Here is a 54998-nt window from a genome sequence, read left to right on the forward strand (position 1 = left end):
GGATCTTACCCTTCAGCGGCAGCAGCGCCTGATATTCGCGGCTGCGCGCGCCCTTGCCCGAGCCACCGGCCGAGTCGCCCTCGACGATGAACAGCTCGGTGCCGCGCCGGTCTTTTGACGTGCAATCGGTCAGCTTGCCCGGCAGGCGCAGCTTCTTGGTGGCGCTCTTGCGCTGGGTCTCTTTCTCCTGCTTGCGGCGCAGGCGTTCCTCGGCCCGCAGGACCAGGAAATCGAGGATGGCGCCCGCGGATTTGGTATCGGCGGCCAGCCAGTTGTCAAAGTGGTCGCGGACCGAGTTTTCCACCATCTTGCTGGCGCTTTCGGTCGACAGGCGGTCCTTGGTCTGGCCGACGAATGCGGGGTCCGCGATAAAGCAGGAAACCAGCGCGCAGCCCCCGGTCATCAGGTCTTCGCGCGAGATCTGCGTGGCCTTCTTGTTGCCGACCAGCTCGCCATAGGCCTTGATGCCTTTCAGGATCGCGGCCCAGAAACCGGCGACATGGGTGCCGCCTTCGGGGGTGGGGACGGTGTTACAGTAGCTCTGGATGAAGCCGTCGCGGGCAGGCGTCCAGTTGATCGCCCATTCCACATAGCCCGGCTCACCGAATTTTTCGCGGAACTCCACCTTGCCGCCAAAGGGCGCATCGGCATAGGTCGTGGCCTTGCCCAGCACCTCGGAGAGGTAATCCCTGAGCCCGCCGGGGAAGTGGAAGGTCGCTTCGGTCGGGGTTTCACCGTCGTCGATGGCGGATTTCCAGCGGATTTCCACGCCCGAGAACAGGTAGGCCTTGGAGCGCACCAGCGTCATCAGCCGCTTGGGCTTGAAGCGGTGCGAGCCAAAGATCTGCTCATCCGCGTGGAAGGTGACCGATGTGCCGCGTCGGTTGGGGGCCGCGCCGACCTTCTCCACCGGCCCCTGCGGGATCCCGCGGGAGAAGCGCTGTTCGAACAGCTCCTTGTTCTTGGCCACCTGCACGACCATCAGATCAGACAGGGCGTTCACCACCGAGGAGCCAACCCCGTGCAGGCCGCCCGAGGTCTGGTAGGCCTTGCCCGAGAATTTGCCGCCCGCGTGCAGGGTACAGAGGATCACCTCAAGCGCGGATTTGTCGGGAAACTTGGGGTGCGGGTCGATCGGGATGCCGCGGCCGTTGTCACGGATGGTGACCGAGTAATCGGCGTGCAGCTCGACCTCGATCCGGTTGGCATGGCCGGCGACCGCCTCGTCCATCGAGTTGTCGAGGATCTCGGCCACCATGTGGTGCAGCGCGCGTTCGTCCGTGCCGCCGATATACATGCCGGGCCGCTGGCGGACGGGTTCAAGCCCCTCCAGAACCTCGATCGAGGAGGCGTCATAGGTTTCGGCGTCAGGCGTGCTCAGGAGATCGTTGGCCATCTGTTTCGGGCTGCTCTTGGTTGCTTTTGGTTAAGGGGCATTATGGCAGGTGTCAGCGCCGCGGGGAAGAGGGCGACGGGGCCTGTGGATAACCCTGCGGCGCTGTGCCATGTAAGGAGGCAAATCGCGCAAGAGAGGGGACGGGCATGAGCAAGGGTGATGGGCTGGACCCAAAGGATTGGACCGCATTCCGGGCCGAGGCGCACCGGATGCTGGAGGCATCGCTGGACCAGCTGGAACAGATCCGTGACCGTCCCTGGCAACCGGTTCCCGAAGATCTGCCTGCGCGCTATCGGATCGGGCAGGGCGGTGATCTGGTGGGACGGATCGAGCGGGATGTATTGCCCCATCATGGCGGTAACGTGCATCCGCGGTTCTGGGGCTGGGTGCAGGGCTCTGGGCTGGCCTCCGACCTGATCGCGGGCATGGCGGGCGCGGTGGTCAACGCCAATGTCGGCGGGCGCGATCATGGCGCCGTCTATATGGAGCGCGCTGTGATCGACTGGACCCGCCGCCGGATGGGGATGCCAGAGGGCGCCAGCGGGGTTCTGACCACGGGCACGTCGCAGGCAACAGTGATTGCCTTTCAGGCCGCGCGGGTGCGGGCCTTGCCCGAGGTGCGGCAGACAGGGCAGGGCGCGGTGCGGCTCACGGCCTATGCAGGCGTCGGGGTGCATAATGCGACCCGCAAGGCGCTGGAGCTGATCGGGGTTGGCGCGGAGAACCTGCGGCAGGTGCCACTGGTGGACGGGCAGATGGACCCCGCGGCGCTGGCCGACATGATCGCTGCGGACCGGGGAGCAGGTGCGGTGCCCTTCCTTCTTGTCGGGACTGCTGGGTCTGTGGATCTGGGCCTGTTCGACGATCTCGAATCTCTTGCGGATCTGGCAGTGGATCACGGGCTGTGGCTGCATGTGGACGGGGCCTTTGGCGCCTGGACGCGCATCGCGGCAGAGCCATGGCGCCGCCTCAGCAACGGGATCGGGCGGGCCGACAGTATAGCGCTCGATTTCCATAAATGGATGTATGTGGGCTATGACTGCGGTCTGGTTTTGATCGCGGATGAGGCCGCCCATCGCGCCGCCTTTGCCGCCCGCCCAGCCTATCTGGAGGGCGCCGAGCGCGGGTTGGCAGGCGGCGATCCGTGGTTCTGCGACTATGGCATCGATCTGTCACGCGGCAATCGGGGCCTCAAGGTCTGGTGCGCGCTGGAAATGCATGGTGAAGAGGCGCTTGCTGCAGCGATCACCGACAACTGCCGACTTGCGGCTCTGATGGCCGATGAGGTCGAGAAACAGCCGCGCATGGCGCTGGGCGCTGCGGTGGTGTCGAACGTCTGCGTCTTCACCGCGCGGAAGGATCTGCCTGCTGCGGAGCAAACGCGGCTTAATACTGCAATCGCCCAGGACCTGCAGGAAAGCGGCGAAGCGGTATTTTCCACCACACGCATGGGGGACCGGGTCCTGCTGCGCGCCGCGCTGACGAACCACCGCACGCGGGACGAGGATATCACTGCGGCCATTGCTGCGGTGGCGCGCCGGGCAGAACTGTCCGATTTGTGATCACTTCGTTTCGGCTTTGCCTCTTTCCCCGGCGCTGCGGTTGGTTAAGCTGCCGCAAAGCAAGAGGAGAGTGCATATGGCGTGGATCAGAACCGTCCCCTTTGACGAGGCCACCGGGAAGCTGAAGAAACTTTACGACCGGGTGACGGGGCCGGGCGGCAATGTAGATAACATCATGATGGTGCACAGCCTGCGCCCGCATTCGATGGAAGGGCATATGGCGATCTACAAGAACGTCCTGCACCACACCGGCAATACCATTCCCAAGTGGTTCTTGGAGGTGCTTGGCGTCTGGGTGTCTTCTCTGAATGACTGCGCCTATTGCGTGGAGCATCACTTTGCAGGGTTGCAGCGCCTGCTGAAGGACGAAGAACGCGGTCTGGCGATCCGGGCGGCGATCGAGGCGCGCGATCCCGAGGCGGCACCGCTGGAGCCTGCGCAGAAGGTTGCGATGGGCTATGCGCGCAAGCTGACCGAGGCGCCTGCGAGTGTTGAGCAATCCGACATTCAGGCGATGCGCAATGCCGGGTTTGACGATGGGGAGATCCTCGAAATCAATCAGGTCACAGCCTATTTTTCCTACGCCAACCGGACCGTTCTGGGGCTTGGCTGCTCGACCGATGGCGATGTGCTGGGCCTTAGCCCCAACAACTCGGAAGATCCGAACGATTGGGGGCACAAGTAAGCCGCGGCAAGACGCAAGACAGATGCGCCTGCGATCCAGTCCCGCGTCAGACGTTCTGCGCTGACCATGTCAGGATCGCATGGCTCATCTCATCGGGTCTTTGATGGTGCAGCCAGTGATCGCAGCCCTCCAGGGTGATGCGTGTCAGGTTGGGGGCGAAATCCTCAAGCCCCTCGGTCGCTTCGGGCAAAAGGGCGCTGTCATCCGCGCCCCAGATCAGCAGATGCGGCTGGGGAACCTGCAACCGGGTCAGCGGCAGGTCCGGCATTGGGATCGGGCTGCCGGGCTGGGCCAGTTGCAAAGGCGAGGCCCGGTACCAGTTAACCATGCCGCGAAGGCGGCCGGGGCGGGACCATTCCACCTTGTAGGCCTCCAGCCGTTTACCGCTGAGCCAGCTCATATCCATCGGGGCACCAAACACCGCCAGTAGCTTTTCGAAATCATTGGCCATTAGATCTGCCTCCGATCCGTCGCGCCGCAGGTCGGCGATATACTGCGAGGCGGCGGCCTGTGGTCCACCGGTAGCCAGCGCCCGCTGGAAGGGCACCGGGTGCACACCATTGGCGATGATCAGCCGCGACACCAGATTGGGTCGGAACATCGCCAGACCATAGGCCACTGCTGCACCCCAGTCGTGTCCCAGCACGGTGACCGGGGCGCCGGACGTAGGGATCAGATCCGCCATGTCTGTGACCAGTCTGGAAGTGGTATAGTCGCCTACGTCCTGCGGCGCCCAGCTTTGGCCATATCCGCGCTGATCCGGTGCGATGCAGTGAAACCTGTGGCACAGGCGTTCGGCTAGTTCCTGCCAGGCGCCGCCATATTCGGGAAACCCATGCAGCATCAGCAGTGGCGGCAGGGCAGGGTCGCCCCAGCGGCGGACGAAAAAGGCTTTGCCGTTCAGTGTCTCGAAACCTGCCTGCATGCTGAAATCCTCCGCGCTATCAAGAACAGGCTGATGCCAGACCGCACAGGGCGCAACGATTTCGTCACGTGACACCCAATTTGCGCCCGTCCTTTGATACAGGTCAGCGCGCTCGCGCAGCAAAGCCGGTAAGCTGGCGGCAAATGTGATTGTAAGGAGTTCCATATGTCCACACCCCCCGCACAGCCAGTTCCCGCAGGGCCAGCCGCCGCGAACACCAGCACCCCCCAGCCAAGCGCTACGCCGCGCCCGCCCGCGCCTGAGGAAATCCGCCGCGCCTTTGAAAGCGGCAAGTACCCCTATGCCCGCAAAATGGCCCGCAAAGCCTATGAAGAAGAGAAGGCAAAGCTGCAGGCGGAGCTTCTGAAGGTGCAGCACTGGGCGCTGGAGACCGGGGAAAAGTTCGTCATGCTGTTCGAAGGGCGTGATGCGGCGGGCAAGGGCGGCACGATCAAACGCTTTACTGAGCACCTGAACCCCCGCCATGCACGCGTCGTGGCGCTGAACAAGCCGACCGACGAAGAGCGCGGGCAATGGTATTTCCAACGCTACCTGCAACACCTGCCCACCAGCGGCGAGATCGTGCTTTATGACCGCTCCTGGTACAATCGCGCCGGGGTCGAGCGGGTGATGGGCTTTTGCGAGCCGAGCGAATATCTGGAGTTCATGCGCCAAACACCGGATCTGGAACAGATGCTGGTGCGCTCGGGTATCCGACTTTACAAATACTGGTTCTCGGTGACGCAGGACGAACAGCTGCGCCGGTTCAAATCGCGCGAGACTGATCCGCTGAAACAGTGGAAGCTGTCACCGATCGACAAGGCCTCGCTGGACAAATGGGATGACTATACCGAGGCGAAAGAGGCGATGTTCTTTTACACCGACACCGCAGATGCGCCGTGGACGGTGGTGAAATCCAACTGCAAGAAACGGGCGCGGCTGAACTGCATGCGCCATTTCCTCAGCACGCTGGATTATCCCGGCAAGGACCCTGAAATCGCCACGGCGCCGGATCCGCTGATCATCGGTCAGGCACATCATGTGATCCACCGCTCGGACCATATTCTAGGGAAGGCGCTGCACCCCAATTCCCGGCTGCGCTGACCTTTGCCGATCCACCTTGGCGCGGCGGGATGCCGTCTTGTTGTGGGCGGGGCTTGCGGCTAAACCAAAGGATATGAAAACGCTGCAAAAACGCCTTACAGGGCCGGTCTTTGCCGCCTGCACCGCTGTTGCGCCTGCTGCTGTGCAGGCGCATCCGCATATCTTTGTGGATACCGGTCTGGCGATGGAGATCGGCGCGGGCGGAGAGTTGGAGGCGGTCGAGGTCACCTGGGCCTATGATGAATTCTATTCGCTGCTGATTTTCGAGGATCTAGGGCTGGACCCGGATGCGGACGGCGTCCTGACCGATGATGAACTTGCGCGCCTCAAAGGCTTTGATCTCAATTGGAGCGCAGGCTATGCCGGGGACACCTATCTAACCCGGAACGAGGCGCCGCTGGCCCTGATGGCGCCAGAACACCTGTCGACCGAAGTGGTTGACGGGCGGATCACCACCCGCCACCGGCGCGGGCTGAAGGCGCCGGTCCCGGCGGAGGCCGTTGTGATCCGGGCCTATGATCCCACTTACTACACGGCCTATACGGTCAACCAGGGCGTGTCGGTCGGGGCAGGGTGCCGGGCCGAAATCACCGAACCGGATCTCGATCGTGCCTACACGCTGGTCGAAGAACTGCTTTACGCCATGCCTGCTGATCAAGCTGAGGCCGCCTATCCGGAGGTCGGAGAGGCCTTTGCCGATACAGTGCAGCTGATCTGCGGGGGCTGAGATGCGGGCCCTTACAGCATTTGCTGCACTCGCGGCCCTTGTCATTGCGATCTGGCTTTGGGGATTTGGCGGGGCGCAGGATGTGGCGCGCTGGGCGGCCTCTGGCCAGCGCGAGGCGCAATCGGCGCTGGCGCGGGGCCTGCGGGCGCTGAAGGCCGGTCAACCGGGTGCGCTGATCTCGCTATTGTCGCTCTGTTTCGCCTACGGGTTCTTTCACGCAGCAGGACCGGGGCACGGGAAGCTGGTGATCGGCGGCTATGGTATGGACCGCTCGGTGGCCATGGGGCGTTTGGCTGCGCTGGCGGTGGCCTCCTCGCTGGCGCAGGCGGCGACGGCGGTTGTGCTGGTCGCAGGCGGCCTGACCGTGATGGACTGGGGCCGGGAGCGCATGACCAGCATAGCAGAGGAGATCCTGGCGCCGCTGTCCTATGGTCTGATCGCGCTGGTAGGCGTGTACCTGTTCCAGCGCGGGACGCGCCGCCTGCTGCGCGCGCGGCAAAGTCCTTCTGCTGCGAAGGTGGATGGGCTGGTCGCGGCCTGTGACCACGGCCATATGCACAGCCACGACCATGATCACGATCATTCAGCAGATGCCTGCCCAAGCTGCGGTCACCGGCATGGTCCGACGTTGGAAGAGGCGGCACAGGTTCACGGGCTGCGCGATGCGCTGGCGATTATCGGCGCGGTGGCGCTGCGTCCCTGTACCGGCGCGGTGTTTCTTCTCTTGGTGACATGGCGCATGGATGTGCTGCCCGCGGGGATCGCCGGGGCCTTCGCCATGGGGCTGGGCACGGCCAGCGTTACGGTCGCAGTGGCCGTTGCCTCGGTCAGCCTGCGGCAGGGCGCACTGGACCGGATGCAGGGGCGCGGCGCGCTGGCTCTGGCGGCGGGGCTTGAATTGCTGGCCGGAGGGGTAATCGCGCTTCTGGCAGTTCAGATCATGTTGCGGGCGATCTGATCTGTCGTTCGGATCAGCCCCGCCAGCCGGTTGCTCCGGCAGCGGGGCTTGGCTGTCTAAGTGACTATTCGCCCTTTGGCAGGGTTTCAAAGGTCAGCCCCTGCGCGGTGCGCGGTGCAAAGCCTTTCCAATAGGTATGACCGGGGCCTTCCTTGCCCGCATCGTCTGTGTCGACGACGCCATCCGCCGCGCGCGGGATCACCTCCAGATACGCGGCTTTGTCCTCGGCGCCTTTCAAGTGCAGATCCATGAAGGCCGTGGCGAAGTGCTGTGCGATATTGTTCATCCGGTTGGTGTCCCAGACCGCATCCGCATAGTGTTCAAACGGCACGAAATCGAGTGTTTCCACCGGTTGCCAGCTTTCGATCGGGGCGGGCATCGGGGCGGCGGCATTGTGGTTGGCTGCCTCAAAGGTCAGAAGATGCCGGTCGGTGTTGACCATGCCTTCGAAGATCTGCCGCATGGCGGGGTATTTCGACACATCATCGGCGCTGCCCGCCATCATCATCACTGGCTTTTCCACGCCTGCTAGCCCGGTGGCATCCCAGAACCCGGTGTTCATGCCCCAGGGACCGATGGAGATCACCGCCTTGACCCGCTCGTCCACCAGCGCCTTGTGGCTGTCCGATCCGGCTAGATGCCGCGACAGCAGCCCGGCGGGCGTGCCCCAGCTGTATTCGGTCGAGGCCTGGGTGACGCCCGCCCCGGCAAAGATCAGGGCGCCATAGCCCCCCATGGAATAGCCGATCACGCCGGTCTGCGAGACATCGGTGATGGCGCCCAGCGGGCCGTCGAGGGCGGCCATCTGATCGATGACGAATCTCTGGTCGATAGGGCGGTTCAGCAGAGTCGAGCCAAAGGCCGCCTGATCGGAGTAAGTGCTGTCGGTATGGTCGATGGAGACGGTCACATAGCCTTTGGAGGCCAGGTTTTCGCCCAGATGCGACAGCAGGAAGCGGTTGCCGGGATAGCCGTGAGAGATCACCACCAGCGGAAAGCGGGCGCCGGTTGCGGGCTCTGCCGCGCGGGCAGCGCGGCCCTGCAACGTGACTTCGGTCGCGCCATCACGCAGGACGGTGCGATAGCTGCCGCCGGGTTCGGTGCCGGGGGCGGCCGGATACCAGACTTCGACTGTCAGAGGGCGGTCATAGATCGGCTGACTGTCGGCCGTTGTATTGAGGATGTCGTGTTGTCCAGGGTGGGTGAAGGTCAGCGTCTGTACCCCGATCGGATGGGGTCCAAAGGCCGCCAGTTCGGGCGCATCGGGGCGGATCCGGTCAATACGGTTTTCCGCCACTGCCGCCGTGCCCGCAGCCAGTCCCGCCGCAAGTCCGATCGCTGCAATCTGTTCGCGCATAATGCTCTCCTGTTGAAACCAATGGGCCCACGGTAGCCCGTGGTCACGACATGTGTAGCGGATGTTGTGCAATTTCCGCGTGACACTGCGTCATTCGGGTTTGGCAGTGTTGGACTGGCAGCCAGGGAGGAACGTTTCAAGATGAGACGTAACCTCTTGCCAGAGGGGGCGGGCGGCCCTAATGCGAGAGCATGGAAACTGTGATGACATATCGTGCACATGCCCGGGCCGTGGCGGTTCTGGGCCTGCCCCTGATCGGCGGCCATGTGGCCCAGTTCGCGATCAACATGACCGATACCATCATGCTGGGTTGGTATGGCGTCGATGAACTGGCGGCGGTGACGCTGGCCGGATCCTGTTTCTTTGTCTTTTTCATGCTGGGGGCCGGCTTTGCCTTTGCCGTGATGCCGCTGGTGGCGGCCGCAGCAGGCGCTGGGGAAGAGCGCCAGATCCGACGCTCCACCCGCATGGGGCTGTGGCTGTCGCTGGCCTACGGCGTTCTGGCGATGCCGGTGCTGTGGTATTCCGAGCCGCTGTTGTTGATGCTGGGGCAGAAACCGGGGGTGGCGGCGGATGCCTCAGCCTATCTGCGTATTGCAGGCTGGGGGTTGTTCCCGGCGCTCCTGGTGATGGTGCTGAAATCCTATCTGGCGGCGCTGGAGCGCACGCAGGTCGTGCTTTGGGTTACGGTGCTGGCGGCTCTCGTCAATGCCGTGGTGAACTACGCGCTGATCTTTGGCCACTGGGGCGCGCCGGAGCTGGGCATCACCGGGGCGGCGATTGCTTCCGTCATGACACAGCTTGTGTCGCTGGTGGCAGTGCTTGCCTATGCGCTGAAGGCGCTGGCCGAGCATGAGCTGATGCGCAATTTTCACCGCCCCGACTGGGAGATGTTGCGCGAGGTCTTCCGCCTTGGTGTACCCATCGGGCTGACCAATCTCAGCGAGATCAGCCTATTCACCGCGTCTGCGATGATGATGGGCTGGCTGGGGACGGCCACCCTGGCGGCGCATGGGATTGCGATCTCGCTGTCTGGACTCACGTTCATGGTGCACCTCGGTCTCAGCAACGCGGCGACGATCCGATCCGGCAACGCCTATGGCCGCCGCGACTGGCCCCATATGGCCCGCGGGGCGAAGGTGGTCATCGCCCTGTCGCTGGCCATGTCGGTTGCAACGATCGTGCTGTTCCTGACCGCGCCGGATCCGCTGATTTCGCTGTTTCTTGGCACGGATGATCCGGACAAGCCGCAGATCCTGCTCATCGGCGCTGGGCTGCTGGCTGCGGCGGCGCTGTTTCAGCTGATGGATGGTATGCAGGTGGTGGTTCTGGGGTTGTTGCGCGGGGTGCAGGACACCGGCGTTCCGATGGTGATCGCCGCGCTCAGCTATTGGGTGGTCGGTATCCCTGCCTCCTACCTGTTCGGCTTTGCCTTCGGCTGGGGCGGTGTCGGGGTCTGGTACGGGCTGGCGCTGGGGCTCAGCTGCGCAGGGTTCTTCCTGCTGATCCGGTTCTGGCGTCAAGCCGCCCAGAGGGTTCCAGCCCCCGCGATCTAATGCAGGTGTCTGAGGCCGGTCGGCTCAGTCCTTGCGAGATTTCATCAGCTGGTCGGCCTTCTTGCGCACCAGAACCGAGCGCAGGTCGTGCATCGCCATCAGCAGGGCATCGGACACCTCGTCCAGCTGTTCGTCGGTGGCCTTGCTTTGCACCCAATGGGCGGTGAGGTTCAAATGGTCCACCGCCCGGTGGATGTCATCAATGTCCCGCCGCGCCAGCGTGGCAATGCGGTCCGCCATCCAGGTCTCGATCGCCTCCATGTCGCGCGCGGAAAGCTGGCGGTCCCCATGCGGGCGGATCTCGCCGTTGCGTGTATTCACAACGGCGATCTGATCCATGTCGATCCGGCGCTGGCGGTTTTCTGTATCCACACGGAACACGAAAGCCCCGTTTTCGCGGACACGGAAGTAATACTCGGGCAGCGCAGCGGACATAGGCGGTCTCTCCGTTTCAGCTAAGGGTGTCGCAGAAGCTTTTGATGCGGCGGCAAGCCTCGACCAGCGCTTCGTCCGAGGTGGCGTAGCTGATGCGGAAGTTCGGCGACAGGCCAAAGGCCGCGCCAAAGACCACGGCCACATCCTGCTCTTCCAGGAGCGCGGTGGCAAAGGCTTCGTCATCGCTGATGACGGTGCCCTTGGGCGTCGTCTTGCCAATCAGCCCGGCGATGGAGGGGTAGACGTAGAAGGCGCCTTCGGGTGTCGGGCAGGTGATCCCGTCGATATCATTCAGCGCGGCCACCACCAGATCGCGGCGCCGTTTGAAGGCGACGTTATTCTCGGCAATGAAATCCTGCGGCCCGTTCAGCGCCTCGACAGCGGCCCACTGGCTGATCGAGCAGGGATTCGAGGTCGATTGCGACTGCACCTTGCGCATGGCGGCGATCAGATGCTCAGGCCCCGCCGCATAGCCAATGCGCCAGCCGGTCATGGCATAGGCCTTGGACACGCCGTTGCAGGTGAGGGTCCGCTCGTAAAGGCCCGGCTCCACTTCGGCAGGGGTGCAGAATTCGAACCCGTCAAAGACCAGATGTTCATACATGTCATCGGTCATCACCCAAACATGGGGGTGGCGCATCAGGACGTCGGTCAACGCCTTCAGCTCGGCCCGGTTATAGCCCGCACCGCTGGGGTTGGAGGGCGAGTTGAAGATGAACCACTTGGTCTTCGGGGTGATTGCGGCTTCGAGCTGCTCGGGTGTCAGTTTGAAATCGCTTTCCAGCGAGGCTTCGACCGGGACCGGGGTTCCGCCGGCCAGCAGCACCATGTCGGGATAGCTGACCCAATAGGGGGCTGGAATGATCACCTCGTCGCCCGGGTTCAGCGTTGCCATCAGCGCATTATAAAGCGTCTGTTTGCCGCCAGTGCCGACCGAGACCTGTTTCGGGGTATAATCCAGCCCGTGATCGCGCTTCATCTTTGCGCAGATCGCCTGTTTCAGCTCGGGAATGCCGTCGGGTGCGGTGTATTTCGTCTTGCCCGCCGCGATGGCGGCGACGGCAGCGTCCTTGATGTTCTGGGGCGTGTCGAAATCCGGCTCACCGGCGCTCAGACCGATCACATCGCGCCCCTGCGCCTTCAGCTCGGCGGCAAGGGTGCTGATGGCAATAGAGGGTGACGGTTTTACGCGAGAAAGTGTTGCTGACAGAAAAGACATGGCGGAGTGGCCCCGGTTTGTATGTTGCTGTTAACTGTCATAGGGTGCGGCCAAATCGCGATCAAGCGGCATTGGCGCGTTCAATTAAGGGAGAGCCAAAATGGCCAACGATACAACAGACTGGTTCGGACCGGAGGCCGCGACGTTCGGCGACCGCGTGGCAGCTGCAAGAGAGGCGGCCGGCATGACCCAGGGCCAGCTGTCGCGGCGTCTGGGCGTCAAGAAAAGTACCCTGTCGGGCTGGGAACAGGACCTGTCCGAGCCGCGTGCCAATAAACTGTCGATGATGTCCGGCTTGCTGAACGTGTCGATGACCTGGCTGCTGACGGGCGAAGGCGACGGCATGCCCGAGCCGGGCGAGCTGGAACTGGAGGCTGGCGATTTCTCTTCCGTGCTGAGCGAGCTGCGCGAGTTGCGCGCCGAGCTGCGCGCCGGTTCGGACCGCGCTGCGCGGCTGGAAAAGAAACTGCGGAACCTGCTACAAAACGCAGCACAATAAGACGAGAGCGACTCACATGAGCGGACAGACCCCTGGGGCAGAAACACGCGAAAACCGGCTGAAGCGTTTGCAGATGCGGTCGATGCGGCGTGGAATCAAAGAGATGGATATTCTTCTGTCCGCTTATGCTGAGGCCAACCTTGCGGCCATGTCAGAGGCGGATCTCGACCTCTATGACCGGCTGCTTCATGAAAATGATCAGGATTTATATCAATGGGTTACGGGGCAGGTCTCGGCGCCCGAAGCGTTTTCTGAGCTGGTTCAACACATTGCGCAAACCTATCAATAATCATAAAAATTCAGCTTAACTGATTTTTCGGAAATTGTAGGCATTCTGTCTCTCAGCAAATTCGAGTCGGAGATGCGAATGAGTATGGAATTGCCAATTGGCCAGCAGGACCGAAAAGGGTTCATGACTGGCTACCTTGAAGCACTGGCGCTGGTAGAACGTCTGCACCGGTTGTTGCTGGATGTGATCAAGGATGAATTTGAACGCGTAGGCGTTCTGGAAATCAACGCCGTCCAGGCGCTATTACTGTTCAACATCGGCGACAATGAAGTCACCGCTGGCGAACTGAAGACGCGTGGCTACTATCAAGGTAGCAACGTCAGCTACAACCTGAAAAAGCTGGTCGACATGGGATACATGCATCACCAGCGCTGCGAAATCGACCGCCGGTCGGTGCGTGTGCGTCTGACGCCGCGTGGCCGGGAAATCCGCGATATCGTGGCTGGGCTGTTCTCGCGTCACGCAGAAGGCCTGGAAGGCAAAGGTGTCATCAGCGGAGAGGGTATTGCAGACATTACCGCCTCGCTGAAACGTGTGGAGCGCTACTGGTCTGACCAGATCCGCTACATCTACTGATTTGGTGCTGGACCGTTTGGTCCAAAGCCGCTGCCATGCAGCCAGAAAGGCTGCTCGATCTACCTGTTAAGAAGACCCTAGTACGGCTGTAAAACGCAGCCAAAAACCCGACTTGAAGAATTCAAGAGTGAACCGTTTGCGACCTACAGGAGCTCAGCCGCGAGGGTGAGTGTCGCACAGGCAAGAATGCCTCAACAGATCAATACATGGCCCCAAAGGGAAACGGTGTTTAGCCAGTAAAGATCAAGGCCCCGACAGGCCGAACACGGCAGGGGGCGTATAGAGGTACACGCGCTGCCCGCAGATCACCGCGGCGCTGAGCGACAATAAAGGCGACAAAAACAGAAAAAGGCGGCCCCGGGAACGGGGCCGCCTTTTTCACGTGTTCTGTTCTGGTGTCCTTAACCGGCTCCTGTGCTCTGGCCCAGCAACCGGAGGGCTGCTGGCTTTACCAGTGCCCGGAGCTTTCCATGCTGGCCCAGGGCTCTGCCGGTTCCAGAGCTTCACCGTTCTGCAGCAGCTCGACCGAGATATTGTCGGGGGAACGCACGAAGGCCATGCGCCCGTCGCGCGGCGGGCGGTTGATGGTGACGCCATTGTCCATCAGGTGCTGGCACATCTCGTAAATGTTATCGACGCCATAGGCGAGATGACCGAAATGGCGGCTGTCGCTCGGCAGTCCGTCGTCGCCATCCCAGTTGTAGGTCAGCTCGATCGGGGCATCTTCCTGACCCGGAGGCGCGAGGAAGATGAGAGAGAACCGGCCTTGCTCACTGTCATAGCGGCGCGTCTCTACAAGGCCCAGAAGCTTGTAAAAGGCCATGGATTTCTCAAGGTCCTTAACGCGGACCATAGTGTGCAAATAGGTAAGGGGCATGTGATTTTCCCTGATCTGATCACGTTCGGGCCGACAGTAACCTTCAGGTCCGGAAAGTCGAGGGGGCGGGGGTCAGAAAGCCGACTGAATGCCGAAGTTCACGCCGAAGCGATGCGATTCATAGAGGCCGATATTGCTGTCGAGCTTGGATGCTGAAATGCTGACCGTCGGGTTGAAACCGTAGTAATCAATCTTGTTGAAGGTGAGCGAAACATCTGCCTGGTAGCGGTCATCGTGGCGCCCGTCCGGGCTGTGCGGGGAGACGTCATAATCCCGGATCCGCCCCCAAAGACCGAATTGCGCCGTCGCGCCGAGGATCGGCTTGCCCAGCGTCAGCTGGGTGCGCAGGCCGACCTCCTCAAATTCGTCGGGGGCATAGTTTGACGTTGCCCCGGCCACAGACAGGTTGGTCCAGAGCGTTGCGCCAGAGGGCAGCTTGAAGCTGTAGGAAAGATCTGCGCGCCAGGTGTCCTGGTCGCTGGTCGCGACACCGTCCTGAATTTCATGCGACAGGCGCGCGTTGATCCGGCGGCCGCGGTCCAGCTTGTAGCTTTGCCCGGCAGAGAGGCGCAGGAAGCGGGCGTATTCCTCACCGCCGTACCAGCTTTGCCCCAGATCGGCGGCGACGCGGAATTCGCCCCTACGGTCCAGATTGATGCCACGCAAGCCATAGCCCATCTGATATGTGGCAAAGGCAAAGTCGCTGCCCTCGGCGCCGGGCGCCTGTGCCTTGGCTTCGGAAGAGAGGGTATAGCTACGCGCATCCAACGAGAATGCGAGGTCATGAGCCCGGGTTTCGGTTTCGTGAAACCGGTATCGGGAGCGCAGGCCTACTGCGTATTCGATCCCAGAGAGCGCCATCTGGGTGCCGCCCAGCTCGAACTCCACGGGTTGGCCCAGAAGCACCTCTGCCAGCTCGTAATTCAGGAACGAGGACCGCTCGGAGGAGCCGTTGTTGATGTTGGATTCGGGAGAAACCGAAAAGGAAAACCGATGCAGCCAGGGGGTGCTGGCGCGCAGGTATCGGAAATCGCGCACTGCGCGGCGCTCCAGCTGTTCGTCCGGGGCATGTTCCACGGCACGGCGCAGCCAGAATTGCGCCATGGTGCGTTGCCCGCCCGAGGAAAGCGCTTGCGCCATGATCAGGGCGGCTGCGTATCGGTCGCTGTCGGTTTCGGCCAGTGACCAGGCTTGTTTGGCTGTTTTTCGTGCGGTGGGATAGTCGCCCAGATCCCGCGCTGCCCGCGATTTGATGAGGAGCGCGGTGCGATCCTCTGGGTCGCGTGAGATCAGCGCCTCTGCCAGGGCCATGGCCTGTTTTGGATTGCTGACCTTCAAGAGCTGCGTCGCCGCAGCGCGCATCTGAGCCGGGGTCAGCACCGTTTCACCCGAAGGCGCAGCCGTGGTCACGGCCCCGAAAGAGGCCGGAACCGTCGCGCAGAGCAGGACCAGTGCAGCCCTGCCCAGACCTTGGCTGAGCGGCTGAACGCGCGGCATCACAGGCTCAGTTATTGTAGACGATGAAGCCACCCGTCTCGCGGACGGAATTTGCAGCTGGGTCAAGCGAGTTTTCCAGCACTACGACGCCGACGATTTCCTCGGCATTGTCACCCGAGACCACCGCGTAGTAATTACCGGTTTCATAGGTCTGGGCCGTACCGTTGGCATCGACATAGGTGCTTTGCAGGGTGCCTATGATTTCGCCGTTGTCATCCAGATTGTTCGGGCCGACATCAAAGACGGCAACCGGAATACTGGACAGGGTCAGGTTATTGTCGACGTTGATCCGGTTGATCACGTCATTGGTGATGTCATTGCCGGCAGTGTCGTAGATGGTCCGGTTGGTCAGGCTGCCCCTCACGGCATCGCCGCGCCCGCCGGTCGCCGGGTTGAAGTCGTCAAAGTCGATAGCGATCTGCACGTCGGCGGTGGTGTAGTCCAGCCCCGCGGCGCCGTTGTAGTCCCGTAGGCCGGCCAGGGAACCGTTGTACTGGGCCTGTCCGCTGCTGGGCAGGGTGACGGAATTGTCGCGCTGATAGACGAAGCCGCCAAAGCCATAACCGGCATAGGCGCCTGTGCGGACAATGGCGAATTTGCTGTTGCCGGAGGTGCTGACGCCGTAGATCGCCCGGTGGGTGAACTGGTTGATTGGCTCGTTGTCGGTGATGTCGCTGTACTGGGCGTCGGCCTCGTAAACGGCAAAGGGGCCAAGGCTGCTGACGGCGGTGCCGCGGGCATAGGTGCCGTCCCCGTCAAAGGCGAGGTTGTCCACCGAGAACGTATCGTTGTTGCTGTCATAGCTGATTTCGGTGGCGTAGCCATTGCCGATATAGGCGTCTTCGGTGCTGGTACCTTCGCGGCGGAAGATCGAGGTGTCAGCGGTCGGGGAGGGGGTCCCCGGTGGGCGGCCGTCCCCGTCGATACCGGTATCTGTTCCGGTGTCGGTGCCAGTGTCGCCGCCGTTATCAGTCGTGTCTTCGGTGAACGGATTCCCGTTGCCGCACGCCGATAGCGCAAGCGCCGCAATAAATGCGCCAGTAATCTTATTCATGATGTGCCTGCCTCTGCTCGAACTTCTGGGCGGTTTTTTCTCACAATTTGCCGCAGCTCCCAAAAAGTCAACGGATTTGCGGGATGGGGAAAACTTTGTCGGCGGGGCTGGCCTGAATGCCATAGTTCGTCTTTGGGGTGTTGGCAGCAGGCGCTGCGGCGCAAGGCCTTGGCGCGAGCCGGTGCAACGGGTATGACCAAAGGCGAAACGGCCCGGCAACCGGGCGCGGCCGGGGAGGGGACGACCTTTGCAGCAATATCACGACGCTTTGCGCCACATTCTGGAGAATGGCACCCGCAGCAGTGACCGCACCGGGACCGGGACGCTGTCCTGTTTCGGCATGCAGGCGCGCTACTCTCTGGCCGATGGGTTCCCGCTGGTCACCACCAAGAAGCTACACCTGCGCTCGATCATTCACGAGTTGCTGTGGTTCCTCTCCGGGGATACCAACATCGGCTACCTGAAGGAGAACGGGGTGTCGATCTGGGATGAATGGGCGGATGAGAATGGCGATCTGGGACCGGTCTATGGCTATCAGTGGCGCCGGTTCCCGCGTCTGGATCTGGTGCCCGGAACCACGGGGGACGAAGCCCTCTATCGCGCGGGCAGTGTCGATCAGATCGCGGATCTGGTGAAGATGATCGAAACCTCGCCCGACAGCCGCCGCCTGATCGTGTCGGCCTGGAACCCGGGCGATGTGCCGGATATGGCGCTGCCGCCATGCCATACCCTGTGGCAGGTGCGGATCCTGGGCGGTAAGCTGCATCTGCAACTCTATCAGCGCTCGGCGGACATGTTCCTGGGCGTGCCGTTCAATATCGCCTCCTACGCGCTGTTGCAGGCGATGCTGGCGCATGTAACGGGCTATGAGGTTGGCGATTTCATTCACACCATGGGGGATGCGCATATCTATGCAAACCATATGGATCAGGTGCAGGAGCAGCTGTCGCGGACGCCGAAACCCCTGCCGCAGCTGCGGATCAAACGGGACGTGAAATCGATTTTCGACTTCCGCTACGAGGACTTTGAATTCCTGAACTACGATCCCGATCCGGCCATCAAGGCGCCGGTCGCGGTTTAACGGGGGCGGCAGAGATGATTACACTGATCGCGGCCCGCGCCCGAGATGGCGCCATTGGCAAGGACAACACGATACCCTGGCACGCGCCCGAGGATCTGAAGGCGTTTCAGCGTGAAACACTGGGCGGTGCCATCGTGATGGGGCGCCGGACCTGGGACAGCCTGCCGTTCAAGCCGCTGAAAAACCGCCTGAATATCGTGGTGTCATCAGATCCCGCCGCAGCGGATACCGTCTGCGCCTCGATCGGGGAGGCCATCGATATGGCCTATGCACAGGGATACCGGCGCGTCTATGGCATCGGCGGCGCCGGGATCTATGCTGCGATGATGGGGCTGGCTGATCGCCTGCTGATCACCGAAGTCGATGTTGCCGTCGAAGGCGCTGATACGTTCTTCCCCGATTTCAGCGAGGCGGATTGGAACCCCATCGGAACAACCGCCTTACGGGCGGCAGATCCGGCCTGCGCTTTGGTAGAGTACCTCAGACGATAAGATGGCCCGGTGAGGTGCCGCGTGGATCGGCGTGCCTGTGCGCGCCGCCTCACCCCCGTCAGAGTTCGGTGATTTCACCGGCCATCTGTCGGCCATCGCGACCTTCAGTCAACTCGTAACCGACTTTCATATTGTCAGAGAGTCCCTTTAATCCGGAACGTTCGACCTGAGAGATGTGAACAAAGACATCCTTGCCGCCTGTGTCGGGTTCGATAAATCCGTAACCCTTTGTGTTATTGAACCATTTCACGGTGCCACTTGGCATGTTCCGTGTCTCCTTCTACCTTATACGCGCCCCGGATATTGCCAAGGCGTTCACAATTGCCTTTCTTCGGCGCCGGACAATGCTGCGTGAGGAGCTATACGGCGTCCGAAAAATGTCTAGGCAAGTCCGACTGTTACATGCGTGAACAAAAAATCAAGACCAGACCTCAAAATCTTCCGTAAATTACGGGAAACGATCCAAAGCGAAAGAGAATGATACGATGCAGCTTTTTGGACTGAAGAACTGTGATACTTGCCGTAAGGCACTGAAACTCTTGCCAGAGGCTACACTGGTGGATGTCAGGGCCGATGGCGTGCCGGATGATGTTCTGGAGCGCGCCTATGCTGAATTTGAAGGCAAACTGGTCAATACGCGCTCAACCACATGGCGGGAGCTCAGCGACGCTGAACGGGAAACCCCGGCGCTTGATCTGCTGCGCGCACATCCGGCGCTGATGAAACGGCCCCTGATCGAAGATGACGGCAAGCTGTACCTTGGCTGGGACAAGAGCGTTCAGCAGGCGCTTTTGCCCGAATAAGGCAACGAAAAACGCCATCCCCGTTTTTGGCGGGGATGGCGGGAATGACGCGTGACGATTTCGGTTGAGATCAGGCCGGATCGGTCGCAGCGAATTTTCGGCGCAGCACTGCATCAAGCGACAGGGCGCCGGCACCTTTGATCACCAGCACGCTGAGCAGGAAGACCCACAGCAGACGTTGATCCAGGATGATGCCGTCCGGGAAGCGGTCGAACCAGGCGCCAAGTGTCTTCGGATCGGTGCCGTTGTGACCGTAGATATCGGTCAGGGACTGCACCACGACAAAGCCAATCATGCCAAGCGCGGCAAGACGGGTGAACAGGCCGATGATCAGCAGCAGCGGCAGGATGAATTCAGCCCAGGTGCCTGCCATGACAACCAGCCAGTGGAATGCGCCGAGCTGCGACACGTCATAGCCGACGGCTTCGAATTGCTTCGGGAAGATCTGCGCATAGGCGCCCATAGATGGGCTGAACAGGCCCAAAATGCCATCACCCAGCTTGGTGACGCCGGAGACCCAAAAGTACATCAGAAGGGTTGCAGCAAAGACGAAACGGGTGAGGGCAGGCAACAGCCAGCTTCCCGCGGTTTCGATGAGGCCGAAGACCGCGTTGTGGAGCGAAACAACAGAACGCATTGGTTTTCCTTTATGTCATGAGATCATAAGATCGGTCAGCCCGCCGCCCTCTAAGAGCAGGGTCAGCGGTTGGGAGAGGTCAAAATCAGGGCTCGCTTGCAGGGCCGCCTCATAGGCTGCCCCGATGCTTTGACCCTGGATCAGGGCGTCGATCCAATCAGCGCCGCCGGGGTGCAGCGGCTGCGCGATGGGATCAAATTCGGGCCGGGTAATCAGCACGTCCTGCGCCTCGGCTCGGGGTTTGGGGGCGTCGGGCTGCGTGGCGAAACGCCAGATGTCATGCAGCGGCCAGTCGGAGCGCAGCAGTTCCACCGCCGGGGCAATTCCCACCTTCAGTGACATCAGCACATCAGGGGACATCCCGGCCAGCGCATTCCGTGCGGCGGGCGTTGCGTCGGCTGCGTGGTAGGAGCGGCGCAGCGCAAGTTCGAGACGGGCCACATCGGGCAAGTAGCCCAGATGGTTCAGCTGCTGCATCCCGGCCAGAAAATCAGGGAAATCGCCGCCGAAATGCATCATCAGGGGCGAGGCGGGCGGGTGCTTGCGAAAGTAAAGCCCGGCAAGCCCGTCCATGTTCGCCTTGCCCAAAAGGCCCGCGATCGCCGGGAACCCTTCGTGCAGGGCTTCTGTCAGAGAGGCTGCCACATTGTTGCGGTAGACCGAAAACCGGCTACCAGCCGGACGGCCAACACCATCCGACAGCCCATCCGGAATCGGGGCATCCGGCGCCAGCAAGGCGCTGACAAACCCTGTTTGCGACAGTTTCATCTCGCCACCTGTGCCGGGGCAACTTTCGACAGGGCCTGATCCGCGCGCATTGCCTCGTTTCGCAGAATAGGCCAGTCCGGCACATCTGTGTCCCATTCGATCAGAACAGGTTTGGGACCGGATTTGGCCAAGGTGTAGTCGAGCAGAGACCAGACAGGGTCCACAACCTCGCGCCCGTGGCTGTCGATCAGCAGTGGCGCGCCGTGATCGTCTTCATCTTCGTCGTGCCCGCCCAGATGGATTTCGCCAACCTTATCGAGCGCAAAGGCGTCGATATATCCGGTGGGCGAGAACCCGAGATTGGTCGCTGAGACAAAGACGTTGTTGACGTCCAACAGCAGACCGCAGCCCGTGCGGCGGCTGATCTCGGCCAGGAATTCCGGCTCGGACCAGTCGCTTTCGTCAAAGGCGAGATAGCTGGACGGATTTTCCAGCAGCATGCTGCGTCCGATGGTGGTCTGCAACTGGTCGATGTGATCGCAGATCCGCTCCAGCGTCTCTGTGGTATAGGGCAGGGGCAGCAGATCGTTCAGGAAATGGCTGTCATGGGTGGACCAGGCCAGATGCTCAGAGAAGCTCGCCGGGTTCAGCCAGTTGACCAGCTTTTTCAACCGCGCAAGGTGGTCACGGTCCAGCGGCGCTTCACCGCCAATCGACAGGCCCACGCCGTGCACGGAAATGGCAAACCTTTCGGCCAGATGACGCAGCTGCGCGATAGGGCGTCCGCCGTCGCCCATGTAATTCTCGGCATGGATTTCCAGCCAGCGCACTGGTCCGGGGCCGTGTTCATCCGTCACAGACCGGATCAGGGCGTCAAAATGCTGCGGCTTGTACCCCACGCCGGGGGTCGTCGGCAGTTGGTTGGGAAGTGCGGCGTCCAGCATGGCGTGTCCTGCTCGTCTGGTCGTGGCTTGGGGCGGGGTGAAGATGTGAAGGGCGGGCAGCTGCGCGCCCTTCACGAAGATAATTCTTATGCGGGCAGGTCGCGCTCCAGCGGCTCAAGCGAGCCTTTGCGCGCGGTGCCGTCTGCCATTTCCGGCAGTTCGATTTCGGCGCAGGTGCCTGCGTCGACCAGGGTCCAGGCGTTGCCCTGATAGTCAACGACCGAGCTGCCCGCGCAGGTGGTGCCGGGGCCGGCGGCGCAATCGTTCTGGCCAGCCAGGGAGATGCCGTAGCACTTTTCCTTGCTCTGCGCAGCGGCAGGCATGGTGGTTGCAGCGGTCAGGGCAGCGGCAACCGCGCTGGCGACGGCGAGGGATTTTGCGTGGTTCGACATATGAAGTCCTCCTCAACGGGTTTTGCGGTATATCGAGTATACCCTTGGGGTACGTGAAAACCCTAACCCAGGTCCGGAGGTCTTTAAATTCACGAGGCTGTGTGTCACGCGGGCGTCAGGAAGTGTGACAGTCTGATAGTGTTTAACCATCTGATTGGGAACGTTAATCAACTATAAAATGAAAACCGGCCCCCGATTGGGAGCCGGTTTTTGATAGCGGTAGCCGCAATTGTTACAGCAGATCCGGCGGCGTGGCCTCAAGGCCCAACGATTTTGTTACATCGGCGAGGGTTTCGACCTTGGTCTGTTTTTCACCGAGGCGCCGCACGGAAACGGTGCGCTCTTCGACCTCGCGGTGGCCGACCGCCAGAATCACCGGCACCTTGCCCAGCGAGTGTTCGCGGACCTTGTAGTTGATCTTCTCGTTGCGGATGTCCGCCTCGGCGCGCACGCCTGCGGCTTTTAGCGTTTCCACGACTTCTGCAACGTAATCATCGGCTTCCGAGGTGATGGAAGCGACAACCACCTGACGCGGCGCCAGCCAGAACGGCAGCTTGCCCGCGTGTTCCTCGATCAGGATGCCGATGAAACGTTCGAAGGAGCCGAGCGTTGCGCGGTGCAGCATGAAGGGACGATGCTTGGCGCCGTCCTGACCCACATAGGTCGCTTCGAGGCGTTCGGGCAGGTTGGGGTCCACCTGAAGCGTACCGCACTGCCAGTTCCGGCCGATGGCATCGGTCAGGGTGAATTCCAACTTGGGACCATAAAAGGCGCCTTCGCCTTCGAGGATTTCGAAATCATAGCCGGCCGCCTTGCAGGCATCGCCAAGCGCCTTTTCCACGAAGTCCCAGCTTTCGTCGCTGCCGATGCGTTTCTCGGGGCGGGTCGACAGTTTGATGGTCCAGTCGTGGAAGCCAAGGTCGGCGTAGATCTTCGACAGGAAGTCGATGAAACGCGCAGTTTCGCTTTCGATCTGATCCTCGGTGCAGAAGATGTGGCCGTCGTCCTGTGTAAAGCCCCGCACCCGCATGATGCCGTGCAGCGCCCCAGAGGGTTCATAGCGCGCACAGGAGCCGAACTCGGCCATGCGCAGCGGCAGATCGCGATAGGATTTCAGACCCTGATTGAATACCTGCACGTGGCAGGGGCAGTTCATCGGCTTCAGCGCGTTTACCGCCTTTTCCCGGGCATGGTCTTCGTCCACTTCGACGATGAACATGTTTTCCTGGTATTTGTCCCAGTGGCCCGAGGCTTCCCACAGTTTGCGGTCAACGACCTGCGGCGTGTTCACCTCGACATAGCCGCCGCGTTCCTGTTGACGGCGCATATAGTCCTGCAGGGTGGTGTAGACCTTCCAGCCGTTGGGGTGCCAGAACACTTGACCGGGGGCCTCTTCCTGCATGTGGAACAGGTCCATTTCACGGCCCAGCTTGCGGTGGTCGCGCTTGGCAGCTTCCTCAAGCATGGTGAGGTAGGCTTTCAGCTTTTCCTTGCCGGTGAAGGCAACGCCATAGATCCGCTGCAGCATGGCGCGGTCGCTGTCGCCGCGCCAGTATGCGCCCGCGATGGACATCAGCTTGAAGGCATCGCCCGGCACCTGTCCGGTGTGCTGAAGGTGCGGACCCCGACACAGATCCTGCCAGTGGCCGTGCCAGTACATGCGCAGCGGCTCGTCGCCGGGAATGGCGTCGATCAGCTCGACCTTGTAAGGCTCGTTGTTGGCTTCGTAGAATTTCACCGCACGTTCGCGATCCCAGACCTCGGTGGTCACGGGTTCGCGCTTGTTGATGATCTCCTTCATCTTCTTTTCGATGGCGCCAAGGTCTTCGGGGGTGAAGGGTTCGGCGCGGTCGAAGTCATAGTACCAGCCGTTTTCGATCACCGGGCCGATGGTGACCTTGGTCTCGGGCCAGATTTCCTGCACCGCGCGCGCCATGATATGCGCCAGATCGTGACGGATCAGCTCATTCGCCTGCTCTTCGTCCTTCATGGTGTGCAGGGCGATGGAGGCGTCGGCCTCAATCGGCCATTGCAGATCCCAATGCTTGCCATCGACGGTGGCCGAAATCGCCTTTTTCGCCAGCGAGGTCGAAATATCGGCAGCCACTTCGGCAGGGGTTACGCCTGCGTCATAGGATCGTGCATTGCCATCGGGAAGGGTGAGAGAGATCTGGGCCATATCGGCAGCTCCTCGTCGGTTTGGCGCCCACTGAACGCCCGGTTGCGGGTTATGGTGTGTGTGCCCCTTTTTGACCGAGGCGCTGGCGCTGTCAACCACTGCAGTCTGTCTTGGCGTCACCTTGAGTAAAGACGAAGAAGCCACAGCATATTGGTTTTCTTTCCATTCTTGCCTTTTGATGGGCGCGGGGTCACGATCCCCGGGTGTTTTGCCCGATTGCCCGATTAGAAAGAGCACCATGCATAGTTTTGAAGAGATATTGGACTTGGCGGCGGATCGCCATGGCGGCGCCGAGGCGGTTGCGGCCATGCTGCCGACGATCCGCCCCAAGGCGGAGGTGGCTGAGATCCCGGATGCGGCTTGGCTGCAAACCATGGCGATGCGGATCTTTTCGACCGGCATGAACACAAAGATGATCGAGGCCAAAGAGGACGATATCGTTGCCGCCTTCGAGGGGTTCATGGTGGGGCGCGTGGCGCTAATGTCCGATGAATGGTTTGATGCGCTGTTGCAGGACAAGCGGATCATTCGCAACGCCCCGAAACTGCGCGCCATTCAGGAAAACGCGGTTTTCATTCAAGAGGTCTCGGCAGAGGCGGGTGGTTTTGGCCGCAAGGTCGCCGATTGGCCGGATGACCGGTTTGGGGAACTGCTATTGTGGCTCAAATCCGAAGGGTCCCGGTTGGGCGGCACCACCGGCGGCTATGTCCTGCGGCAGATGGGGCGCGATGGCTATGTCTTTACCAAAGACGTGGTCGGTCGGCTTGCCGCTGAAGGGGTGATATCGGGCCCGCCGGGATCAAGAAAGGCCATGCTGGCGGCGCAGGAGGCATTCAATACATGGCAGGCGCAGTCGGGGCGGCCTCTGGCAGAGATTTCCCGCATTCTCGCGCTCAGCATATAGGCTCGCCCGCCGACGGGTTGCTGGTTTTGCATATGGCGCCACGACATGGCAGAGGATTGGCTAAAGACATGACAGAAGGACACGCGAGATGACGGCCAACTATATGGAAACGCCCCAAGGGCGGCGCATCGCCTATCACAAGACTGATGGCATGGGGCCGGTGATCGTATTCCTTGGCGGGCTAAAGTCCGACATGCAGGGCACCAAGGCCATCCATCTGGAGGCCTGGGCGCAGGCGCAGGGGCGCGCCTTTTTGCGGTTTGACTATTCCGGCCACGGGGAAAGCTCGGAAACGTTTGAGGATGGCTGCATTGGCGATTGGCACGAAGACACGCTGGCGGCTGTTGCGGCACTGACCGACGGGCCCATCGTGCCGGTCGGCTCTTCCATGGGCGGCTGGCAGGCGCTGCTTCTGGCGCGCGCCGTACCCGAACGCATCGCCGGGATGGTCACCATCGCTGCCGCGCCGGATTTCACCGAGGATGGATACTGGGCGAGTTTCACCGATGCGCAGAAGGCTGAGCTGGATGCGCAGGGTTATGTGGAGCTGCCCAGCGATTACATGGAACCCTACCGCATTTCCAAGCGGATGATCGAGGATGGGCGCACCCGTCTGGTCCTGCGCAGCCCGCTGGCGCTGCCTTTTCCGGTGCGCTGCCTGCAAGGCACCGCCGATACAGCTGTCTCCACCGAGACCGCGCTGCGGCTGCTCGATCATGCGGAATGCGCCGATATGCGGCTGACATTGGTCAAGGACGCAGACCACCGGTTTTCCGATGAGGCCTGCCTGAAGCTGATCGAGGCGGCGCTGGAAGAGGTGCTTGGCGCTTCATGATCCGGCGGGGGGCAAAATGGCTGCTCCGCGCCGGAGTGGCCCTGTCGGCCGCCGGGGCGGCGCTCTGGGCCTTTGGGCCTTATGAGCCGGTGGACCTTTTAGCCTCCTTCGAGCCGCGCCGCTTTGGTGAAGGGGTGGGGGTCTATTTCGAGACCGTCGAAAGCGCCTATTCCGATATCACGCCCGGCGCCGAAAAACGGGTGATCTGGGCCGGGCAGCCAGAAGAGCGTACACCGTTTTCGGTGGTTTACATCCATGGCTTCTCGGCCACCTCCGAGGAAATCCGCCCGGTGCCGGATCGCGTCGCGGCGGCGCTGGGTGCGAACCTTGTCTATACCCGGCTGGCGGGCCACGGGCGCCCCGGCGCCGCGATGGCCGAACCAACGGTCAACGATTGGATGCAGGATGTGGCCGAGGCCCTGGCGGCGGCGCGCGCGGTCGGCGATCGGGTGGTGGTGATCGCCACCTCAACAGGGGCGACGTTGATGACCGCCGCAGCGCTTGATCCGGCGCTCTCGCAGGATCTGGTGGGGCTCGCAATGATTTCCCCGAATTACGGCGTCAATCATCCGGCAGCGCCGCTGCTAACCTGGCCCGCTGCGCGCTATTGGCTGCCGTTTCTGGTGGGGAGAGAGCGCAATTTTCCGGCGCGCAGCCCGGAACATGGTCGGTTCTGGACCACCTCTTACCCATCCGTGGCGGCGATGCCGATGGCGGCGCTGGTGCGCGCGGTGATGGCGCTGCCAGTGGAGAAGGCGCAGGTTCCGGCGCTGTTCTGGTATTCCCTGCAGGACCGCGTGGTCCGTCCGGATTTGACCACTGAAGTGGCGGCGCGCTGGGGCGGGACGGTCGAGGTAAAGAACCACACGCCCGGTCCTGGTGATGATCCCTATGCGCATGTCATGGCCGGGGATATCATGTCGCCGGGCCAAACCGAGGCCGCCGTAGAGGATATCCTGTCCTGGCTGGTCGATCTGGAGGTGAAGTGATGGAACAGAGGATCAGCCTGATCACACTGGGGGTGCCGGATATGGAGGTGGCGACGTCTTTTTACGAGGCGCTGGGCTGGCAAAGGGCGCAGAGCCCGGATGGGGTCGTTGCCTTCGATCTGATTTCGCAGACGCTGGGCCTTTATCCGATTGAAAAACTGGCCGAGGATATCGGTCTGCCGGTAGAGGCGCTGGGCACTGGGGCGATGACGCTCAGCCACAACACCCGCAGCGCCGAAGAGGTGGACGTGCTGATGGAGGCCGCCAGAACTGCGGGGGCAGAGGTGCTGCGCCCCGCGGGCGAGGTGTTTTGGGGCGGATACATCGGGTACTTCCGCGCGCCGGATGGCCATATCTGGGAAATCGCCCATAATCCGTTTTCGCCCCTGTCTGAAGATGGCGCCTTTCGCTGGAATGGATTTCCCGAGGCGGATTGATCTCTAATTGACCTCTAACTTCTTGCAATTTCTGAAAACTCTCTGCAAAGTTGCAGTATGAGACCTGTGTGACCTTGCGGCAGACTGCAGGGCGCAGAACAGCGAGGCACCGCGATGCAATACACCACCTCCCCGGATGCTTCGGCCCAGCTTGGATTAGAACCTCTGGTGCTGCTGCCCGGGATGATGTGCGATGCGCGCGTCTTTGCACCGCAGATCGAGGCGCTTTCGGCCTATCTGCCGGTCACGGTGGCGCCACTGCTGGGCGGTGACCGGATTGAGGCGATTGCGGCGCACATCCTGAACATGCTGCCCGAACGGTTTGCCTTGGCCGGGCTGTCCATGGGCGGGATTATCGCGCTTGAGATCCTGCGCCGTGCGCCGGATCGGGTCAGCCGCCTGTGCCTGATGGACACGACGCCTCTGGCGGAAACTCCGGCGCAGGCCGCCGAACGGGAGCCGATGATCGTGGCGGCCCGCACCGGGCGGCTGGAAGAGATGCTTGCCAAGGCCCTGCCTGCGGATTGCCTGGCGCCCGGACCGGGGCGGCTGGAAGTTCTGAACACGGTGCGGCAGATGGGGATGCATCTGGGCAGCGATCTGTTCGTCGCGCAAAGCCGGGCCTTGCAGCGCCGCATGGATCAGCAGGGCGTGGCCCGGCGCTGTCATGTCCCGACGCTGATACTGTGCGGCGAATATGATCGCCTGACGCCCGTCAAACGGCATGAATTTCTGGCCGACCTGATCCCACATGCAGAGCTGGAGGTGATCTCTGGTGCAGGGCATCTGCCGGTGCTGGAGCAGCCCGAGGCGGTGAAACGGGCGCTGCTGCACTGGTTGTCGCGCGCGCCGGAGGCGACCCATCAGGCCTGATCCGGCGTTCCCGGCAGAGTATCGATGTGGGGTGAGGGCGGCTTCATCCCTGTGTCAGGGCGTCTCGGTCTGCCTTGCTCAGCACGATTGGCTCGCTCACTGGGCGGCCTGTTTCGATGTCAAAGAAAGGAGTCTCTTTCCACTTGCCGGACAGGCGCGCGGTGATCATGCGGCGGAACAGGGCATAGACCATCGTCCCGGCGCCCTTGGTGCGGGGCGGTCTGCCCGGCTGGGGCTCAAAGGCGCGGGTGCGGATCTTGCCGAATATCTCGGGTTGGTCGAACAGATTGGTACGCATCCCGGCGAAGGGCAGGCCGGGTTTCGCAAGCGTGTTGGCGAAGGGCATGCCGCAGCAGCCTGCGTACCAGCGAAACAACCCCTTGGGGCTGAGCCGCATCAGGCGCAGTTCCTCCGCGCCTTGGGTGATGTGGATGCCATCCGGCGACATCTGGAAGAGCGCCACCGGACCCGGGGCAGGATCCGGCCTGTGATGGTAGAGCTCGTTGGCGCGGCAATCGGCGCAGAAACAGGCGATATGGGTTCCGGACTTCAGCGCCTCTGGCGTGATGTATCCCTGCATTGTCCCGCAAGAACAGGAGAAGGCGCGGCCTGAATGGTCCTGCTCCGACGCCATCGGATCAGACCGCTGCGATCTTGGGTTTGCTCCGCTTTGCCTTACCCTTTGGACGGCTGTTGGCGTTCATGAATTCGATCACCAAGGGCCGGATGTTGTTGCGCCAGCTGCGGCCCGCAAAGATGCCGTAGTGACCGGCGCCCGGTTCCACGTGGCTGGCCTTTTTCGAATCCGGCAGGCCGGTGCACAGGTCCAGCGCTGCGATACATTGGCCGGGGGCGGAGATGTCATCATTGGCGCCTTCGACGGTCTTGACCGCCACATCGGTGATCTTGCCGATATCGACCTTGTGGCCATCCACGACGAATTCGTTCTTGGCGATCTCGCCTTTCTTGAACACGCGGTCCACGGTCGACAGGTAGAATTCCGCAGTCATGTCCATCACCGCCAGATATTCGTCATAGAACCGGTTATGGGCGTCGTGATCAGAGGCTTCGCCACTGCTGACCCGCTGGATCTGATCCATGAAGGCCTTGGAGTGGCGGTCCATGTTCATCGACATAAAGGACGAGAGTTGCAACAGGCCCGGATAGACCTTGCGGCCGACGCCTGCGTATTTGAAACCGACCCGCTGGATCATGGTCTCCTCAAGCTGGCCCATGGTGACGCGGCGGCCGAAATCTGTGACTTCGGTCGGCGTTGCATCCGGGTCCACCGGTCCACCGATCAGGGTCAGGGAGGACGGCTGCGCTTCGGGGTCCTGCTCGGCCAGATAGGCGGTGGCGGCGAGGGTCAGTGGTGCGGGCTGGCAGACGGCGATGACATGGGTTTCAGCACCCATCTCGCGCATGAAATCCACCAGATAAAGGGTGTAATCCTCAATGTCGAACTTGCCAGCGGAGACCGGGATGTCCCGGGCGTTGTGCCAGTCGGTGACATAGACCTCGCAGTTTTCCACCAGGCTTTTGACGGTCGAGCGCAGCAGGGTTGCGTAGTGTCCGGACATCGGCGCCACCAGCAGCACCTTGCGCGGCTGCACTTCGCGGCCGACGACACGGAAATGGATCAGATCGCCAAAGGGGCGTTCCAGAACCGTGTCGATTTCGACGGTATGGTCCTTGCCGTCTTCACAGGTGAAGGTGCCGATGCCCCAGTCGGGCCGGGCAACCATGCGCTGAAAGGTGCGCTCCGTGACCTCACCCCATGCGGCCAGCCAGTTGAGCGCCGGATTGGGGATCGCGGAAAACGCCGGATAGGATGCCATCGACAATGCGGTCGCCCCCAGCCACTGGTTCATGTTCCGGGTCGTTTCCATCAGGTCGTAGGACATCATGTAGCGCATGGGTGTCTCCTTTAGGTGTCCGCCCTGCAACCCATTATCATAAATCATGGGCGGATTAAGTGCAGAGATTAGAACTTGCTGTCACTTTCTCGTAGACTACCTGAGCAAGTATTCTGCATAGCAGAAAGATTAGGGGGGATTCCTTAAGATGACAACAAGTGACGTGCAGGGTGCCGGAACTTCTCCAGAACACATTGATCGACTTAAGGAAAATTTAGAAAAGGTAGAACATCTGTCGAAGCGGCTGGTCGAGGTGATGGCAAGTAAGAAGCCGCATCATCCCGGACTGGACGGTCCGAATCAGGAATTGTTCGCACGTGCAGCAACGTCTTACTGGGCTTCTATGCTGCAAAACCCGGCAAAGCTGCTGGAACATCAGATCGAATACTGGGGCAAATCGGTGCTGAATTTCGCCGAGGCCCAGCAGGCGCTGGCCGGGCAGCAGGACGGGGAAGGCGACGATGCACCCTCGGACCGCCGCTTCACCAATCCGATGTGGGACAAGAACCCCTATTTCCGCTTTATCAAACAGCAGTACATGACCAATGCCGCCGCTATCCGCGAGGCTGTTGACGAGGCAGGCGATCTGGACCGGGTTGACCGGCAGCGGCTGTCCTATTTCGCGGACCAGATCATTCACATGATGGCGCCGACCAATTTTCTGCCCACCAATCCGGATGCGCTGGAGCGGGCTTTGGAGACCGAGGGCCAGTCGCTGATCAAAGGGCTGGAAAATCTTGTCGCGGATCTCGAAGCCAATGATGGCGAGCTGGTGGTCCGGCTGGCGGATGATACCGCCTTTGAAATTGGCCGCAATCTGGCCACCACCCCGGGTGAAGTCGTCTATCGTAACCGCATGATGGAGCTGATCCAGTACCGCCCGACCACGGATACGGTGCATGAAACGCCGATCCTGCTGTTCCCGCCCTGGATCAACAAGTTCTACATTCTCGACCTCAAGGCGCAGAACAGCCTGATCAAATGGGTCACCGATCAGGGCTATACCTTGTTCGTGGTCTCTTGGGTCAATCCGGATGCCTCCTATTCGGATGTGGGGCTCGAGGATTATGTGCAGGACGGTTTCCTGACCGCGATCGAGCAGGTGAAGGAGATTTGCAAGGTCAAACAGATCAACGCCGTCGGATATTGCATCGCTGGCACAACGCTGGGTCTGACCCTGTCACTGCTGAAACAGCGCGGCGACAAATCGGTGAAATCGGCGACCTTCTTTACCGCGTTGACCGATTTTGACGATCAGGGGGAATTCACGCCCTTCCTGCAAAACGATTTCGTGGATGCCATCGAGGAGCAGATCGGCGACGATGGCATGCTGCCCTCCTATATCATGGCGCGGACCTTCTCTTTCCTGCGCGCCAATGACCTGGTCTACGGGCCGGCGATCCGCAGTTATATGATGGGAGAGACGCCGCCTGCCTTTGATCTGCTCTACTGGAACGGCGATGGCGCCAACCTGCCGGGCAAGATGGCGATCCAATACCTGCGTGGGCTATGTCAGGGCAACCAGTTTGCCAAAGACGGTTTTGAGCTGCTGGGGCACAAGCTGCAGCTCAAGGATGTCGACATTCCGCTGATGGCCGTCACCTGCGAAACGGATCACATCGCCCGCTGGAAGGACTGCTACCGAGGCGTTCAGCAGATGGGATCGCGCAGCAAGAATTTCATCGTATCGCAATCCGGCCATATCGCGGGCATCGTGAACCCGCCCACCCGCAACAAGTATGGTCACTATACCAACGACGATCTGAAACTGGATGCCGCTGCCTGGATGGAGGGCGCAACCTTCCATGAAGGGTCCTGGTGGCCGCGCTGGGAAGCCTGGCTGAAAAAGCGTTCCGGCAAGCAGGTTCCAGCCCGCGAACCGGGTGATTCGACCCATCCGCCACTGGTGCAGGCCCCCGGCGACTATGTGCGCAAGATGGTAAAGTCCTGATATTACTGCGGTTCCCATAATTTTTCTGCATTGCAGCAAAAAATTCTTGAAATGCTGCGATGCAGAAAGCATATTGTTGTCAGACAAAGCGGGCGGGCATCTCCCTGCCACGGCAACGAGAGGAACTAGTACGATGGCTAAGACCCAAGATTTTACCGCGATGATGAAAGACATGATGGGCGCATTCCCCATGGACACCAAGGCCATGGAAGACGCGTTCAAGAGCTCTGCTGCTCTGAATGAAAAGCTGGCCGCCGTTGCGATCGGTGCTGCCGAGCAGTCCGCCGAGATTTCGACCAAATGGACCAAAGACACCCTGTCCAAGATGGGCGCGATGTCCAAAGTCCAGGCCGAGCCTGCCGACTATGCCAAAGCCGCAACCGATTTCGCCAGCGCCTCTGCTGAAGTGGCTGCCGAAAACATGGCTGCCTTTGCCGAAGTCGCCAAGAAAGCACAGACCGACACCGTCGAGCTGCTGATGGCCGCAGGCAAGGATATGAGCGAAGAAGCGACTGCCGCCGTGAAAAAGGCCACCGAAGAGGTGACCACCGCAGCCAAGAAAGCTGCAACCAAATAAGAAAGTCCACAAGACGGCACCAGCTCTCCTCCCAATCAGTGCCGGATTGTGATGAAAGGGCAGGCCACGCGGGCCTGCCCTTTTTATATTGTGGAACGGTCTTTTCGGACTGTTGCTTTTGTGGCCGCCCGATGCAGGCTGTCAGAAGGTGGCCATCGAATAACAACGGTATCGCGGTGTCCAGCCACACAGGCGCCGCAGCTTTTCTGCGCACATCTGCTGGTCCAGCGTCGGCCCCTCGGCCCAGGCCCCGTATTTACACAGAACGTGTTTGAGCGTGCGCACCATATACCCGCCCGCATGATCCGTCTGCCGCGCGATATGCGCGACGATGTCCGATGCCGCGACGCCGCTTTGGGCGCAGGCGTTGAATTCTCCCGTCAGATCTGGACTCTCCAACAGGATGCGATAGGCCACCGCCAGATCGTAACGATGCACCAGCGGCCAGCGAGTATTTAAACTGCCCCAGATTTCGATCGGCTGGTCGCTGCGGGCTGCGGTCAGGTAGCGTTCGAAGACGCCGCCGCCGTCTTCATGATAGACCATCCCGGGATGGATCACGGCGGCTGAAACCCCCTTCGCCTGCAGTACTGTCCGGCTTTGTTCTGTCATCCAGGCGAAACTGGCAATCGGCCGTTTGGGCGAAGCTTCATCGGCAATACGGTTGCCGGTTGCGCCATAGAGCCAGCAGCCGCCCGTATAGATCAATCGCAGCGGAGTGTCTCGATCCGCGGCATGATCAAGGATCGCCTCTATGGCACGCGCGTCGGTCTCTCCCATGTCCTGATCAAAGGTCGCGGCGGCCTGCACAACGGCATCGACCTCTTTCACCACGGGCGCCCATGCCTCAGGCTGCCGCAGGTCACCGGGCAGGGGGCTACCGCCAAGGGCGGCGATCTTCTGCGCGCTGGCCTCTGATCTGGCCAGACCGGTCACCTGATGGCCCCGGCCGACCAGTTCACGCGTGATGGCGGTTCCGATTGATCCTGTCGCGCCAAGCAACAATACCCGCATGTTTCGTCCTTCGGTCTGAAACTGATTGTGAGGTCTGGGGTAAAATCTCAAGTATACTTTAGGTCAAGGTGGTTTTCTTGATATAAAGACAGTTTTGACCGATGGTTCACAAAGGCGGATCAGAGGGACAGTGAGAACAATTGTTTTCCAAAGCGGCGCGAGGCTTTTCTTTTGTTCTGCGCTCGCATAGGGTTTCTGCAATGCATCATGTCTGGGGAGGTATGACCATGGCGGAACAGGAAAAACCCCTGCTTATCAAACGCTACGCCAGCCGTCGGCTGTATAACACGGAGACCAGCGACTACGTCACGCTGGAGGATATTGCTGGGTTTATCCGGGATGGACGCGAGGTCCAGATCGTCGACCTGAAAACGGGGGACGACCTGACACGCCAGTATCTGCTGCAGATCATTGCCGAACACGAAAGCCGCGGCGAAAACGTGCTGCCGGTCAATGTGCTGAATGATCTGGTCCGCAGCTACATGGTGCCGGGCGGCGGGGTGATGCCGCAGTTCCTGCAGACCTCATTCGACATGCTGCGCGACAGCCAGTCCAAGATGATGGAAAACATGTCGGCGATGAACCCGATGGCCACCATGCCGGGGTTCGAAGCGATGAAGGTCCAGCAGGAAGCTTTCCTCAAGGCGATGACCGGTGGCCTGTCCGGCGGTTGGAGCGGCGGCAGCGGCCCGGAACCGGAAGGCGCGAAATCGGATGCTGATGGCGAAGAAGATCTGGAATCGATCAAGCGACAGCTGAGCGAATTGCAGGACAAGCTGTCGAAGATAAAGTGACGGACGCACGAAAAAGCGCCTGATCGGATGAAAGAGAAAAACCCGGGGCAAGCCCGGGTTTTTTCGTATCTAGGGTCAGGCTTTACTGCGCGATAAGTCGGCAAGGGGCGGCAGGCTCCCGCCCGATCCCGGACACCCCATTGGGGGACCCGGATCCGTTGGGCTCGGCGCCGGGCGGTCGCCCGGCGGAGCAGACCGCAGGGCCGGTTCAGGCGGCGACCCGTTCCATGGTTTCGCTGGCGGCAGTGAGCAGGATGTCGACGATCACGTCCAGCTCATCCTTGGTGAGGCGGACCGGAAGGCGCACGTCGCAGGCTTTCATCAGCATGGCGCGGGTCTGCGGCAGCTCGGGCAGGTCCTTGAGGAACTGCCAGTTCCAGAAGGCGCGGGCGTTGTCCTCGGAGAGGCCGAAGACCTGCACCTTGACGCCTTTTTCCGCGGCTGATTTGGAGAAGGCCCTGATGTCGTCCTCGGTCATGCCAACCAGATTGAACTGGATCGAATCCGGGGCGCGCCGCTCGGGCGCCAGCGGCGCGGGTACATCAAAATAGGGCGAGGCGTTCAGACGGGCGGCGACGTAATCGTGATTCTTCAGACCGTCGCGGACCCGGCGGGCCAGTTCCGGGATCTGCGGGCGGATGACGGCAGCGGACAGGTTGCTCATCCGGAGGTTATAAAGCGGCAGCTGGTTCTGCCACTTGGCAAAGGCCTGCGCCAGATCCGGGGTGTTTTCGCCGCGGGGGCCTTTGTGCTTTTGCCAGTTGTGCTCATAAGCGCCGGACATGATGACCGCGCGGGCCACCAGTTCGGCATCGTCGGTGATCAGAATACCGCCTTCACCGGCGTTGAGCATCTTGTAGGACTGGAAGGAGAAGCAGCCGATCCGGCCGATGGTACCGATGTTCTGACCGTTCCAGGTGGTGCCAAGCGAATGCGCCGCATCTTCGATCACCGGAATGCCGCGCGCATCGCAAAGCGCCATGATCGCGTCCATATCCGAGGTGTGACCGCGCATGTGGCTGATGATGACGGCCGCGATATCCTGATCCAGACGGGCCTCAAAATCGGCCATGTCGATGCGGTAGTTCTCGCCAACCTCGCAGAGGACCGGAACGCAATCGGCATGTACCACCGAAGAGGGCACCGCGGCGAAGGTGAAGCCGGGGATCAGGACGCGGGCATCGCGCGGCAGGTCCAGCGCCTTCAGCGACAGGAACAGCGCAGCAGAGCAGGAAGAAACGGCGAGGGCATATTTGCAGCCAATGAGTTCTGCGAATTCCTGTTCCAGCAGGGCAACAGGGGCATCCTGGGGCGCGGTATAGCGAAACAGATCGCCGGATTGCATCAGCGCATCAATGGCTTCGCGGGCTGCTGCGGGGATCGGTTCGGCGTCGTGAACATTCGGTGGCTGCGTCATATTTCAATTTCCCAAATGGATCATTTCATAAATCTAAAACAATGGGCGCGCAAAGCCAAGGCCGACGGTGCATTTCCCGGCGCAGGGGTGAAAATTTCACAGAACTGTTGCGAAGGCGCGTAGAGCGACAACGGCCAGAAGGCACGGGGTGCGTTCTGGCCGTCGGTCCCGGCAGGGGATGGTAAAAGAGGAGGGGGTCAGAGCCGGATCAGATACCAAGCCGGTCGCGCAGCGCGTACCAGGTCATGGCGAGGGCCAGCAGCGGTGAGCGCATGCGCGGTCCGCCTGGGAAGGCCGGAGCGGGAACCCGCGCCATGGTGTCAAAACCTTCGGCCTGCCCCTGAATGGCCAGCGCCATCAATTGCCCGGCGTGGGTGGCGGTGCCGACCCCATGGCCAGAATAACCCGAGGCCGACAGGACATTTGGCGCCAGCCGTGCCAGATAGGGCATCCGTTTCATTGTAATGCCCAGCGTGCCGCCCCAGGCGTAATCGACGCGCACGTCGCTCAGATGCGGAAAGATCTGATGCATCGGCTTGCGTACCACGGCTTCGATATCGGCGGGGAAGCGATAGCCATAGCTTTCGCCGCCGCCGAACAGCAGCCGCTTGTCATGGCTGAGGCGGAAATAGTTGACCACGAATTTGCTGTCCGCCACCGCCACGTCGCGGGTCAGCACTTGATTAGCGCGATCCCCCAAAGGCTCGGTTGCGACGATGAAATTATTGATCGGCATGACCTTGGCCGCGACCTGACGGTTGAGACCGCCAAGATAGCCGTTGCAGGCTAGGATCAGGTGGCCTGCCGTGACCGTGCCTTCGGCGGTGCGCACAGTGACCTCGGCGCCTTCAGTGATCTCCAGCGCCTCACTCTGTTCGTATATTTTGGCGCCTGCGGCCTCGGCTGCGCGGGCGAGGCCAAGCGCATAGTTCAGCGGGTGCAGATGCCCGGCGCCATGATCCAGAAAGCCCCCCTTGTAATCGGGCGAAGGGCAAAGCTTGAGGCATGCGTCGTCGTTAAGAACTTCGATCTGATCGTAGCCGTACCAATCCTGCAGGTGGCGCGCATAGTCGTGCAGATGCGACACCTCACTGCATGAGGAGCCGGTCCAGGCCACGCCGGGTTTCAGGTGGCAGTCGATATCGTGCCGGGCGATCAGGGATTTGACCAGATCCTTGGCCTCTTCCCCCAGCCGCCAGAGCTTCAGGGCCTCGGCTTCGCCCATGAAGCTTTCCAGATCTTCCTGATCCATCCGCTGTCCGCTGCCGAGCTGCCCGCCATTGCGCCCGGAGGCGCCAAAGCCGACGCGGTGAGCGTCGAGAAGCGCAACCTCCATGCCTGCCTCCGCCAGATGCAGCGCGGCGGACAGGCCGGTGTAGCCCGCGCCGACGATGCAGACATCGGCCCGTATATCCCCGCGCAGGGCGTCATAGGGCTTATGCTCTGTTGCCGTCGCATTGTACCAGCTGGCAGGGTACTGACCCTTGCGGTCGTTGGAATAAAGCAGGTTCAAAGCCATAGAATACCTCATGCGGGCGGGCGCGCCGCAGCAGCGGCACGGTGGTCGGGAAGTGGGCAGGAACGGTTGCTGCCTAGACGTTCAGCAGCAGGTGTTCACGCTCCCAGGGGGAGATCACCTGCAGGAATTCCTCGTATTCGCTGCGTTTGACGATGCCATAGACGCGCGCGAACTCGGGGCCGAGGATTTCGTGCAGTTCGGTGGCCGTATCGAACAGATCCAGGGCCTGGCCCATAACCTGCGGAATATCGCCTTCGCCCTCGTAGGCATCGCCCTTGAACTGGCGGCGCGGGCGCTCCTCCTGGATCAGGCCAAGATAGCCACAGGCCAGCGACACGGCGATCCCCAGATAGGGATTGCAATCCATGCCAGCGAGGCGGTTTTCCACCCGGCGGGCCGAGGGGCTGGACAGCGGTACCCGGATGCCGGTGGTGCGGTTGTCGCGGCCCCATTCCAGATTGATCGGCGCGGCGTGATCCTTCACGTAGCGGCGGTATGAATTCACATAGGGTGCCATCACTGCGATCCCGGCGGGCAGGTGGTTCTGCAGACCGGCGATAAAGTGATAGAAGGCGTCGGTTTCACCGCCCTGGGGTCCGGAGAAGATGTTCTCTCCGGTGGCCTTGTCGATGATCGAATGGTGGATATGCATGGCCGATCCGGGCTCATTCTCGATCGGTTTGGCCATGAAAGTCGCGAAACAGTCGTGGCGCAGCGCGGCCTCACGGATCAGGCGTTTGAAGTAGAAGACCTCATCCGCCAGTTTCACCGGATCGCCGTGGCGCAGGTTGATTTCCAGCTGCCCGGCGCCGCCTTCCTGGGTGATGCCGTCGATCTCGAATCCCTGTGCCTCGGCGAAATCGTAAATATCGTCGATCACCGGGCCGAATTCGTCCACGGCCGTCATCGAATAGGCCTGTCGCGCCGCCGCGGGGCGACCCGAGCGGCCCATCATTGGTTTGATCTCATGGGCCGGGTCGACGTTGCGGGCGACCAGGAAGAACTCCATCTCGGGTGCCACCACCGGCTCCCAGCCCTTGTCGTGGTAGAGTTGCACAACGCGTTTCAGCACGTTGCGGGGCGAGCAGGCAATCGGGTTGCCGTCGCGGTCAAAGGCATCGTGAATGACCTGAAGCGTCCAGTCCCCGGTCCACGGCGCCGCCGTGGCGGTGGTCATGTCGGGATAAAGCGTCATGTCCTTTTCGATGAAGCCATCCTCGTCTGCGGCCTCACCCCAGTCCCCGGTAATGGTCTGGTAAAAGATGCTGTCGGGCAGGTGGAAATATTCCTGCTTGGCGAATTTGGTGGCCGGGACAGCCTTGCCGCGGGCGATGCCCGGCAGATCCGAGATAACGCATTCCACCTCGTCAAGACGACGGCCCTCCAGGTAGGATTTGGCGGCGTCGGGAAGCGTGTCGAGCCAGGCGGACATCAGGTCCTCTCTTTCTTCAAAAACTCTGCGAGGAAGGTTGCGATCTTAAGGTTGTCTACGGGGGTGCTGAGGCCTGCGGCGGCGCGCTCCAGAATGGGGTCCGGCACTACGCCGCGGCCGCGTTTCTCGATCAGCCCCTGTACGAAACTGTTTGAAAATTCCGGGTGGGGCTGCACGGTCCAGATGTGGTCACCGTAGGCCAGGATTCCGTTTTCGCAGAAATCGTTGCCGGCCAGCACCCGGGCGCTTTTGGGGCGGGTCACAACCTGATCCTGATGCCAGGCGTTCAGGGTCACCGGCTGGCCGTCCTGTTCATAGGTCACGTGACCCACCGCCCAGCCGCCATCGAATTTGGCGACCTTGCCGCCGAGGGCCTGTGCGATGATCTGATGTCCGAAACAGATCCCTGCCATGGGGCGTTTCGCGGCGTCGATCTTGCGGATCAACTCCTCTAGCGGCGGGATCCAGTCGTGGTCTTCATAGGCGCCGTGTTTGGATCCGGTGATGATCCAGCCGTCCGCCGCATCGGGACCGTCGGGGAACACCCCATCGACTACGGCCCAGGTCTGAAATTCAAAACCGTGCCCGGCCAGCAGGTCGCAGAACATCTGGTCGTAATCACCTGAGCTGTCGATCAGGTCGTCCGGGGCATGGCCGGTTTGCAGAATGCCGATTTTCATGGGTCACCAAATTTGATCAAATTTATTGTAGCCGAGCCATAAAGGCCAGGCAAGGGATCATACCGCTTCGAGCCAGGACAGCCAGTGGCTCTCTTTAGGGCGGCGGGCGAATTCCTCCAGTTCCTGCCGTTTTGTCATCACCAGATTGCGGATCGCGGTTTTTGGCAGGATGCGGGCGATGATGGGATCGCTCTCGAACAGGTCGATTGCCTCCTGCCATGTCGCGGCAAGCTGCGGCAGGCCCTTGATGTCATAGATATTCCCACTCGAAGGGGCAGGGGGCTGCATCGCGTCCTCGATCCCGACAAGGGCCGCGCCCAGTACCGTTGCCAGCATCAGGTAGGGGTTGATGTCCCCGCCTGCGGCGCGGTGTTCGATCCGGCGCGCCTTGGGGCTGCCGCCTGGAATGCGGATTGCGGCGGTACGGTTTTCATAGGCCCAGGCCGCGCTGGTAGGGGCATGGGCGCCGGGGATCAGCCGGTCATAGGAATTGCCGTGGGGCGCAAAGATCAGGGTGCTGGCGGGCATTGCGGCCAGACAACCGGCCACCGCATTCAGGAGCAGCTCGGACCCGGCATCTGTGCCATTGTCGAAAATGTTGTTTCCGGCTTCGTCCACCACCGAGAAATGCACATGCATGCCATTGCCGGCTTCCTCGGCATAGGGTTTCGCCATGAAGGTCGCCGCAAACCCGTGTTTGCGTGCCAAACCTTTGATCAAGGCCTTGAACAGCCAGGCATCGTCGGCGCAGCGCATGGCATCCTGATGGTCAAGGTTGATCTCAAACTGGCCAAGCCCAGCCTCGGATATGGCGTCCTTGGCGGGAATGCCCATCGCCTCGGCGCCCTCGTAGACATCGGAAAAGAAGGCATCGAAGGCATCAAGCTCGGCCACCGACAGAACGGACTGCTGGTCCAACTCGCGCCCTGTCAGCGGATCGATGGGCGGGCCGGGCTGGGCGCCGCCATCATCCACAAGGTTGAATTCCATCTCGGTGGCGGCAACCACACTCCATCCCCGCGCCGCATAACGCTCCAGGACATGAGCCAGAACCTGACGGGGGTCGCCCATGAACGGCGTTCCATCCTCAAGCATCATGGTCATCGGAACCAGGGCGGACGGCGTGCTGAGCCAGGGCATGGGCACGGCGCCCCGGTCCGTGGGCAGCAGGATACCATCGGCATCGCCGGTCTCGAACACAAGCGGGCTGTCTTCGATGTCGCGACCCCAGATATCCACGTTGAGCACCGAGACCGGCATGCGCGCGGTGCCATCATCCAACTTATGTGCTGCGCTTGCGGGCATGCGCTTGCCGCGCATCTGTCCGTTCATGTCACAGGCGGCAATGCGGACGGTTCTGAGGCCGGACAGGTCCATGGGGGGCTCCATTGTTTCTGCCCATAGTTCTACCCGAGCCGCGTAAAGACGCAATCAAAATTTGATCAAAAATTGTCGCAGCCGCGCCTGCGCACAAAAAATGGCCCCCGAAGGAGCCATTTTCAAAGTGCTATTCCGTGGCGGCGTTCAGCGGATAAGGCTTGGCCTGAACCGCATTTTGACCCGTCTTTCCTTCGGTACGTGCCGGTTCAGTCTTTTGTTCACAAGGCCAAACAGACCTATGATCAAAAGCGTCAGCAGGATGAAATAGAAGGCCAGGATCGGATAGGGCACAAAGGGGTTGAAGGTCTTGTCCGCAAAGTAATTCGCGTAATAGAGCGCATCGCCCTTTTGCCGCCAAGCTGGGAAGCCGGAGAAGAAGACCAGCGTTGTGGCGTGGAACAGGAAGATTGCCTCATTGGTGTAGGACGGCCAGGCGAGACGCATCATCGTCGGCCACATGATGCGCCGGAACCGATGCCAGCCCGACAGGCCATAGGCGTCCGCCGCCTCGATATCGCCCTTGGGGATCGATCGCAGCGCACCATAGAAGATCTCGGCGCTATAGGCGGAGGTGTTAAAGAACAACACCACCAGCGCCCCCAACCAGGCCGAGGAGAAGGCATCAAGGATGGGCGAGAAGCCTTTCATCTCGAGGAACAGGAAATAGGCAAAGAAGAACTGGATGAAGAGTGGCGATCCCCGGAAAACGAAGATGAACCATTCTGCCGGTTTGCGCCAGACCGCGGACTGCGAGTTTTTTGCCACCGCCAGAAGGTTGGCAAAGAAGAAGCCGGTAATCACCGCAAGGGTGCCGAAATAGATGTTCCAGATCATCCCTGATCCGATCAGGGTGAAATGTTCGCACAGGGTGAAATCACTGCGCGGCAGCAGGCGTTCCCCGTAGCCAAGTGAGCGGAAGGCGTAGGCCTGAATGGTCTCGATACAGCTCATTTGGCTTTCCTCTGCGCTTCACCGCCCAGGGTGGCTTGCCCATGCGACAGGCGGGTCGTGATCCGGGCCAGCACCACCTCTGACACCTTGGTAAAGGCGAGGTAGAAGACCAGCAGCGCCAGGAAATACCACATGCGCCAGTCGCCGTGCGGGTAATCGGTGAACTTGGCCGTCTTGGAGCCGCCCAGTTCACGCGCCCAGTAGACGATATCCTCGACGCCCAGAAGGAACAGCAGCGGCGTCGCCTTGATCAGCACCATCCAGAGGTTCGACAGGCCGGGCAGGGCATAGGTCCACATCTGCGGCACCTGAATGCGCCAGAAGGCCTGCCTGCGTGTCATGCCATAGGCCTCGGCGGTTTCGATCTGCGGTCGCGGCACCGCGTTCATCGCGCCATAGAGCACGTTGGCTGCAAAGGCGCCGAACACGATGGCGAAGGTCACCACCGCAAGGGAGAAGCCATAGACTTCGTGAATCCACTGCGGCGAGGTGCCCAGCGGCATCTTGGCGATGTCGCAGACCAGAAAATCGCTGCCCTGGCGGATCGGTTGATCCCAGTCCGGGCATTTGACCTTGTGGCGCAGCCATTCAATTCCCTGATCCAGCGCGATGACGAAGAATAGGAAGAAGGCAATGTCGGGCACACCGCGCACGATGGCGATGTATCCCTTGCCCAGCCAGGACAGGGGCGGGAAGTGAGAGCGGGCTGCAATAGCGCCACCAAAGCCGAACAGGAGCGCCAGCGGCGCAGTGATGGCGAGCAGCAGCAGGACCGTCCCGAAAGCGAGATAAAATCCCATGTGCTTTCCGGTGGTCAGGTAACATGACAGCCACTGGAGGCCCTCCAGGGTGGCCGGGTCTGAGCAATAGGAGAAAATGGCTGACCTCGTCGTCTATGTCACCCGCATCCCTCCTGACGGAGCCGGATCATGCGCGCAACGGGGGGAATACAGCAAAGGGGAGCAGTGCCCCCCTTTGCCAGTCTCTTGGAAAGGGCAGGCGTGGCTTACCAGGTGCCGCCGACTTCCCATTTGGTGATCAGCTCGTTCAGGCTGCCGTCTTCCTTCATCGAGGTGATGGCGGCGTCGAACTTGCCGCGCAGCTCGTCATCGCTTTCGCGGAAGGCCATGCCGATGCCACCGCCCAGCGGTACATCGTCACCGACGAAGACCAGGTCAGAGGCTTCGACTTCCGGCTCCAGGTAATCCTTGTCGGCCAGAACGGCGTCAGCTTCGCCGGATTTCACGGCTGCGATGGTTTCATCCGGGGTCGGATATTCCACCAGGGTCGCGCCGGTGTCGACCACGTGGTTGGCCTGGATGGTTGCGGTCTGGGCGGCGATGATGCCACCGGTCAGGTCCACATCGCTGGACATCGCGGCATAGGCCGAGGGCGACGGCGGGGTATAGCCTTGGGTGAAGTCGACGACTTCTTCACGCTCTTCGGTGATCGACATGCCCGCGATGATCGCGTCGTAGTTGCCCGAGGTCAGGTTCGGGATGATCGAATCCCAGTCGTTGGTGACCCATTCGCAGGTCAGCTCGGCGCGTTTGCACAGCTCGTCACCCAGCTCGCGCTCGAACCCGTCCACTTCACCTTTGTCGTTGATGAAGTTGTAGGGAGGGTAGGCGCCCTCGGTGCCCAGACGCACGGTATCTGCCAGTGCCACGCCCGCGGTCAGGGCCAGGGCGGCGGTGCCGAGAAGAATGGATTTCATGAGTATACTCCCGTTTTGGTTGGTTATTGGTCGTTTTATTGGTTTTAGCGTTTGGTCGAAGACAGGAAAGCCTTCAGTCGTTCGGATTTGGTGTTGCCAAAGACCTCGGCCGGGGTGCCTTGTTCCTCGATCAATCCCTGATGCAGGAACACGACGTGATCGGAGACGTCCTCTGCCATCTTCATGTCGTGGGTCACGATCATCATGGTACGGCCTTCAGCGGCCAGATCCTTGATCACCTTGACGACTTCCTGCTCCAATTCCGGGTCGAGCGCCGAGGTGGGCTCGTCGAACAGCAGTGCTTCGGGCTCCATGCACAGAGCGCGGGCGATGGCGGCGCGCTGCTGCTGGCCACCCGACAACTGCGCCGGGTAAACGTCGCATTTGTCGCCGATGCCGACCTTGTCGAGATACTTGCGCGCAGAGGCTTCAACCTCGGCGCGGTCGCGTTTCAGCACCGTTAGCGGCGCCTCCATCACGTTTTGCAGGATGGTCATATGGGACCACAGGTTGAACTGCTGGAACACCATCGACAGGTTGGTACGGATGCGCAGAACCTGTTTTGCGTCGGCAGGGCGACGGCTCAGGCCGCTGCCGACCCATTTGATCGGCTCGCCCTTGAACAGGATTTCCCCCTGCTGACTGTCTTCCAGAAGGTTGCAGCAGCGCAGTAGCGTCGATTTGCCAGACCCGGATGAGCCGATCAACGACACCACGGCGCCGCGCGGGGCGGTGATGTCGACGCCCTTGATGACCTCCAGATCGCCATAGGATTTATGCAGACCGCGCATCTCCAGAACCGGAGTGGCGTCGGGTGCAGTTTTGCTCGCAGGCGTTGCTTTGGTCGTTGTTTCGGTCAAGGTGCGCGTCGTCCGGTTGGATAAAATTTTGTCTTATTGGACCCAAAAAAAGCCGAATTGCAATGTTCAAACCGCACAAAGATCCGTGGTTTCCTGCGAAACGGTCAGGCCTGCCGACAAAACGGACAATGCATCAGGCCTTGGCGCGGGCGCGGATCTTTTGTCCGGTAAGCACCGGGCCGGGCGGTGTCGGTACCGCCAGATAATCGGACATGGGAATTTGTACGATGCCCTTGAGGTGCAGCGTCGCCAGCGTGTCCTCGTCGAGGTTGGAAATCGCGGTTTCAATCGCCTTGAACAGCACGTCCGGAGCGTTCCCGATGGCCGTGATAAAGGGCAGGCCGGGTGTCTCCGCGGTGCGCTCAAAGGCCTGAAGGTCGGCGGCGAAATCGTCGTATTGCTGCATCAATTCCCAAGATAGGATATCAAGGGCGGCAAAATCGGCGCGCCCCTCTGCCACGGCCAGAGCAGACTCCCGGTGGCCACCAGTCTCCAGCAATTCGCCGGGCAGCATGCCTTCATCCTGCATATGGATCAGCGGTCCGGCCCAGCCGGATTGCGACAGGCCGTCGTTATAGGCAAAGACCTTGCCATCAAGCTGGCTCAGGCGGGAGACATCTGCATCCTTGCGGGCAACAAAGACGCTGTAGTAATGCCCCGGCGCGCAGCCTGCGTGGCCGTAATCGGCGGTCCCGATCAGCTGTACCTCGCCGTATAGACGGGTGCGCAGCGGGCAGCCGCAGGTCTGGGCCAGCAGCAGGTTCTTTGCCGTCCAGGCGCTCCAGGGATCGCTTTTGCGGTCCAGCGCCTCCGGGACGTCCCATTCGCCGTCCAGCGCCTCACGTATTGCCGCCCAAAGACGGTCATTGGCCTCGGCGGTTTCCGGGCGGTCGTACATTCCAAGAAAAGCAATCACAGTGCAGCCTCCGCACGTTGTCTGGCCAGGGCGCTGTCCCGGTCGTTCACCCCAAGCAGGCTGGAGGAGAGCCTGAGCAAAGTATCCTCGCTGTCATCCCTGTGGCCGTCAGCCAAGGCGACCATCCAAAGCGCCTCGATCACCGCGGTGCGGTCCTCATAGCGCACGGCATCCTTGATGGCGCGGGTGAAACGGACGGTGTCGGGGGCCTCGGCCTCCATCGCCTCTGCCTCTTCGCGCAGCAGGATCGCGCCTCCCATGTCCAGCCCGTAGCGGGATTGGTTGATGCGGTCGATCCGGTCCTTTTCCTCTTCGGAGTAGTTGTGATCCGATCGTGCGACGCGCACCAGAAGGGCGCAGAGGGCCAGTCGGGCGTCCTCATCCGCGAGGGTGACTTTCGCGGGGGACAGAAGGCGGTTCAGGAGGTCCTGGAACAAGTCTGAGTTTCCTCTGAGGCGTTGGCGAGTTTGCGGCGCGCCCGCTCCCGCGCGGTTTCGTTGTCGGCATAGGACAGGCCCATGGCCTTGCGGGCGTCTTCCACGATCTTGACTTCGCCCTCGTGTTCGTCGCCATCCGCCAGCACCACTTCCCACAGGGCGTCCAGCGCGGCGAGCCGTTCGTCAAGCCCGGTGGTTTCGCGGATCAGGCGGCCGAATGTATCGGTCTCGGGCGCTGCGGCGTGCAGTTTTTCGCAGCTGGCGCGCACCTTGGCCGCTTCAATGGCGTTATGCTGATATAGCCGCGCCAGAATCCGGTCGATCAGGCTGATCTCTTCCAGCTGATATTCCCGGTCGGACTGCGCCACGCGCACCATCAGCGCCCCGAGGGCCAGTTCAGCGTCGGGATCCGGCAGCGCCGGGGGCTGCGGCGGGCGGAAGGCTTGAAAGAGCTTTTTGAGCATGAGATCAGGATACCCTGCAACGCCGGTGGGGCCAACAGTTTCTAACCGTCGTAGCCTTCGATGATTTCCATGTCGCCGGTCGAGACCGGATCGCGCAGCGCCTTGGCGTCTTGATAGGCGACCGAGTCGTAGCAGGCCTTTGCGGTGTCGAAATCCTTGAATTCGATCACGACGGTGCGGGCGCGTGTTTGTCCTTCGCGGACTTCTTTCGCGCCGCCGCGCACCAGGAATTTCGCGCCGTATTCGGCAAAGGGCGCCGCGTTGGCCGCCACGTAGTCCTTGTAACGCTCCATATCGTCAACATCGACATGGGCAACCCAATATCCCTTTGGCATTCGGAATCCTTTTTGTCTTTTTGATAAGCTGAAACAGAAGCGACACAAAAACAATGGCCGCCTTGGCCTGAATTTCCCCGTTCGGTTCCGGAAAATCTAAAAAATTCGTTAAATAACGGGGTTGCGCCTAGTGAAAGCCGCCCGTTTTGCGCGGGCGGCTTCAAGGGGTATGTCAGCCGAGTTCAGAAAGGCGGGCAAGCGCCTCTTTGATCTTGGTTTCTTCCTCTTCGCGGGCGGCAAGGTTCTCGCGCGCCTCTTCCACCACCTCATCGGGGGCGGAGGCCACGAACTTCGGATTGTTCAACCGTCCGCGCAGGCCGCCAAGTTCCTTGGCCAGTTTGCCAAGGGTTTTCTCAAGGCGTGCCTTTTCCTCGTCGATGTCGATGATATCGGCGAGCGGCAGGCCAAAGGAGGCGCCGGGCGCCGAGATCGAAACACAGCCCTTGGGCAGGCTGTCGACCTTGGTCAGGCTGTCGATCCGCGCAAGGCGTTTGATCAGCGCCTCGTTGCGGTCCCATGCGGTCTGGGCGGCCTCGTCGATCTCGGTCACCAACATGGCGACCTTGAGGCCCGCAGGCACATGCATCTGCGCGCGGGCAGAGCGGGTGTTCTCGATGACCGAGATCACCCAGTTGATCTCCCGGTCGGCCTCGGCATTGACCAGGTCAGCGGCGGCGTAGGCGGGCCAATCAGCATGCACCAGCATCTTGGTGCGGGTTCCGGTCTGGCTCCACAGCTCTTCGGTGATGAAGGGCATGATCGGGTGCAGAAGGATCAGGCACTGATCCATGACCCAGCGCATGGTCTCGCGGGTCTCGGCCTGGGCTGCGGCGTCTTCACCCTGCAACAATGGCTTGGACAGCTCCACATACCAGTCGCAGACCTTGCCCCAGACAAAGGCGTAAAGCGCCTGCGCCGCATCGTTGAAACGATAGGCCTCTAGCGCCGCGTCCACTTCCTCACGCACGCGGGCTGTTTCGCCGATGATCCAGGCGTTGACGGCCTGTTCGGGCTTCAGATCGGCCACATCAGTCTGCGGCACCGCATCGGTGAAGACCTCGTTCATTTCGGCAAAGCGGATGGCGTTCCACAGCTTGGTGCCAAAGTTCCGGTAACCGGCGATGCGCTGCATATCGAGTTTCAGCACCCCGCCGAGGCTCGCCATCGCCGCATTGGTGAAACGCAGCGCATCGGCGCCGTATTCGTCAATGATATCCAACGGGTCGATGACGTTGCCGGTGGATTTCGACATCTTCTTGCCCTTGGCATCGCGCACGAGGCCATGCAGGTAGACGGTGTCGAACGGGATCTGATCCACGACGGCCAGCTGCATCATCATCATGCGGGCAACCCAGAAGAACAGGATGTCCTGCCCGGTGACCAGCGTCGAGGTCGGGAAGTATTTGCCAAGTTCCTCGGTCTGTTCAGGCCAGCCCAGCGTGCCGATTGGCCACAGACCGGAAGAGAACCATGTGTCGAGCACATCGGGGTCACGCCAGACCGGGTAGACCAGTTTGGTCGGATCCTGCGTGGTTTCATACTCGGCCAGCGCGGCGGCAAAGGCCTTGACCGCATCGGCGCGGGTTTCGACTTCAACCACCTGCGCGTGGTTCAGCGGCGTCGGCAGGCCAACCAGAATGTCGTCGAATTGCGGTTTGACGCTGTCGAAATCAGCGGCGCAATGGCGCGGCTCTTCGCCGATCAGCAGCTTCTGCTCCCACATCAGGCGCAGGCTTTCGACCAGATCAAGCGCGCCATCGCCCTCGTCATCGGTGAACCCTTCACCGGAGAGGTCAAAGCCGTACCAGACCGGGATCTGGTGGCCCCACCACAGCTGGCGCGAGATGCACCAGGGTTCGATGTTCTCCAGCCAGTGGTAATAGGTCTTCTCACCCGATTCCGGCAGGATCCTGACGGTGCCGTCCTTCACGGCCTCCAGCGCCGGGCCGACGACCTTTTCAGCGTCCACGAACCACTGGTCGGTCAGCATCGGTTCGATCACCACCTTGGAACGGTCGCCGAAGGGCTGCATGATCGGCTTGTTCTCGACCAGCGGCACCATGGTTTCGACCAGGTTGCCCTCGTCGTCCGTCTTGGCCTCTTTCACCATCACCGCGAGACCTTCGTCGGTGATCTGCTGCACCACGGCCTTGCGGGCCTCAAAGCGGTCCAGACCGCGCAGGTCCTCAGGCACCAGGTTGATGGCGTCGGCTTCGGCCTCCGAAAGGGTCTGTTCGCCCTTGGCGACGGCCATGGCCGTGGTTGCCGCCTCTTCGTAAGGCGCACCATCGGCACGCATCGCGCCCTTGGTGTCCATCAGGCGGTACATCGGGATACCGCCGCGCTTGGCCACCTGATAGTCGTTGAAATCATGTGCGCCGGTGATCTTCACCGCACCCGAGCCGAAGTCGGGGTCGGGGTATTCATCGGTGATGATCGGGATCAGGCGGCGGTGTTCCTTGGGGCCGACTGGGATCTCGACCAGCTTGCCTACGATGGGGGCATAGCGCGCGTCATCGGGGTGCACGGCCACGGCGCCATCGCCCAGCATGGTTTCGGGGCGGGTAGTGGCGATGGAGATGTAATCGCGCTCCTCCTCGAGCGTGACATTCCCGTCCTCGTCCTTTTCGACGTAGGTATAGGTTGCACCGCCCGCGAGAGGGTATTTGAAGTGCCACATGTGGCCCGCAACCTCGATATTCTCCACCTCAAGGTCGGAAATCGCGGTCTCAAAATGCGGGTCCCAGTTCACCAGCCGCTTGCCGCGGTAGATCAGGCCCTTGTTGAACATCTCCACGAAGACCTTGATCACGGCATCGTGGAAGTTGCCCTCTTCGCCTTCCGGGGCACCGGGGGCGCCGGACATGGTGAAGGCGTTGCGCGACCAGTCACAGGAGGCGCCGAGGCGTTTCAGCTGGTTGACGATGGTGCCTCCGGACTGGCTTTTCCAGTCCCAGACCTTTTCCAGGAACTTTTCCCGGCCGAGTTCCGCGCGCGAGGGTTGCTGGTTTTTCGCCAGTTCGCGTTCCACAACCATCTGGGTGGCGATGCCGGCGTGGTCCTGTCCAGGCTGCCACAGGGTGTCAAAGCCCTGCATGCGTTTCCAGCGGATCAGGATGTCCTGCAGCGTGTTGTTAAAAGCATGGCCCATGTGCAGGACGCCGGTGACATTGGGGGGCGGGATCATGATGCAATAGGTGGAAGCCTCGGGCTTCGCGTTTGCGCCTGCCTTGAAACAGCCCGCCTCTTCCCAGGCCGCGTAAAGACGGCTTTCGGCTTCGGCTGCGTTGAATGTCTTTTCCATCGCCATCGGTTTGGTCCTGCGTGCGTGTCATTTTTCGTCGCGTTCTCCCATATAGAACGGGGCGGCAAAGGGAAAGTGCCAAGGCGGGCAGGAAAATAAGGCAGGCGGGGGGAATAATGCGGGTTTTGGCGCCGTCAACGCGCGGGGCGGTAACGGTGGTTTAACTCTGAGCCGCTAAGGTGGTTTATGAAGAGAACAGCGGGTCCTCCCCTCGGTCCGCCATTCACGAGACGCCCGGCCAGACTTTGATGCGGATGCCCGCAAAGTCGGTCGGGCGCACTACTTTTGGCACCCCGTAAATTCTGTTTTCACCGGTGTTGAAGGATGGGCGCGGCGCCTAGCCCCGGCTGCCGCTGCGGTCCAGTTTGGTCGATAGGTGGATCAGGCTTTCCGAGGAACGCACGCCGCGCGCCTCGCCAATGCGGTCGATGGTTTCGTCCAGTTCATCCGTGGTTTGCGCCACGACCTGCGCCAGCAGGTCGAACCGGCCCGAGGTCGTATGCACCACTTCGACCCCCGGAAGGCTGCGCAGACGGGCCAGAACCTCGGGGCCGCTGCGGGGTTCGATGGAGATCAGCACTGTCGCCTGTAAGGGCGGGCGCACTGCAGGGGAGATTTTCAGCGTGTATCCGGCGATAACGCCCAGCGTTTCCAGCCGTTCGATCCGGGTTTGAACGGTGGTGCGCGCAAGATTGAGGTGACGCGCCAGTTCGGCCACCGGGCGGCGGGCATTGTCGCGCAAAAGCGCCAGAAGTCGCTGATCTGTTTCGTCTATCTGCATTTTTTAGTGCCATAATGACGGGAATTTCCGTCATAATATCAATAGTGACGGGGTAAATCGACGCGCTACTGGGCGAAAATGCAAGAAAACCGTCAATCGGCATGCAGTCCGTCCAACAAGGCTTTGATCTTATGCAGCATATTCCCCCACTCTGGCTTGACCCCGAAACGCATCTTGCGCGGCGGCAGCCGGATCATCCCATCCTCTATTTCTCGCCGCGGGTGCTGCACGAGGTGGCGGACCGGTTCCTGACCGGCTTTCCGGGGCTGGTGACCTATGCAGTCAAGGCGAACCCCCATCCTGCGGTTCTGTCCAATTTGGTTGCCGCCGGTGTGTCGGCCTTTGATGTGGCCTCGCCAGCGGAAATGGAGGCGGTGCGCGCGGCCAGTGCGGATGCGGTGATGCATTACAATAACCCGGTGCGTTCGGATGTGGAAATCGCGGCGGGTATCTCTCATGGCGTGGCCAGCTGGTCGGTGGATGAGGCGAGCGAGCTGGACAAGCTGGCAGATGTGCCGCGCGACTGCGAGATCGCGGTGCGCTTTGCCTTGCCGGTCGAGGGCGCAGCCTATGATTTTGGCAGCAAATTCGGTGCCGCCCCGGAAGAGGCGATCGCGCTGCTGCAACGGGTGGCGGCAGAGGGCTGGACACCGGCTCTGTGTTTTCATCCCGGCACCCAATGTGAGGATGCCTCGGCTTGGGTCGAATATATCCACGCCGCCCGCCGGATCGTCGATGCGGCCGGGGTAAAGGTGGCGCGGCTGAACGTCGGAGGTGGCTTTGCCGCCAACCGTGATGGCGTGGCGCCGGATCTTGAGACGGTGTTTTCAGCCATTGGGACTGCTGTGTACGATGCCTTTGGTGATGATGCGCCAGAGCTGATCTGCGAGCCGGGCCGGGCGATGGTGTCTGAGGCCTTTACCCTTGCCGCCCGCATCAAAGGCCTCCGCCAGGGCGGCGGCGTGGTCTACCTCAACGATGGGATCTATGGCGGGCTGGTCGACATCCGCGACATGGGCTTGCCCGGGCGCGTGACCGTGGTCAGCGCCGAGGGGCAGCACAGGTCGGCGCCGCGCAAACCGCGCATCGTGTTCGGCCCGACCTGCGACAGTCTGGACCGTCTGCCGGATGGTCTGCCGTTGCCCGAAGACAGCGTGATAGGCGATTATGTGCTGTTCCCTGGGCTTGGTGCTTATTCTTCCGCCATGAGCACGCAATTCAATGGCTATGGCCTTTCGGATGTGGCCACCGTGATCGAGCTCTCTGGACAAGCTGGCACGCGAGGCTAATGTCGGCCCCAAAGCAGCACTGAGCGCGCGAAGGGGATGAGCATGGAAAAGTTCGGAAAAAGCCAGCCGGTGAAACGGGTCGAGGATGTCCGGTTCCTGACGGGACACGGCCGCTATATCGAGGATTCTGCTCCCCAGGGCGCCTTGCGCTGCTGGGTTCTGCGCAGTCCTGTGGCGCATGGCAGGATCACCCGGTTGGACGTCGAAGATGCCCGCGCCGCCGAGGGCGTGCAGATGGTGGTGACCTATGCCGACTATCTTGAGGCGGGCTATGACACCGGAATCGATGGCATCCTGATCAAGAATCGTGACGGATCGGGCGCGGCGGCACCGCATCGGCCGATGCTGGCCCATGATCGCGTGCGTCATGTGGGCGAACCTGTGGCGGTTGTTGTGGCCGAAACCATGGATCAGGCCCGTGATGCCGGAGAATTGATTGAGTTGGAAATCGACGACCTGCCGGTGAAAATGGACATCGCGCCGGGCGGTGAGCCGCTGCACCCGGATGTGCCGGACAACCTCGGCTTTGACTGGGGCATGGGCGATGAGGCCGCAACCGAGGCTGCCTTTGCCGAGGCCGCCCATACCGTGGCGCTGCAGGTCGAGGACAACCGGATTATCGTCAACTCGATGGAGCCGCGCGGCTGTTTCGCCGAATGGCAGGACGACCGTCTGCATTTCACCTTTGGCGGGCAGGGCGTCTGGGGTGTCAAATCCAACCTCGCCAAGAAACTGGGCCTTGAAGAAGGGCAGGTACATGTGGTGACCCCGGATGTGGGCGGCGGCTTTGGCATGAAATCGCAGCCCTATCCGGAATATTATGCTGTCGCCCATGCGGCAAAGGTTCTGGGACGGCCGGTGCTTTGGGTTGGGGACCGCACGGAATCGATGCTGTCGGACAATGGTGGGCGCGATCTGACCTCGCTGGCGGAACTGGCCTTTGATGCGGATCTGAAGATCACCGCCTATCGGGTGAACACCCGTTGCAACCTTGGCGCTTATAACGCGCCTTTTGGCCAGATCATCCAGACCACCCTGTTCAGCCGTGTTCTGGCCGGGGTCTATGACATCCAGACCGCCTGGCTGCGTGTCGAAGGGATCTATACCAACACCACCCAGGTTGATGCCTATCGCGGCGCCGGCCGCCCCGAGGCGATTTATGTGCTGGAGCGGGTGATGGACCGGGCCGCGCGTGAACTTGGCGTTGATCCCTGGGAGCTGCGGCGCCGCAATTTCATCGCCCCGGCAGCCTTTCCTTATGCCACCGTAACTGGTGAAAGCTATGATGTCGGCGATTTCAACCGGGTGCTGAGCCGCGCCGCGGAAGAGGCTGATATGGCAGGCTATCCGGCCCGCAAGGCTGCAGATGCAGCATCGGGCAAACTGCGGGGCGTCGGCCTGTGTTACTATATCGAAAGCATTTTGGGTGATCCTTCGGAAGGCGCGGAAGTGGAGTTTCTGGAGGACGGCCGGGTGAATATCTATGTCGGCACGCAAAGCAACGGACAGGGGCATGAAACCGTTTATGCGCAGTTCCTTGCGGATCAGACCGGCATTCCCGCAGACCAGATCCACGTGGTGCAGGGCGACAGTGACCTGATCGCCAAGGGCGGCGGCACCGGCGGGTCGCGTTCGGTCACCACGCAGGCCAATGCCACCCTTGCCACCGTCGATGCGATGGTCGCGGCCTTTACGCCTTTCCTCGCCGATGAAATGGGTGTCGAGGAAGACGCAATCGAATTTGATGGTGAAACCTTCCGCGCGCCGGGATCTAACGTTACCCCGACCGTTCTTGAAGCGGCCGAGATGGCCCGCGCGCAGGGCCGGACCGAGTTGCTGCGTCACTCGGCGCGGGCCACGTTGCCGGGGCGCTCGTTCCCGAACGGGGCTCATATCTGTGAGGTGGTGATCGACCCCGAAACCGGCGCTTCCGAGGTTGACCGCTATACTGTGGTGGATGACTTTGGTAACCTGATCAACCCGGCGCTGGCCGAAGGGCAGGTGCATGGCGGTGTTGCGCAGGGCCTGGGTCAGGCCATGCTGGAACATGTGGTCTATGACGAAGAGGGGCAGCTGCTCACGGCAACGTTCATGGACTATGCCATGCCACGGGCGTCAGATATGCCAATGATCGGCTTTGCGACCGAGGCCGTGCCCTCGACCCAGAACCCGATGGGGATGAAGGGCTGCGGCGAGGCCGGAACCGTGGGCGCCATGGCGGCGGTCGCGAATGCGGTGCAGGATGCGGTCTGGGCACGTGGTGTGCACCAGATGGACATGCCGTTCACGCCGCTGAAACTATGGGAAGTGCTAAGGGATGTCTCTGTCGCAGCTGAGTAAACGTGTCTTTGGATGGCTCGGACGGCCTTTGCGGTCCGAGCATTCCGCCGAGACCGCGCTGCGCGGGCCGCAGGCCCATGTGATCATTCTGGACGGGACCATGACCTCGCTGCGGCCGGGTCATGAATCCCATGCCGGGCAGACTTACCTTCTGTGCAAGGAGGTCGGCCCGGAAGTTTCCGTATTCTACGAAACCGGTGTGCAATGGACTGGCTGGTCCAGTGCGCGGGATGTCATGGTGGGCACTGGGATCAACCGGCAGATCCGTCGTGCCTATGGCTATCTCGCCTCGCGCTACCGGCCTGGCGACAGTATCTTCCTGATCGGATACAGCCGCGGGGCCTATGCGGTACGCTCATTGGCCGGTGTGATCGGCGAGGTGGGCCTGCTGCGGCCCGAACACGCCACCGAACGCAATATCCGCACTGCCTACCGCCATTACCAGCAGGGGCAGGACGCGGAGATCGCGCGCGCCTTTCACGATGCCTATTGCCACGCTGAAACCCAGATCGAAATGATCGGCGTCTGGGACACGGTCAAGGCACTGGGCTTTCGTCTGCCGGTGCTGTGGCGCTGGTCCAAGGACCCGCATGGCTTTCACAACGATGAATTGGGCCCGCATGTGAAGAATGGCTATCATGCGCTGGCGCTGGAGGAGACCCGCGACGTCTTTGCCCCGGTGCTGTGGTCCTGTCCCGACGGGTTCAACGGCCGGGTGGAGCAGATGTGGTTCCGCGGCGCCCATGGCGATGTGGGCGGGCATCTCGGGGGCTTTGACGCGGCGAGGCCCCTTGCAAACCTGTCATTGGTCTGGATGCTGGAAAAGGCCGAGGATTGCGGATTGCCGCTGCCGCAGGATTGGCGCATGCGGTTCCCGGTGGATCCCGGCGCGCCATCGGTCGGCACCTGGCGCGGCTGGGGTAAGATCTTCTTGC

Annotated in this window: 55 protein-coding genes (2 of these 55 cut by a window edge); 23 read left to right on the forward strand and 32 right to left on the reverse strand. The window is 61.4% G+C overall.

Features of this window, described 5'->3' with window-relative positions; genetic code table 11:
* Positions 1-1396 carry the 5' portion of a DNA topoisomerase IV subunit B gene (parE, locus tag AC5SSZ_RS04160; RefSeq protein ID WP_495437125.1) on the reverse strand. 563 nt of this gene lie to the left of the window's left edge, so the window shows 1396 of its 1959 coding nt (coding positions 1-1396); the start codon lies at positions 1394-1396; its stop codon lies off the left edge, out of view.
* Between the two features lie 146 nt (positions 1397-1542).
* On the opposite strand from parE, the gene AC5SSZ_RS04165 reads away from it, so the two are divergent.
* Positions 1543-2958, forward strand: a complete 1416-nt coding sequence (locus tag AC5SSZ_RS04165; protein WP_495437127.1) for a pyridoxal phosphate-dependent decarboxylase family protein — start codon at positions 1543-1545, stop codon at positions 2956-2958.
* A 76-nt stretch (positions 2959-3034) separates the two neighbouring features.
* Positions 3035-3643 (forward strand): carboxymuconolactone decarboxylase family protein, encoded by a 609-nt coding sequence (locus AC5SSZ_RS04170; RefSeq protein ID WP_274867203.1) that lies wholly within the window; start codon positions 3035-3037, stop codon positions 3641-3643.
* Positions 3644-3689: 46 nt separating this feature from the next.
* Here AC5SSZ_RS04170 and AC5SSZ_RS04175 read toward each other — a convergent pair whose 3' ends face one another.
* Complete coding sequence (locus AC5SSZ_RS04175) at positions 3690-4568, reverse strand: alpha/beta fold hydrolase (RefSeq protein WP_495437129.1); 879 nt, start codon at positions 4566-4568, stop codon at positions 3690-3692.
* Between the two features lie 165 nt (positions 4569-4733).
* Here AC5SSZ_RS04175 and ppk2 point away from each other — a divergent pair, with 165 nt between their 5' ends.
* The 3 genes from ppk2 to AC5SSZ_RS04190 all read left to right on the forward strand — a co-directional run bounded on the left by ppk2 (position 4734) and on the right by AC5SSZ_RS04190 (position 7357).
* Positions 4734-5672 carry a polyphosphate kinase 2 gene (gene ppk2, locus AC5SSZ_RS04180; protein ID WP_065270729.1) on the forward strand — a complete coding sequence of 313 codons (939 nt, stop codon included), beginning with the start codon at positions 4734-4736 and terminating at the stop codon, positions 5670-5672.
* A 73-nt stretch (positions 5673-5745) separates the two neighbouring features.
* The gene (locus tag AC5SSZ_RS04185; protein WP_495437132.1) at positions 5746-6399 is read left to right on the forward strand and encodes a DUF1007 family protein; all 654 of its coding nucleotides are present in this window, start codon (positions 5746-5748) and stop codon (positions 6397-6399) included.
* Between the two features lies 1 nt (position 6400).
* Entirely contained in the window at positions 6401-7357 is a 957-nt protein-coding gene (locus AC5SSZ_RS04190; protein WP_495437134.1) for a nickel/cobalt transporter, read from the forward strand.
* A gap of 64 nt (positions 7358-7421) precedes the next feature.
* Here the strand turns inward: AC5SSZ_RS04190 and AC5SSZ_RS04195 are convergent, their stop codons facing one another.
* Positions 7422-8714: an alpha/beta hydrolase family protein gene (locus tag AC5SSZ_RS04195; RefSeq protein ID WP_495437136.1), complete on the reverse strand. Its 1293-nt coding sequence runs from the start codon at positions 8712-8714 to the stop codon at positions 7422-7424.
* A 203-nt stretch (positions 8715-8917) separates the two neighbouring features.
* Between AC5SSZ_RS04195 and AC5SSZ_RS04200 the strand changes: the two genes are divergently transcribed.
* Entirely contained in the window at positions 8918-10270 is a 1353-nt protein-coding gene (locus tag AC5SSZ_RS04200) for an MATE family efflux transporter (RefSeq protein WP_495437138.1), read from the forward strand.
* Positions 10271-10294: 24 nt separating this feature from the next.
* Here AC5SSZ_RS04200 and AC5SSZ_RS04205 read toward each other — a convergent pair whose 3' ends face one another.
* Together AC5SSZ_RS04205 and AC5SSZ_RS04210 are read right to left on the reverse strand one after the other, a co-directional pair.
* Positions 10295-10705 (reverse strand): hypothetical protein, encoded by a 411-nt coding sequence (locus AC5SSZ_RS04205; RefSeq protein WP_065270725.1) that lies wholly within the window; start codon positions 10703-10705, stop codon positions 10295-10297.
* 16 nt (positions 10706-10721) lie between these two features.
* On the reverse strand, positions 10722-11924 hold the full coding sequence (locus AC5SSZ_RS04210) for a pyridoxal phosphate-dependent aminotransferase (protein WP_274828392.1): 1203 nt from the start codon (positions 11922-11924) through the stop codon (positions 10722-10724).
* A 100-nt stretch (positions 11925-12024) separates the two neighbouring features.
* Here AC5SSZ_RS04210 and AC5SSZ_RS04215 point away from each other — a divergent pair, with 100 nt between their 5' ends.
* From AC5SSZ_RS04215 to AC5SSZ_RS04225, 3 genes are all read left to right on the forward strand, one after another.
* A complete protein-coding gene (locus AC5SSZ_RS04215; protein ID WP_274828393.1) occupies positions 12025-12423 on the forward strand; it encodes a helix-turn-helix domain-containing protein in 399 nt (132 codons plus the stop codon).
* Positions 12424-12439: 16 nt separating this feature from the next.
* Complete coding sequence (locus AC5SSZ_RS04220) at positions 12440-12712, forward strand: succinate dehydrogenase assembly factor 2 (RefSeq protein ID WP_065270722.1); 273 nt, start codon at positions 12440-12442, stop codon at positions 12710-12712.
* A gap of 78 nt (positions 12713-12790) precedes the next feature.
* Positions 12791-13288: a MarR family winged helix-turn-helix transcriptional regulator gene (locus AC5SSZ_RS04225; protein ID WP_197492335.1), complete on the forward strand. Its 498-nt coding sequence runs from the start codon at positions 12791-12793 to the stop codon at positions 13286-13288.
* Positions 13289-13736: 448 nt separating this feature from the next.
* Here the strand turns inward: AC5SSZ_RS04225 and AC5SSZ_RS04230 are convergent, their stop codons facing one another.
* The 3 genes from AC5SSZ_RS04230 to AC5SSZ_RS04240 all read right to left on the reverse strand — a co-directional run bounded on the left by AC5SSZ_RS04230 (position 13737) and on the right by AC5SSZ_RS04240 (position 16716).
* On the reverse strand, positions 13737-14165 hold the full coding sequence (locus tag AC5SSZ_RS04230; RefSeq protein WP_065270720.1) for a VOC family protein: 429 nt from the start codon (positions 14163-14165) through the stop codon (positions 13737-13739).
* Positions 14166-14237: 72 nt separating this feature from the next.
* The gene (locus tag AC5SSZ_RS04235) at positions 14238-15662 is read right to left on the reverse strand and encodes a hypothetical protein (protein ID WP_495437142.1); all 1425 of its coding nucleotides are present in this window, start codon (positions 15660-15662) and stop codon (positions 14238-14240) included.
* A 7-nt stretch (positions 15663-15669) separates the two neighbouring features.
* Positions 15670-16716 (reverse strand): hypothetical protein, encoded by a 1047-nt coding sequence (locus tag AC5SSZ_RS04240; protein WP_495437144.1) that lies wholly within the window; start codon positions 16714-16716, stop codon positions 15670-15672.
* A 247-nt stretch (positions 16717-16963) separates the two neighbouring features.
* Between AC5SSZ_RS04240 and AC5SSZ_RS04245 the strand changes: the two genes are divergently transcribed.
* Positions 16964-17797 carry a thymidylate synthase gene (locus AC5SSZ_RS04245; RefSeq protein WP_065270717.1) on the forward strand — a complete coding sequence of 278 codons (834 nt, stop codon included), beginning with the start codon at positions 16964-16966 and terminating at the stop codon, positions 17795-17797.
* A gap of 14 nt (positions 17798-17811) precedes the next feature.
* Positions 17812-18288, forward strand: a complete 477-nt coding sequence (locus tag AC5SSZ_RS04250) for a dihydrofolate reductase (RefSeq protein WP_274838496.1) — start codon at positions 17812-17814, stop codon at positions 18286-18288.
* Positions 18289-18346: 58 nt separating this feature from the next.
* On the opposite strand, the gene AC5SSZ_RS04255 is transcribed toward AC5SSZ_RS04250, so the two are convergent.
* Positions 18347-18553, reverse strand: a complete 207-nt coding sequence (locus AC5SSZ_RS04255) for a cold-shock protein (RefSeq protein ID WP_065270715.1) — start codon at positions 18551-18553, stop codon at positions 18347-18349.
* Positions 18554-18773: 220 nt separating this feature from the next.
* Here AC5SSZ_RS04255 and AC5SSZ_RS04260 point away from each other — a divergent pair, with 220 nt between their 5' ends.
* Positions 18774-19091, forward strand: a complete 318-nt coding sequence (locus AC5SSZ_RS04260) for an arsenate reductase family protein (RefSeq protein ID WP_368947060.1) — start codon at positions 18774-18776, stop codon at positions 19089-19091.
* 70 nt (positions 19092-19161) lie between these two features.
* On the opposite strand, the gene AC5SSZ_RS04265 is transcribed toward AC5SSZ_RS04260, so the two are convergent.
* The 5 genes from AC5SSZ_RS04265 to thrS all read right to left on the reverse strand — a co-directional run bounded on the left by AC5SSZ_RS04265 (position 19162) and on the right by thrS (position 23951).
* Positions 19162-19728: a DoxX family membrane protein gene (locus AC5SSZ_RS04265; protein ID WP_274828400.1), complete on the reverse strand. Its 567-nt coding sequence runs from the start codon at positions 19726-19728 to the stop codon at positions 19162-19164.
* Positions 19729-19743: 15 nt separating this feature from the next.
* Positions 19744-20496 carry an HvfC/BufC family peptide modification chaperone gene (locus AC5SSZ_RS04270; RefSeq protein ID WP_495437147.1) on the reverse strand — a complete coding sequence of 251 codons (753 nt, stop codon included), beginning with the start codon at positions 20494-20496 and terminating at the stop codon, positions 19744-19746.
* Complete coding sequence (gene bufB, locus AC5SSZ_RS04275; RefSeq protein ID WP_495437149.1) at positions 20493-21380, reverse strand: MNIO family bufferin maturase; 888 nt, start codon at positions 21378-21380, stop codon at positions 20493-20495. Before bufB ends, AC5SSZ_RS04270 begins: the two co-directional genes overlap by 4 nt.
* An 86-nt stretch (positions 21381-21466) precedes the next feature.
* A complete protein-coding gene (locus AC5SSZ_RS04280) occupies positions 21467-21772 on the reverse strand; it encodes a BufA1 family periplasmic bufferin-type metallophore (protein ID WP_065270710.1) in 306 nt (101 codons plus the stop codon).
* A 232-nt stretch (positions 21773-22004) separates the two neighbouring features.
* On the reverse strand, positions 22005-23951 hold the full coding sequence (gene thrS, locus AC5SSZ_RS04285) for a threonine--tRNA ligase (protein ID WP_274867187.1): 1947 nt from the start codon (positions 23949-23951) through the stop codon (positions 22005-22007).
* A gap of 238 nt (positions 23952-24189) precedes the next feature.
* On the opposite strand from thrS, the gene AC5SSZ_RS04290 reads away from it, so the two are divergent.
* The 5 genes from AC5SSZ_RS04290 (at position 24190) to AC5SSZ_RS04310 (ending at position 27989) form a co-directional block, all read left to right on the forward strand.
* The gene (locus AC5SSZ_RS04290) at positions 24190-24855 is read left to right on the forward strand and encodes a DNA-3-methyladenine glycosylase I (protein WP_495437152.1); all 666 of its coding nucleotides are present in this window, start codon (positions 24190-24192) and stop codon (positions 24853-24855) included.
* Between the two features lie 88 nt (positions 24856-24943).
* Positions 24944-25690 carry an alpha/beta fold hydrolase gene (locus AC5SSZ_RS04295; RefSeq protein ID WP_495437154.1) on the forward strand — a complete coding sequence of 249 codons (747 nt, stop codon included), beginning with the start codon at positions 24944-24946 and terminating at the stop codon, positions 25688-25690.
* Entirely contained in the window at positions 25687-26679 is a 993-nt protein-coding gene (locus AC5SSZ_RS04300) for an alpha/beta hydrolase (protein WP_495437156.1), read from the forward strand. The genes AC5SSZ_RS04295 and AC5SSZ_RS04300 overlap by 4 nt, the downstream gene beginning before the upstream one ends.
* Positions 26679-27116, forward strand: coding sequence for a VOC family protein (locus AC5SSZ_RS04305; protein WP_274832542.1), 438 nt, complete (start codon positions 26679-26681; stop codon positions 27114-27116). Before AC5SSZ_RS04300 ends, AC5SSZ_RS04305 begins: the two co-directional genes overlap by 1 nt.
* Before the next feature lie 114 nt (positions 27117-27230).
* Positions 27231-27989, forward strand: coding sequence for an alpha/beta fold hydrolase (locus AC5SSZ_RS04310; RefSeq protein WP_495437160.1), 759 nt, complete (start codon positions 27231-27233; stop codon positions 27987-27989).
* A 43-nt stretch (positions 27990-28032) separates the two neighbouring features.
* Here the strand turns inward: AC5SSZ_RS04310 and AC5SSZ_RS04315 are convergent, their stop codons facing one another.
* Positions 28033-28623 carry a DUF6151 family protein gene (locus AC5SSZ_RS04315; RefSeq protein ID WP_274828408.1) on the reverse strand — a complete coding sequence of 197 codons (591 nt, stop codon included), beginning with the start codon at positions 28621-28623 and terminating at the stop codon, positions 28033-28035.
* A gap of 4 nt (positions 28624-28627) precedes the next feature.
* On the reverse strand, positions 28628-29905 hold the full coding sequence (phaZ, locus tag AC5SSZ_RS04320) for a polyhydroxyalkanoate depolymerase (RefSeq protein ID WP_495437163.1): 1278 nt from the start codon (positions 29903-29905) through the stop codon (positions 28628-28630).
* Between the two features lie 148 nt (positions 29906-30053).
* Here phaZ and AC5SSZ_RS04325 point away from each other — a divergent pair, with 148 nt between their 5' ends.
* Entirely contained in the window at positions 30054-31856 is a 1803-nt protein-coding gene (locus AC5SSZ_RS04325; RefSeq protein WP_065270699.1) for a PHA/PHB synthase family protein, read from the forward strand.
* A 133-nt stretch (positions 31857-31989) separates the two neighbouring features.
* The gene (locus tag AC5SSZ_RS04330; protein ID WP_065270698.1) at positions 31990-32433 is read left to right on the forward strand and encodes a phasin, PhaP; all 444 of its coding nucleotides are present in this window, start codon (positions 31990-31992) and stop codon (positions 32431-32433) included.
* 141 nt (positions 32434-32574) lie between these two features.
* Here the strand turns inward: AC5SSZ_RS04330 and AC5SSZ_RS04335 are convergent, their stop codons facing one another.
* Positions 32575-33447 (reverse strand): NAD-dependent epimerase/dehydratase family protein, encoded by an 873-nt coding sequence (locus AC5SSZ_RS04335; RefSeq protein WP_495437165.1) that lies wholly within the window; start codon positions 33445-33447, stop codon positions 32575-32577.
* Between the two features lie 227 nt (positions 33448-33674).
* Here AC5SSZ_RS04335 and phaR point away from each other — a divergent pair, with 227 nt between their 5' ends.
* A complete protein-coding gene (gene phaR / locus AC5SSZ_RS04340) occupies positions 33675-34241 on the forward strand; it encodes a polyhydroxyalkanoate synthesis repressor PhaR (RefSeq protein ID WP_065273509.1) in 567 nt (188 codons plus the stop codon).
* A 208-nt stretch (positions 34242-34449) separates the two neighbouring features.
* On the opposite strand, the gene AC5SSZ_RS04345 is transcribed toward phaR, so the two are convergent.
* From AC5SSZ_RS04345 to AC5SSZ_RS04415, 15 genes are all read right to left on the reverse strand, one after another.
* Entirely contained in the window at positions 34450-35658 is a 1209-nt protein-coding gene (locus tag AC5SSZ_RS04345; protein ID WP_495437167.1) for a DegT/DnrJ/EryC1/StrS family aminotransferase, read from the reverse strand.
* A gap of 208 nt (positions 35659-35866) precedes the next feature.
* A complete protein-coding gene (locus tag AC5SSZ_RS04350; protein ID WP_495437169.1) occupies positions 35867-37177 on the reverse strand; it encodes an NAD(P)/FAD-dependent oxidoreductase in 1311 nt (436 codons plus the stop codon).
* 73 nt (positions 37178-37250) lie between these two features.
* A complete protein-coding gene (locus tag AC5SSZ_RS04355; protein ID WP_065270694.1) occupies positions 37251-38609 on the reverse strand; it encodes a glutamine synthetase family protein in 1359 nt (452 codons plus the stop codon).
* Positions 38609-39289, reverse strand: coding sequence for a type 1 glutamine amidotransferase (locus AC5SSZ_RS04360; RefSeq protein ID WP_369001484.1), 681 nt, complete (start codon positions 39287-39289; stop codon positions 38609-38611). The genes AC5SSZ_RS04355 and AC5SSZ_RS04360 overlap by 1 nt, the downstream gene beginning before the upstream one ends.
* 57 nt (positions 39290-39346) lie before the next feature.
* Positions 39347-40666, reverse strand: coding sequence for a glutamine synthetase family protein (locus AC5SSZ_RS04365; protein WP_274832548.1), 1320 nt, complete (start codon positions 40664-40666; stop codon positions 39347-39349).
* A gap of 147 nt (positions 40667-40813) precedes the next feature.
* Entirely contained in the window at positions 40814-41620 is an 807-nt protein-coding gene (locus AC5SSZ_RS04370) for an ABC transporter permease (RefSeq protein WP_274838510.1), read from the reverse strand.
* The gene (locus tag AC5SSZ_RS04375; protein WP_082995986.1) at positions 41617-42498 is read right to left on the reverse strand and encodes an ABC transporter permease; all 882 of its coding nucleotides are present in this window, start codon (positions 42496-42498) and stop codon (positions 41617-41619) included. The genes AC5SSZ_RS04370 and AC5SSZ_RS04375 overlap by 4 nt, the downstream gene beginning before the upstream one ends.
* A 128-nt stretch (positions 42499-42626) precedes the next feature.
* Positions 42627-43337, reverse strand: a complete 711-nt coding sequence (locus tag AC5SSZ_RS04380) for a transporter substrate-binding domain-containing protein (protein WP_065270690.1) — start codon at positions 43335-43337, stop codon at positions 42627-42629.
* Positions 43338-43381: 44 nt separating this feature from the next.
* Positions 43382-44128, reverse strand: a complete 747-nt coding sequence (locus AC5SSZ_RS04385; RefSeq protein WP_065273507.1) for an ABC transporter ATP-binding protein — start codon at positions 44126-44128, stop codon at positions 43382-43384.
* A gap of 202 nt (positions 44129-44330) precedes the next feature.
* Entirely contained in the window at positions 44331-45113 is a 783-nt protein-coding gene (locus tag AC5SSZ_RS04390) for a phosphate/phosphite/phosphonate ABC transporter substrate-binding protein (protein ID WP_368947076.1), read from the reverse strand.
* Complete coding sequence (locus AC5SSZ_RS04395; RefSeq protein ID WP_065270688.1) at positions 45110-45550, reverse strand: tellurite resistance TerB family protein; 441 nt, start codon at positions 45548-45550, stop codon at positions 45110-45112. Before AC5SSZ_RS04395 ends, AC5SSZ_RS04390 begins: the two co-directional genes overlap by 4 nt.
* Positions 45532-46014, reverse strand: a complete 483-nt coding sequence (locus tag AC5SSZ_RS04400; RefSeq protein ID WP_065270687.1) for a tellurite resistance TerB family protein — start codon at positions 46012-46014, stop codon at positions 45532-45534. Before AC5SSZ_RS04400 ends, AC5SSZ_RS04395 begins: the two co-directional genes overlap by 19 nt.
* Positions 46015-46055: 41 nt before the next feature.
* Positions 46056-46349: a DUF1330 domain-containing protein gene (locus AC5SSZ_RS04405; RefSeq protein ID WP_065270686.1), complete on the reverse strand. Its 294-nt coding sequence runs from the start codon at positions 46347-46349 to the stop codon at positions 46056-46058.
* A 172-nt stretch (positions 46350-46521) separates the two neighbouring features.
* Entirely contained in the window at positions 46522-49659 is a 3138-nt protein-coding gene (locus AC5SSZ_RS04410; RefSeq protein ID WP_495437176.1) for a valine--tRNA ligase, read from the reverse strand.
* A gap of 331 nt (positions 49660-49990) precedes the next feature.
* Positions 49991-50434: an Lrp/AsnC family transcriptional regulator gene (locus AC5SSZ_RS04415; protein WP_065270684.1), complete on the reverse strand. Its 444-nt coding sequence runs from the start codon at positions 50432-50434 to the stop codon at positions 49991-49993.
* Between the two features lie 131 nt (positions 50435-50565).
* Between AC5SSZ_RS04415 and AC5SSZ_RS04420 the strand changes: the two genes are divergently transcribed.
* The 3 genes in view from AC5SSZ_RS04420 to AC5SSZ_RS04430 are tightly spaced (at most 42 nt apart) and all read left to right on the forward strand, a layout consistent with a single transcriptional unit that may run on beyond the window.
* Positions 50566-51723 (forward strand): type III PLP-dependent enzyme, encoded by a 1158-nt coding sequence (locus AC5SSZ_RS04420; RefSeq protein WP_495437179.1) that lies wholly within the window; start codon positions 50566-50568, stop codon positions 51721-51723.
* A 42-nt stretch (positions 51724-51765) separates the two neighbouring features.
* The gene (locus tag AC5SSZ_RS04425; RefSeq protein WP_495437182.1) at positions 51766-54063 is read left to right on the forward strand and encodes a xanthine dehydrogenase family protein molybdopterin-binding subunit; all 2298 of its coding nucleotides are present in this window, start codon (positions 51766-51768) and stop codon (positions 54061-54063) included.
* Positions 54041-54998, forward strand: partial view of a T6SS phospholipase effector Tle1-like catalytic domain-containing protein gene (locus tag AC5SSZ_RS04430; protein WP_495437184.1) — the 5' portion only. 125 nt of this gene lie beyond the right edge of the window; the window shows 958 of its 1083 coding nt (coding positions 1-958); the start codon lies at positions 54041-54043; the stop codon falls past the right edge of the window. The genes AC5SSZ_RS04425 and AC5SSZ_RS04430 overlap by 23 nt, the downstream gene beginning before the upstream one ends.

The sequence above is a fragment of the Phaeobacter sp. CC-HEC084 genome, assembly GCF_059429255.1.

Coding starts and splice junctions, on each gene's coding strand:
- AC5SSZ_RS04250 (WP_274838496.1), top strand. CDS start 17,812: ATGATTACACTGATCGCGGCCCGCGCCCGAGATGGCGCCATTGGCAAG.
- AC5SSZ_RS04170 (WP_274867203.1), top strand. CDS start 3,035: ATGGCGTGGATCAGAACCGTCCCCTTTGACGAGGCCACCGGGAAGCTG.
- AC5SSZ_RS04295 (WP_495437154.1), top strand. CDS start 24,944: ATGACGGCCAACTATATGGAAACGCCCCAAGGGCGGCGCATCGCCTAT.
- AC5SSZ_RS04370 (WP_274838510.1), bottom strand. CDS start 41,620: ATGAGCTGTATCGAGACCATTCAGGCCTACGCCTTCCGCTCACTTGGC.
- AC5SSZ_RS04265 (WP_274828400.1), bottom strand. CDS start 19,728: ATGCGTTCTGTTGTTTCGCTCCACAACGCGGTCTTCGGCCTCATCGAA.
- AC5SSZ_RS04185 (WP_495437132.1), top strand. CDS start 5,746: ATGAAAACGCTGCAAAAACGCCTTACAGGGCCGGTCTTTGCCGCCTGC.
- AC5SSZ_RS04330 (WP_065270698.1), top strand. CDS start 31,990: ATGGCTAAGACCCAAGATTTTACCGCGATGATGAAAGACATGATGGGC.
- AC5SSZ_RS04215 (WP_274828393.1), top strand. CDS start 12,025: ATGGCCAACGATACAACAGACTGGTTCGGACCGGAGGCCGCGACGTTC.
- AC5SSZ_RS04410 (WP_495437176.1), bottom strand. CDS start 49,659: ATGGCGATGGAAAAGACATTCAACGCAGCCGAAGCCGAAAGCCGTCTT.
- AC5SSZ_RS04210 (WP_274828392.1), bottom strand. CDS start 11,924: ATGTCTTTTCTGTCAGCAACACTTTCTCGCGTAAAACCGTCACCCTCT.
- AC5SSZ_RS04405 (WP_065270686.1), bottom strand. CDS start 46,349: ATGCCAAAGGGATATTGGGTTGCCCATGTCGATGTTGACGATATGGAG.
- AC5SSZ_RS04190 (WP_495437134.1), top strand. CDS start 6,401: ATGCGGGCCCTTACAGCATTTGCTGCACTCGCGGCCCTTGTCATTGCG.
- AC5SSZ_RS04350 (WP_495437169.1), bottom strand. CDS start 37,177: ATGGCTTTGAACCTGCTTTATTCCAACGACCGCAAGGGTCAGTACCCT.
- AC5SSZ_RS04385 (WP_065273507.1), bottom strand. CDS start 44,128: ATGCGCGGTCTGCATAAATCCTATGGCGATCTGGAGGTCATCAAGGGC.
- AC5SSZ_RS04345 (WP_495437167.1), bottom strand. CDS start 35,658: ATGACGCAGCCACCGAATGTTCACGACGCCGAACCGATCCCCGCAGCA.
- ppk2 (WP_065270729.1), top strand. CDS start 4,734: ATGTCCACACCCCCCGCACAGCCAGTTCCCGCAGGGCCAGCCGCCGCG.
- AC5SSZ_RS04415 (WP_065270684.1), bottom strand. CDS start 50,434: ATGCAGATAGACGAAACAGATCAGCGACTTCTGGCGCTTTTGCGCGAC.
- AC5SSZ_RS04315 (WP_274828408.1), bottom strand. CDS start 28,623: ATGGCGTCGGAGCAGGACCATTCAGGCCGCGCCTTCTCCTGTTCTTGC.
- AC5SSZ_RS04235 (WP_495437142.1), bottom strand. CDS start 15,662: ATGCCGCGCGTTCAGCCGCTCAGCCAAGGTCTGGGCAGGGCTGCACTG.
- AC5SSZ_RS04255 (WP_065270715.1), bottom strand. CDS start 18,553: ATGCCAAGTGGCACCGTGAAATGGTTCAATAACACAAAGGGTTACGGA.
- AC5SSZ_RS04205 (WP_065270725.1), bottom strand. CDS start 10,705: ATGTCCGCTGCGCTGCCCGAGTATTACTTCCGTGTCCGCGAAAACGGG.
- AC5SSZ_RS04360 (WP_369001484.1), bottom strand. CDS start 39,289: ATGAAAATCGGCATTCTGCAAACCGGCCATGCCCCGGACGACCTGATC.
- AC5SSZ_RS04325 (WP_065270699.1), top strand. CDS start 30,054: ATGACAACAAGTGACGTGCAGGGTGCCGGAACTTCTCCAGAACACATT.
- AC5SSZ_RS04280 (WP_065270710.1), bottom strand. CDS start 21,772: ATGTCGAACCACGCAAAATCCCTCGCCGTCGCCAGCGCGGTTGCCGCT.
- AC5SSZ_RS04165 (WP_495437127.1), top strand. CDS start 1,543: ATGAGCAAGGGTGATGGGCTGGACCCAAAGGATTGGACCGCATTCCGG.
- thrS (WP_274867187.1), bottom strand. CDS start 23,951: ATGGCCCAGATCTCTCTCACCCTTCCCGATGGCAATGCACGATCCTAT.
- AC5SSZ_RS04270 (WP_495437147.1), bottom strand. CDS start 20,496: ATGAAACTGTCGCAAACAGGGTTTGTCAGCGCCTTGCTGGCGCCGGAT.
- AC5SSZ_RS04230 (WP_065270720.1), bottom strand. CDS start 14,165: ATGCCCCTTACCTATTTGCACACTATGGTCCGCGTTAAGGACCTTGAG.
- phaR (WP_065273509.1), top strand. CDS start 33,675: ATGGCGGAACAGGAAAAACCCCTGCTTATCAAACGCTACGCCAGCCGT.
- AC5SSZ_RS04240 (WP_495437144.1), bottom strand. CDS start 16,716: ATGAATAAGATTACTGGCGCATTTATTGCGGCGCTTGCGCTATCGGCG.
- AC5SSZ_RS04200 (WP_495437138.1), top strand. CDS start 8,918: ATGACATATCGTGCACATGCCCGGGCCGTGGCGGTTCTGGGCCTGCCC.
- AC5SSZ_RS04310 (WP_495437160.1), top strand. CDS start 27,231: ATGCAATACACCACCTCCCCGGATGCTTCGGCCCAGCTTGGATTAGAA.
- AC5SSZ_RS04260 (WP_368947060.1), top strand. CDS start 18,774: ATGCAGCTTTTTGGACTGAAGAACTGTGATACTTGCCGTAAGGCACTG.
- AC5SSZ_RS04305 (WP_274832542.1), top strand. CDS start 26,679: ATGGAACAGAGGATCAGCCTGATCACACTGGGGGTGCCGGATATGGAG.
- AC5SSZ_RS04425 (WP_495437182.1), top strand. CDS start 51,766: ATGGAAAAGTTCGGAAAAAGCCAGCCGGTGAAACGGGTCGAGGATGTC.
- AC5SSZ_RS04290 (WP_495437152.1), top strand. CDS start 24,190: ATGCATAGTTTTGAAGAGATATTGGACTTGGCGGCGGATCGCCATGGC.
- AC5SSZ_RS04175 (WP_495437129.1), bottom strand. CDS start 4,568: ATGCAGGCAGGTTTCGAGACACTGAACGGCAAAGCCTTTTTCGTCCGC.
- AC5SSZ_RS04380 (WP_065270690.1), bottom strand. CDS start 43,337: ATGAAATCCATTCTTCTCGGCACCGCCGCCCTGGCCCTGACCGCGGGC.
- AC5SSZ_RS04220 (WP_065270722.1), top strand. CDS start 12,440: ATGAGCGGACAGACCCCTGGGGCAGAAACACGCGAAAACCGGCTGAAG.
- AC5SSZ_RS04355 (WP_065270694.1), bottom strand. CDS start 38,609: ATGTCCGCCTGGCTCGACACGCTTCCCGACGCCGCCAAATCCTACCTG.
- phaZ (WP_495437163.1), bottom strand. CDS start 29,905: ATGCGCTACATGATGTCCTACGACCTGATGGAAACGACCCGGAACATG.
- AC5SSZ_RS04300 (WP_495437156.1), top strand. CDS start 25,687: ATGATCCGGCGGGGGGCAAAATGGCTGCTCCGCGCCGGAGTGGCCCTG.
- AC5SSZ_RS04335 (WP_495437165.1), bottom strand. CDS start 33,447: ATGCGGGTATTGTTGCTTGGCGCGACAGGATCAATCGGAACCGCCATC.
- AC5SSZ_RS04420 (WP_495437179.1), top strand. CDS start 50,566: ATGCAGCATATTCCCCCACTCTGGCTTGACCCCGAAACGCATCTTGCG.
- AC5SSZ_RS04225 (WP_197492335.1), top strand. CDS start 12,791: ATGAGTATGGAATTGCCAATTGGCCAGCAGGACCGAAAAGGGTTCATG.
- AC5SSZ_RS04195 (WP_495437136.1), bottom strand. CDS start 8,714: ATGCGCGAACAGATTGCAGCGATCGGACTTGCGGCGGGACTGGCTGCG.
- bufB (WP_495437149.1), bottom strand. CDS start 21,380: ATGCTGGACGCCGCACTTCCCAACCAACTGCCGACGACCCCCGGCGTG.
- AC5SSZ_RS04400 (WP_065270687.1), bottom strand. CDS start 46,014: ATGCTCAAAAAGCTCTTTCAAGCCTTCCGCCCGCCGCAGCCCCCGGCG.
- AC5SSZ_RS04365 (WP_274832548.1), bottom strand. CDS start 40,666: ATGGACCTGTCCGGCCTCAGAACCGTCCGCATTGCCGCCTGTGACATG.